Genomic DNA, 53878 nt, shown 5'->3' with positions numbered 1-53878 from the left:
ATGGTTAGGGCGTAGATGATCGCGGCCTCCAGCGGTTTGCCCTTTTCATATAGAAGACCGCGCGGCATAACGGCACCAGAAATCGCCTCGGCGACCTGTTCCTTTTTTCTTTGCGCTGCCTCGACTTGGCGCTCTGCTTCAAGGAGTTGAACGCGTAGCGCTGTCTCCGGTGCGAGCGTGTACTGTGAGGTAGCGGCCCACGGCGGCTCCGGTGTTACCTCCGAAGAGGATCGGAGGGCTTTGTCGAGGGCAACCACGGCAGAAAGGAATGCGCCTGCAAACTGAGTAGCGGCAGACGTCCAGACCTCACTGTTGCCTTTTTTTTTCGTGAAGTTCGGCGGACTGAAATCCATGTCGGGGAGCAACAATAGCGTCCCGGCGGAAGACTTGCTCCGATAGAGTACGCCCACGGTTTTGTCTCCTGCACGAGTCTGAACGCATGCTGGAACATCGGATGCGTTCAGGACAACCCTGTAGCCAGATCTTTCGCCGAACTCGGTCCAGTATGGGGCCAATAATTCAGCCCCCTTCGACGTGAGCTTCATCGAACTCCCAGTTGCTGCTAACGGCTCCAAGCCCATCGGGAGCGTGTCGTAGTTAGTGAGGAGTTCAACGTGACGGGTTGTCTTCTGATTTCGACCGGTACCTGAGTAGGAGCGCCTACCCGTATCTACGTAGGCTTCGTACAAAGAAGGCAGAAAGACAATTACGGTCTTTCCCGTCTCCATAGCCTGTTTAATTTCGCGACGCCAGTGTTCACAACACTCTTTCGCCTCGAACGACGAGCTGTCATTGAAGCACGGCTTGCCTTGGTACGTTTCGTGGTAGTTGTGAAGAAACTCCGAGATTTCTGGTCTGAAGAGAAATATGTCCCAGTCCAGTAGCGATGCCTTTGACCGAAACGTAGCATAGGTTGGCTCGGATGACGCGAGCTCCAGACCGACAGTGAGGATTTTTCTTGCAGCCATATGACACCGTTAACATATGCAGATAACGATATTTTGGCATGCCCGCCGAGCGTCCGCTTATGGCCGAGGCTGTGTGAAAACTCGTGATGGACTTGTTTTCGAGGGTGTTCAAACCCTTCCCTCAACTCCGATCGTCGATCCTGAGTTGATCTGAGAGGCCAACTTCCGACATGACCCTCAGCACGGTGAGTTTTCACACAACCTCGGCCGAAAGCAGACAGGTGCACCGCGCGCAGTCCAGCCAGTCAGTGGAAGCCCTGGGGCAGACCGCCCCGACGGAGACAATCAAGAGTCAAATTGGTAAGCGCGGGGAACACACTTGGACCGTTGTGCCACGTGTTTAGCCGCTAAACCATCAAGACCAAAGACATTCATCGAACCCGTGGATATGTGGATGATCGCTGCGCGACCACTCGGCTCGCTGCGCTCGGCCCATGGACAACCGCTGATGGACAAACGGTGGACAGGCTCCGCCTGACCACGCGCTTGACCACAGGGTGTGCCCACCGGCTTCCCGAGTTTCACCCACATACCCACCGGCCCCCATCTGCCAATCATTAGATGCAGAGCCTCAAAACAGCAGTGCTGATGCTGCAGCATGGGCGTTCTGAAGGCGGGCTAACTCTTCGTCCGCTCCGGGCTGTAGCCGATCGCGTTCATGGCCTAGCTGATCGTTTGCGGCGTGTAGTCGTCCCACGGTGAGTTGGCCACGTCAAGCCGACCCTGGACGTTCGAAATCGTCCATTGCGCGCCACCAGTGACGTCGCCCAGCTCATCCCAAGACAATGGCACTGATACGCCCAACCATCAAACTTGACCTCGTAAAGCCAATCATCTCCGTGCCTGGGAACGCCGTCGACCAAGGTAGCCAACTGAGGCTTTAGGGAAGGCGGCAGATCTGCCTCGAGGCCTGGAAGTTTTGATGCAGCGGACGCCGCTCCGGAGCGGCCGGTCGCATGGGCATTGCCCTTTCGAGGTCGGGTTGCCATGGTTCAGTTCCGCCGGTCACGAACCGATGTGAAGATGAGTAGCCAAGGAGGCCGTTCCACGGCGCCGCTGCCAGACATACGCACGAGGGCCCAGCGGCCCTGCAGGAGCGCGCCATGGAGGCGGAATCTCAGATGGCCGGCCTCGTATCCGCCTGCATCGCCCGCCAAGTTCCACTCTCCGGCGTCCCACACAGATACCGGCTCCCCGCTGAGCGGGGATACCGCAGTACGTCCTCTACGCTTCCGTCCGACCGAGGGAACTGCCGGCTGCTCCATCGCGATGCGTCTCGCCTTCGGGTCATCCGGCATCCCGTTGATTACCGTCCAGCGCCTCATCGCATCAGGAGATCGAACCGTTCCTGTTGGTTCAGGGACCGATAGACGATGAATTTTCGGCCGTTGTCCACGGTCCTGCCCCACCACGATAGCTAGGAGCGCTTGGCGCCGGTCTGGCCCTTCAGATGCTCTCGCACCGCTGTTGCTGAGACGCCGACGGCCTGCACAGCCTTTCGCAACTGTTCGTCACTCACGTCCAACTCGTTGGTCCAGTAATGAAGCTCGTGGGCCTCGTTCACGTTGATACGCGACCGGTCTTGCGCACCGCGATTTTTCAGATCGTCCGACATGAAATCCTCCTTCTCGTGTTGGACCCATGCTCGCAGCAACCAGCGTGCCTACGGTGCGGCACGTCGGCATCGTTTAGCTGCTAAACACCCTGGGGATGATCTGCGCGACCGCGTGGCTGGTGTTTAGCCGCTAAACGCGCCGCGGATCTCTGCCAAAACGAAAGCGCCCCATTCGGGGCGCTGGTTTGTGGGCCGGTTAAGCGGCCGGTAGGCGGAAGCCCGGTCGCCTCTCGGCGACGGAGACTGCAAACGGACTGGTGGATCGTTTGGCACCTCGCTGTGCCACCTCTCTCTTCCAGCCTTCCTCCCAGGCATTCACTCGCTCGATCCATTCGCGGGGAGATTCCCCGGTGTGACCTGGCATAGCGTCCGCCTTCAGATACGGGCAACTTAAGAGACTCAGACCCTTGCGGGCCGCCTCCGCGCCTTCCTTCTGGATCTCGATGAGCATGGCCTCGCTCTCCAAAAGTGGTGGGGGTCCAGTATGCCAATGAAACGGCGTTCGAATCAATGGTGCCGCTGTACGGGGCGGGATAGTCTTAGCGCGGCCCCATACCCTTGCGAAGCTTCTTCGGGTCTTCCAGGAGCTCGCGGACCATCTGTTCTTGCTCCGCCACACAGGGCTCGGCGGAGAGGATCTCAAACCACTCATCGTACACCGGCCCCAGCACCCCGGACGGCCGTTTGAATCCACCGGACAATTGCTTGGTGCGCAATATGAACGAGCGGTACCGCTTGACCTCCTGCAGGAGGGCCAGAAGATCGGCATCACTGATCTTTCCGTCCGGACCGCGATGGCGATCTTGGATGGCGCGCAGCTGGGCGATGCGAAGCGGAGGCTTGAACGGCATGATGCTGAACCACTGTATGGACATACAGTATAAACAAGCCTAGAATCCGCGCCATAGCGCCCTATTTCCCAGGGGCAACACTGGGCCACGGCCATGAGCGATCCCGAAGATTGGCGGCGTATGGATGACTACTACTGGGCAGGACCGCGTGGGTGGACCATTTGCCGCGTTTGGGTCGACGGCCGTTATCAGCACGAGCTATGGCACAGCCGAGGGGACTCGGGGCGGCTGGTCGGCATGCGCGCATCGTTTGAAGCCGCGCTCGCCCTGTTTGACCACCAGCCGCGGTCTTGACCATCAGATTGGTTCAATGGCGTCCGGCAGCTGATACTTCGAGTTGCCGACTTCCTGCCGAACGGGATGCCAGGTGAAGGCGTCCTCGGGTACACCTTCGTGGAGCAGATCGCGGGCTTCGGCGGCCGAGATTGCTGGATCGGCCCAGCGCTGCGCGATCGCGGGCGGCAATGCCACCGGACGCCTCGCGTGGATGTCCACCATTCCACCCTTCGTATCGTTGGTCACGATCGCAAAGCCATGAGCGGCATCGAGCGGCGCGCCGGGCGACCAGGCCGTCAACGCGGCGAAGTAGAGCGGGCCATCACCGTGAATATAGTGGGGTTGCTTCGCGCCGTCCGCGAGCATCGGCCACTCGTACCAGCCGTCTGCAGGCACCAGGATGCGGCCAGCTCCGATGAGAAAGCGCCAGGGCCATCCGTTCTTCAGAATGGTCTCCAGCTTTGCGTTACTCATGAAGTGTTTGGAGTCTGGACGCTTGTAACCCCAGGGCAGTCTGCCCATGGCCTCGGTGCCTTCAGCCAGGCGATGCAAAGTGAGCGGGCGCGTGCCCGGAGGTATGTTGAAGCGCGGCCCCGTCGGGTCCGCGAAGATCTGGCTCTGGTTGGTAAAGATCAGCTCAACGTAGTCCCGCGGACCTGATTTCTGAACAATACGACCGCACATCGACCACCTCTGTGAATGCAGATGTCTGGCCAGTATAGGCGCGCGCGGGGTGTGCGGCAGGAGGTCAACACTGGAGGAGAGAGGGCGGTCTTGCGTCTTTGGCGATTGTGACACGCTGTTCTCGCCGTCAAGTGCTGCGCAACGCCGACGGTGCCGGCGCCGCTTGCGGCCAGGGGCCGGCGGGCCACTTGACCGCTCCGCTGCAGCGTATCCCAGGATCGCCGGGCAATCCCGCCCGGCACTGGAGATCCAGCAATGCAGTATTCCATCGCGTTCAACACCATCGATCACGCCGCCGGCGCGCTCTTCGTGCAGGATTCCGCTGGCGAGGTGCGCCTTGCGGCGCCAAAGGAGATCCTCGCCGCGGCACGCGAGGTCGTCCTGCAGGAGATCCAGCGCGGCCAGCTCATGGATTCGCCCAAGCTCGTGCGCGAGTTCCTGCAGCTGCGGTTGAACCCGAGTCTTGAGCACGAAGTGTTCGGCATCCTGTACCTGAACCCGCGCGCGGAACTGATCGCATATGAAGAACCGTTCCGGGGGACGTTGAGCACCACTCCTGTATATCCGCGCGAGATCGTCAAAGCTGCGCTGGCGCATAACGCGGCGAGCGTGATCTTGGCGCACAACCATCCGAGCGGTCACGCAGAGCCGAGCGCGGCCGACATCAGCATGACGCGTCAGCTCAAGGATGCACTCGCATTGGTCGGCACCACCGTACTCGATCACTTGGTTGTGGCCGGCAGCAGGATCGTCTCGTTCGCAGAGAAGGGCATCATGCCCTGACCTGCGGCGCCGGGCCTGGCGCTGGTGTCAGGCCTTGGGCGCATCTTTGCCCTGCGCGCACCGGGCGCAAGGGGCTTTCGCGGCATATAGCCGCTCGCTGCGCTCGCTTTATATTCCACGTCCCCTTGCCCCCGGCGCTTGTTCCGCAGGGCGCCAGTGCTCCCGTCCCGCCACCCGGCCGGGCCCTACTTCTGAGGAGCACGAAATGACCCAAGCCACTCTTTCCGTCGCACGCCTGGTTCCCGATGGCGAACGCATGAACTTTCTTCCCAAGGCGTTCGGAAGTCGCCTGATGCTGCGCGGAGAGATCAGCGTCTACAACTGGTTGGATCGCCTGTCGCAGGAATACAGCGGCGGCTTCTGGCACTACTACGAGATCCCGAACGGCTTCTACATGGCCCCCGCCGACTACGAGACGCTTCACATCGTCTGGCCGATGAACTGGTGCGACCGGACGATGTCGGCAGACGCCGCCGGCATCGTGGCCACGCTGTACGCCCTCTGCGAACTGTGCAGCCAATACCGTAGCGATGACCTGGCAGAGAAGTACCACGCCCTGCGCGACTTCGCCGGCGAACAGGCCGAGGCGAACGCCATCTTCGCGGCGATCGATTAACGCCATCCCGGCCCGCTTCGGCGGGCCTTTCTTCTTCTGGCCGCCATCAGGCCATCGTGGCTCAGTCCCTGCTAAGTGACGCTGCAGAGGAACGGCTGCGCTTTGAAGGTGGACCGTGGAAAGCCATACGGGGTGGCGGGTCTGCTTTCCCGGTCAGGGTGCCACGTCGTTCTCGCGTTCAAGTGCGGCGCGGCCCGGGCTACGCCCGAGCCGCTGGCGGCCGCTGGCCGTCTTCGACACTTGAGCGCTGCGCTGCGCCGTGCCTCTCAAGTTCCGGGCATTCCCGCCCTGGCAACCGGAGAGAGTACATGGCCAAAACCTCAAATGCACAACAACGCCGTTTCCTGAACAACGCGGACGCCCACCAGAAGGAAATCGTCAGCCTCATTCGGCAGGTCGCGCACACGCGTGGGATCGACCGCGTGTGGAGCGACTGGGTGGAGATCTGCGCGATCGCATTGGCCCGTGCCGATCTCGCGCAGCGCGAGGCGCGCGAGCAGCGCTACCAGCAGGTAATCGCTCAGTACGAGCGGGCCGAGCTGGACTTGCTGGTGCAAGCGTTCTCGCACCTGGTCATGGCCTACGAGGTCCGGGTTCAAGCAGCAGACTTTGGCGACGTGCTGGGCAGCACGTTCATGATGCTGGACATGGGCAACGCCGGCACCGGCCAGTTCTTCACGCCGTACGAGGTGTCGCGCCTGATGGGCAACATGATTATGGGCAACGGCCAGGATCTCATCGACAAGACGGGGGCACAGGGGTTCGTGCGCGTACTGGAACCAGCCTGCGGCGCTGGCGGCATGTTGATCGCGGCTGCGCACGCAATGCATGATGCGCAGCTGAACTATCAGCAGTGCATGCACGCCACTGCAATCGACATCGATCAGCGCTGCGTGCATATGACGTTCATCCAGCTGGCGCTCTTGCACGTGCCGGCCGTGGTGATTCATGGCAACGGCCTTACGGGTGAGTGCCGAGAGCAATGGTTTACGCCCGCACACATCCTGGGCGGCTGGGGCGCGCGTCTTCGCCGTCGCGAAGCGGGGGAGGGCGCTCGAGCGCTCCTGCAGGCGCCGGCGGCCGTGCCAGATCACCATGTCGACCAGGTTGCGGCCGACAGTTCATCGGCCGAGATCGATGCGCCGCTGCAGGCCATTCCGAAGGCCATCCGCCAAGCCGCTGCCGCTGGCCAGATGTCGCTCTTCTAGCGAGGTTGCAATGGCCCCTCACGGGGCTTGGCGCGCCGGCGACGCGCCATCTTCGGCATATGGAGAACCGCAAGCACTGCACGGAGCATACAGTCGCATCCCACTCACACACGGACGCTAGGGCCGCTGCGCGCGGCTTTGTAGCCGCGGCCCCATCTTCAAGGGCTTTCGCGGCATAAACCGCTCACTGCGTTCGCTATTTATTCCACGTCCCTTGACCGCGCTTTCGTGGGCTGCGCCCGCCTGCCCCGTGCAGTGCAATGCAGATCGGCTGACATTGCTGCACGCAAGGAGCCAACCATGAGTCGTGTTGTCCTGGGCGATTGCCTGTCCGTTCTCCCCACCTTGCCTGATCGCTGCGTCGATCTGGTCCTGACCGATCCGCCATACCTCGTCAACTACGTGGACCGCTCAGGCCGGAGCATCGCCAACGATCGTACCGACGAATGGCTGGCGCCGGCGTTCGCACAGATGTTCCGCGTCCTTCGCGATGACGCCTTCTGCATTTCGTTCTACGGCTGGAACCGCGTGGACCGATTCTTTGCCGCCTGGCGCGCCGCCGGCTTTCGCGTCGTCGGCCACCTGGTCTTTGCGAAGCAATATCAATCCAAAGCGCGATTTCTCGCGTATCAGCACGAGTCGGCCTACTTGCTGGCCAAGGGGCAGCCGGCGCTCCCGGCCGAGCCCTTGCCAGACGTCATGCGTTGGAAGTACAGCGGCAACCGCCACCATCCGACGCAAAAGCCCGTCGAATGCCTGGCGCCGCTGATCGAATCTTTCAGCCGCCCGCGGGACATTGTGCTGGATCCGTTCGCCGGCTCGGGTTCGACGTGCGTGGCCGCCCGCCAGGTCGGCCGGCGCTTCTACGGCATCGAAATGGATCCGAAGTACCACGCAGCCGCAACGCAGCGCTTGCAGCTCGCCCGCCAAGAGAGGATCGCAGCATGAGCCGGGACGACGCAATTACGGGTGGCCTGGTCGCATTCTTGCAGGGCTACGGAAAACACGACTTGGACGGCCTGGCGGCGATCGCCAGATACAGCGCCTGGCCGGCGCTGGCCGCCCGCGAGAACGAGCGGCGCATGGCGCGAATTATCGAATCACTGCCGCTCGATGAAGTGCAAGCGATTGCCCGGTCGGAAATCGACCTCAATGAATTGGCCCGCCGAGTGCTGGCCGCGCTGGACCCGGAGTGAGCCCAGGGGCCATGGTAGAACTTTCCATGGCGGCTCGCGCCGCCATTGCGGACATCGCGCGCCGCGTTTTGAACCTGGAGACGCTGGATTGCCGAGGACGCGCCCAGCTCGTCTATCACGAACTGTTCGTAGGCCAGTTGCGCGAGGCGCTGGAGGCCGCGTACTTGGCCGGCATGGTGGACCACTATCGCCGAAAATGAGAAAAGCGGCGCCGGCCTGCCGGCCGGCGCTGCACTTCACATTAGTCCGAGCACACGCGTCATATTGGCGGCAATCTGGCTGCGAATGGCAGCGCGCGCTTCGGCGGCGGTGGCGAAAAAAGTGCCGGGCGGGCCTACACCTTCCCACGGCCCCCGCTGCCCGTATCGGATGCTGGCCACAATCCCGGCGCCGTCGTCGGTCGGCGTCATCGAGTACGCAGCCCTGACCCCATTTACCACCATGGTGCCCTCCATTGTTCCTCCTGTTGTCAGCCTATTCGCGGTTTTTTTTCACGAGTTAAGAATGCCACTGCGCTAGTGTTGCGCTACTAGGAAAAACACGCATCCGCCGTGTCACAGCTCGTGCTAGATTGCGGGCCTTCGTGACCCACGCACCGTTCCGACATGGATGAGCCAAAAAAGAGACGCCGTACCAAAAAGCAGGCGCCAGAGTTGCATTGCTCGTTCTGCGATAAGTCCCAATATGAGGTGCGAAAGCTCGTTGCCCGAGGTGACAACGATCAGGTCACGATCTGCGACGAGTGCATTGAAATGTGCATTGGGATCATCAACGATGAGTCGTTGGTAGAGCTCAAAGATCGTCCGAAAGCGCTGTTCGACTACATCGTTCGACAGCATGAAGTCATCGGCCAGGCGACGGATCGGGCAAATAAGGCCATGGATCTGCTGAACATCTCGCCTTCGACAGATTCGCAGCGCTGAAACGCACAAGGCCAGACCGGTCAGGACGTCGGCGCGGGCCGTTTTCGGACGGAGTGTTCACCCCTGGGCGTGCCCCTACGCCTTCGGCTGCGGGTCGGGCTCTCGCGCTTCGCGTTGAGCCTGGCCAACCCCGCCAGTCTCACCCCCGGTGGGGCTTCCAGCCGTCCCTCCCTTCGGTCGGCTCACGCCTTCGCGCCTGCCGGCGCTGCGCGCTATCGCTTGCGGGCCGCCTTGCGGCCAGCTTGACCCGCGCTGCGCGCGGGTAGGGGCGCTCGGCGCGCGCCTGGCTTTGGTGTCGCCGCCCTGTCTCTCGCAATGCATCCATTCCCGCGAGCCCCGTCCTAAAACGCCGACCGTACCACTGCGCTCCTCCCTCCAAGGGTCCGGTGCTCACCCGTTCGGTGCTCGCCTTTGGCTGCGCTCCGCGTGCGGCCTCTGCTCCGGCCCTTTCCAGTCGTCACTACGTGGCCACGGACGGCACGGACAGGCCTCACAGGAACGGATGCGAATAACGCGGAGGGAAAGACCATGAACAACCAAATCCAACAAACCTACGCTCGGACGACTTCTTCAGGATCGGCTGGCGAACAGGACACGACTGATATGCCTATCGTGATTTACACGGTGCTGGGTGGCGCTGAATGCGCCTTGACTAAAGCGGCCCTGGCGCAGCGCGGCCTTCAGTACGCCGAGCGCAGCGCGATGGACTATGCGCCCGCCCTGGCTCGTAAAGGCTTTGATTTCGCGCCCGTCGTGACCGCCGCGATTGAAAACGAGTTGCTCGCCTGGACCGGCCATCGCCCCGACCTCATCGAACTGTTGGCCGACCTGATGGATACCGGCGTGGTCGACGCGGACGGTTTGCGCGACAGGGAAACGGCCGACGAAGCCGTGTTGACCCGGTTTCAAGTGGTGCTGGAACTGCGCGACCACCAAGCGAACGCCCAAGAATTCTTTGCCGAACATGGCGACCAGCCGCTGTATCGCGGGCGCGACCTGCTGAACTGGCTTGGCTACTAAGTAAAAGGCCCCTGTCGGCGGCAACCGACAAGGGCCATCACCCGCAACCTCGGACTAGGAGATTCGTGATGAACCACGACTTTATCAGATTGGCGAACGACATGCGCCGCGCCCACTTGCTGGGCCTGGGCTTTCGCATTCCCGCGATGACCATGCGCCAGCTTACCGCCCTCATCGCCGCGCTCGACGCGCCCGAATTCCCCGCGCAACTGCACTGATTTGATATCGACCCGGAGCATTTTGATGAAACTCGATTCCAACGAACTCGCCGCCGTCCACGCCGCCGCAACGCGCACAGAAATCCCGCATTCGCAACTGCGCCTGAGTGAGGCGTATCAGGCCCGTGGCCTGGAAGACCGGAAGCAGGACGCCGAGATTCTGGAACTGAAAGCCACCATCCTGGCGATGGGCGGATTGCTGCAAAACCTCGTTGTGGTCGCAGCGCCGGACGGTTCCTATGAAGTGTGCGCGGGCGGACGGCGCTGGACGGCCCTGGGCCTGCTGATCGCGGACGGCGTTTTTCCCGCCGACTGCCCGGTCCCTTGCCTTGTCATTCCGGCCGCTCACGCGCACCACGCCAGCCTGATCGAAAACATCGGGCGCAAGGCGATGCACCCGGCAGATGTGTACGCGGGATATGCGCGCTTGCGTGCCGAAAACTGGACGGTTGCGGCCATCGCCGCCGCGCATGGCGCGTCCGAATCGGCGGTCAAGAAGCTGCTGGCGCTGGGCAGCGTGTCGCCCACGCTCATGCAGTTGTTCCGCGACGGCAAAATCAAGATGGACGAAATGCAGGCGCTGGCATCCGTCTCTGACCATGCTCGCCAGGAGGCGGCATGGAAGGCATCGGCGGGCCAATACTGGAACCGCGATGACCACATTCGCCAGTTGCTGGCCGAAACCGAAATGCGCGGCGATTCGCCCGTGGCGCGGTACGTGACCGTCGCCGCATACGAGAAGGCGGGCGGCGAGGTTCGCCGCGACCTTTTCGAAAACGACGCCTATCTGACCGACCCGGAGAAGGTGCGCAGCATGGCCGATGCCAAGATGCAGCGATCCAAGCTGTTCAAGGCGGTGCAGGCAGAAGGCTGGTTGTGGGTGGAATGCCGCGTGTCTTTCGAGTACGCCGACAAAAAGTCTTTCGGCGAGATTCAGCGCGTCCTTCAGGAGCCCAGCAAGGCCCAGGCCAAGCAGATCGACGGACTGCAAAAGAAGACGGAAGCGGCGCGGACAAAGCTGGCTGAATTGCAAGAGGCCGAAGGCCAGGACGCGGCCGACCTGGACAAGGTTCGCGGCCTGATTCGCGGCTATGAAGGGCAGCTTCGTGAAATCCGGGCCGAGCTTTACGACTACCCGGCCGACCTGAAAGCCCTGTGCGGAGCGATTGTGCACCTGGACTACCATGGCGACTTGACCGTCACGCGCGGTTTGATTCGCCAGGACGAGCGCGACGCCGTGGCGCAGGCCACGCGCAGCAACGACGCAGAGGGCCAGACGGTGACGGGCGTGGACTTGCCCCCGGTAAAGACGCGCCCGGTGCATTCCGAAGCCCTGACAAATCGTCTGCAAGCCCAAAGAGTGATTGCCTTGCAATACGAAGTCATGATGCGCCCGCAATTGGCTCTGTGCCTGCTGGTGGAGCAGATGCTGGGCGATATGGACTGGAACCGGCGCAGCGCCAGCGGCGATACGTTCGATTTCTCGGCACGGTCGGCCCAACATGAATTGGCGAACACGGACCCCGATATCAAGGACTGCGCGGCCTGGACCGCCGTGCAGGAAATGATTGGGTCGGTCACGAAGGACGTGCCGGAAGATGAAAGCGCCGTCCTGCCCTGGCTCCTGAACCAGTCCCAGGCCGATGTTCTCGACATGCTGGCCGTGCTGACGAGTCTGACGATCTACCGCCGCCGCAGCAATGCGCACGGCGCGGAAACCAAGCACCTAGACCGTTTATCGGGCCTTGTTGATCTCGACATGAGCAAGTGGTGGAAGCCGACCGCGCAGTCCTACCTTGCCCATGTGTCCAAGGACCGAATCGCGGCAGTGGTCACAGATGCAGTCGATGCCGAGCAGGCGAAGCCGCTGCTTGCGATGAAGAAGGCGCAGGCCGCCGCAGCAGCGGAGCAATTGCTGGAAGGGAAGGGCTGGGTGCCTGAACTGATGCGCGTCCAACCCCTTCAGGCCGCAATGGCCGTGGAACACCCGATGGGAGAAATGGAGGACTAAAGAGCATGTGCGCCGGGGTCGCTGCGCGGTCCCTGGCTGAGGAGGCGAGCCGACGGACATTGCGGTCCCTCGGTCGCCCGCACCGGGAAACCTTCGGAATATTCCCTTGATGGAATATTCCGTGCAGGCTATAATCTTTAAAACAGCTTAGGCGGGGAATCGATGGTTTGGGAAGTTGAGTTCACGGATGAGTTCGAAGACTGGTGGAACAGCTTGTCGGTCAGCGAACAGGAATCGGTGGCCGCCACGGTCGGCCTGCTGGAGGAACGGGGCACGTCGTTGGGCTTTCCACATTCGAGTGGAATTAACGGCTCCAGGCACGAACACATGCGCGAGCTTAGAACTCAGGCGGGTGGGCATCCCTTGCGTACCCTGTACGCCTTTGACCCCAGGAGGACCGCCATTTTGCTGATCGGCGGCGACAAAACGGGGAATGACCGCTGGTATGAAGAGTTCGTGCCGCGAGCGGACAAGCTTTACGACGATCATTTGGAACAATTGCGAAAGGAAGGGCAGATCAATGGCTAAGAAATTTGCAGCACTCCGGGCGGCCATGTCGCCGGAATCTCAGCTTCGCGCCAAAGCCGCTACGGAAGAGATGCTTCGGGACATGCCGCTACAGGAATTGCGTCAGGCCCGTGGTCTGTCGCAAAAGGTCCTGGCCGAGATCTTGCACGTGCAACAGCCGTCCATCGCCAAGATGGAAAAGCGGACGGACATGTACATTTCGACGCTGCGCAGCCACATCGAGGCCATGGGTGGCCAACTGGATGTGGTTGCCCGGTTCCCGGACGGTGCAGTGCGGATCAGCAACTTTTCCGACCTGTCGGGCAAGGTGGCGGGAGCAGACCTAGGGGAAGCTAGGTCGTGACAATGCACTGCCCGCCGCATCCCGGCGAGATTCTCCGGGAGGATGTCATTGCCCCCCTGGGGCTGTCCGTCACCGAAGCGGCTGACCGGCTGGCCATGTCCAGGGTCGCGCTGTCTCGGGTGCTCAACTGCAAGGCTGGGATCAGTCCCGACCTCGCGGTCCGGCTGGAACGGGCCGGGGCAAGTACTGCCCAGGCGTGGATTGCGATGCAGGCCAACTATGACCTTTGGCAAGCACTTCAGCATGAGCAGCCGCCAGTCCGGCCTTTGGCCTCCGTGGCTGACGTTCACTAACCACCGCGACACCCGCCAAAGCAAGAGGGCCGCCCTAGGGGCGGCCCTTTTGCTTTGGATGAACGGCGTCTTGGATTGGGGCGTCCAGTCCCACCGGCTGCGCCGGCGGGGCCGTCCTTCGGACTTCGTGAGCGTCCCCCGGACGCCCACAGGTGCCCTTAAGGCCCCCGCCGCCAGGGCGGCGGCGGGTCCCTTAAAGCCACCACACACTACGCACCCTCCGGGTGCGGTTATCTCTTTGATTTTTTGGGGCTTTCCTCGCGCAGAATTGTTTTCTTTTGTCCTACAACAAACCGCGCTAAAGCGCCAGAGGCCACGCGGGCAGCGGGTTTGCCCGGAATGCAGCCGTATACATTCCGCCGATTCTTGACATTCTCGTCGTCGGGCGCTGGGTGATGAGACAACTATGAGACAGGTGTCAGACACGTGTGAGACAACTATGGGACATGTGTGAGACATCTATGAGACACACATGAGACCACAGTGGGACAACAGTGAGACAAAGTACGCCCCAGGCGACAATCGCAACATGAAATCGACTTGTGCTGTGTCATTTCTTGCGCTTGACCGTGGTTCAGGGCCGCTGCCAGTCGGCCGATTGTCCGAACCTAGTCGCGCGAGGAAACGTGACATTTCGGGCAGGCGGTCATGCCTGTGGTGTCGGATCTGTCCTAAGGGCAGTTTCCGACCGGGAACCGCGAGCGGCCCTTGTCGACTGGCCGATGACGACCCGTTGCAGCCCTTTGGGTCGGCGCCGTCTAACGGCAGCTTTCAAGGGGTTAGTGGTCAGTCCCAGCGGAGTGGCTGCTTGGACATGTCATTGCGCATCCCCTCGAAAGGTGAATGATCTTGGAGAACAAGTGCAGACTGAAAACGAGGCGAAGCGGCACCGCGACGGTCGGAAGGCGACGTCCGGCTCGCTTCCTCAGGCCGCGTCAGGGTGAGGACGGTGCGACACTGAGCAGGTGCGCCCTCATGTCGGAGGAGGTGCTCGGCGGGGAACCGAGGCGCACGGTCAAACGGGGTAACGTTCGCATTGTGTCTCCGATGTTCGGGTATGTGGTCCCTGTGGGACCAGGCTCCACCCAAAAAGCGGACGGCGCTCCTGGGTATTGACCTGCGGAAAGGCCGGCCTCTGCAGCGCTGAAGCGGCGGCTCGCTCGGGGCCGGCCGCCGCGGTCGGGGCTGCAGTCAGCTCTGCTCCCCGTCGCGCATCTCGTGCAGCCTGTAGCGCATTTCGCAGTCGAGATAGTCTTCGGTGTGGATCAGCACTTGATCGGACGCCAGAAGCACCACGCCGTATTGCGGCTGCTCATGTACACCGATGATCTGGCTCTCGTCGCCGTGCAGATCGAGCGCGACCTGATGGTTAGTGCCACGCAGCGTCGAGTAGCCGATGCCTCGAAAGACACCGCAGATCGGGCGGTGGATGTGGCCGAAAAACACCTGCTGGATACGTGCTTCGAAGCCGGCGATGGCGGCCATGAACGGCCCGGTGTCACGCAGCGAGAGGAAGTCCATGCTGCGGATGCCGATCGGGAAGAATGGATGGTGCATGAACAGCAGCACCGGCTTGGCCGTCCCCTCCAGTTGCTCGCGCAACCAGGCTGCGCGACGCTCGCAGAAAACGCCCCAGTGCACGCCCGGCTCGTTGGTGTCGAGGAACACCGCCAGGTGATCGCCGAAGTCCACCGCATACTGCACAAAACCCTCGGGGTCGCGCCCGACGTGCGGGAAGTACTTCTGGAAGATTTGGCGATGATCATGGTTGCCCAGGATCGGGAACACCGGCATGGTGAGCGGCGCCAGGCATTCGCGCAAGTGTTCATACGCGCCGGTGTGGCCGTAATGGGTCAGGTCGCCGGTGATGGTCACGGCCTGGGCGTCGGGCTGGTGAGCCAGAATGTGAGCTACCGCCTGCTGCAGCCGCTGCTTGGGATTGGTGCCATACAGATCGCCAGCGTCGGCGATCAGGTGGGTGTCGGTGAGATGGATGAATTTCATCGCGGCGCTCAGTTCAGCAGCTTCTGCACATCGCGCGTCATGGCGTCCAGCGCGGCGTCGGGCTTGGTGGACTTGTCGAACACGGTCTGCAGATGATCATTGATCACGTCAGTGATCTTCAGGCCGTTTTCGCCCGGGAACGCATACCAGCCGGTCAGCCACGGCAGCTGGCGAACGGCAGTGTATTGGTTCGGATTGGCGTCGTAATAGCCCTTGAGCTTGGCGGGGTCGTCAATCGGCAGGGTGTTGGCGGGGAAATAGCCGGTGCCCTTGGTCATGATGGTGGCCCCTTCGGGGCCGGTGGCGAACTTGATGTATTCCCAGGCAGCCTTCTGGTGCGCCGGGTCTTTAGCAAACATCATGGCCACGTTGCCACCGGCCGGCACGCGAGCGTTATCCCCATAGGTCGGGAAGAACCCCGTCACCATCTTGAACTTGCCGCCGATCTGCTTCTCGATGGTCGACAAGCGTGACGTGGACGATGACAGCACAGCGAGCTTGCCGGTCACAAACAGCTGGGCGGCGTCCTTGTATTTTAAGTTCTGCATGGTGCCGTGCTCGACCATGCGGCCCATCTGCTCGATCGACTCGCGGCCGGTCTGGTCATCGAAGGCCACCTTGGCTTCGCTCGCGTCGAGCATGCTGCCGCCCTTCGAGAACACCATGGCCTGCCAGAGCCAGTTGCCGGTGATTTCCCAGTCGTAGTGCAGGCCATTGGTGCCGGCGTTGGCGGCGCGCGACTTGTCGGCGGCGGCGAGGATGTCGTCCCAGGTTTTGGGCAGCGCGTCGGCCTTCACGCCGGCGCGCTCCAGCAGGTCCATGTTGTAGTAGACGATCGGGGTCGAGAGCGAGAAGCCGATACCCACCTGCTTGCCATTGACTTGGCCGAGCGACATCAGCGCAGGGCTATACCCGCTCTTATCCCAATCCTTCTCGGCCTGGATGAAGGGCGTGAGATCGACCGCGATGTTGCGGTCGACGAACACGCGTTGGCGGTTCAGGCCCTGGTACGACACGTCGGCCAGTTGGCGCGTGACGGCATGCCGCAGCGCCTGTTGCGCGGCGGCCTCGTATTCGGGCGTGGGCGCGCGGAACTTCACGGTGTAGTCGGGAAACTTCTCCGTGAAGCGCTTGGCGATTTCCTCGTGCACCGTGTTGAACATGTCGGGATAGGGGTAGTCGACGATCAGTTCTATCTTGGCGGCCTGGGCGGCATTGCCGATCAGGGCGACGCCGGCCAGCAGGCCGAACAGCAGTTTGAATTGCATGGAGGTTCCTTTAACCTTTGACACCGGTGAGGGTAACGCCCTCGATGAAGCGCTTCTGCGCCGACAGAAAGAACAAGAGCAAGGGCAGGGTGATGATCACCGTGCCTGCCATTAGGGGGCCGAAATCCGTGCCGGCTTCCTCGTTCTTGAAGAACATGGTGCCCAGCGGCGGGGTGGCCAGATCGGTGGTGTTGATTACCAGCAGCGGCCAGAAGTAGTCGTTCCAATGCCACACCACGGAGAAAATCGAGAAGGCGATGAGCGCGGGCATAGCCGCAGGCATCATCACGCGCCACACCAATTCGAACTCGCCCATGCCGTCCAGCCGCGCAGCATGGATCAGGTCGTCGGGTACGCCTATAAAGAACTGGCGCATCAGGAAGATGCCGAAGGCTGAGGCGATGAACGGCAGAATTAACGCTGCGGTGGTGTCGAGCAGGCCGGCGTGATAAAGCAGGATGTAGAGCGGGATCGCGGTGGCCTGGAATGGAATCATCAGCGATAGCAGCACCAGACCCCAGGCCAGGCGCTTTCCACGGAATTTGAGCTTGGCAAAGCAATAGGCGGCCGGCAGCGACACGATGATCTGCAGGATCAGGATCCCGCCGCACACCACGATGCCGTTCCACAGATAGCGCAGCAGTGGCACCTGGGTCAGCGCGCGGGTGTAGTTGTCGACCGCGGCCCACTGCCGCGGCAACAGGTGGAAGCCGTCGCGGAAGATCTCGTCGGCCGGTTTCAGCGATGTCGACAGCATCCAGACGAAGGGCAGCAGATAGACCGCGGCGCCGGCCAGTAGCAGTGTGTGACGCAGCACGCGCCAGGGCAGCCCGGGTTGCATGGGATTTTTCATCAGTGGAGTGTCCGTTTTTCCATGCTGGCCTGCTGCACCAGCGTGAGCACGAAGATGCAGCCGACGAACACCACCACCATGGCCGCCGCATAGCCCATGCGGAAGAAACCGAAGCCCTCGGCGTAGATGGTGTGCAGCAGCACCTCCGTGGATTTGTTGGGGCCGCCCTGGGTCAGCGCGTGTACCGTATCGAACACCTGCAGCGAACGGATACCGCACACCGTGACAACGAACAGCATGGTTGGGCCGAGCATCGGCAGAGTGAGCCGCAGCAGGCGGTCGAGCGGATGGCGCATGCCGTCGAGCAGGCTGGCGTGGCGCAGTTCGGCCGGGATGCTTTTCAGACCGGCCAGGAACATCACCAGCGCCAGGCCCGACATCTGCCAGATGCCGATGGCCGCCAGCGCCGGCAGGGCCAGGTCGTAGTCTTTGAGCCAGTTGCGCGGCTCGGCGCCGAACCAGCCCAGCACGTGGTTGAGAAAGCCCACCGAGGGGTGCATCAGGAACTGCCACACCACCGCCATCGCGATCAGTGTCGAGGCCACCGGCATGAAGAACGCGGTGCGGTAGAAGCCGCGCCAGGAATCATGCGACTCGATTAGGAGCGCCACGGCCAGGCCGATTGCGATCGAGCCAAGCGACACCACCATGAGGTAGTACACGGTGTTGGCGAAGCTCTTGCGGAACGTGGTGTCGTTCCACAGATCGGCGTAATTGCCCAGGCCGATCCAGTTCCAGCTGGCCGCGCCGAACTGCCAGTCGGTGAGCGACATGAGCGCTACCACCACCAGCGGCAGCACCAGCAGCAGCAGGGTCAACACCAGGCTTGGCCCGAGTAGCAGCGTTAGTTGCAAAGGCTTGATGCGCATCCCGGCTCCTAGGCGGCCAGCGACAGCGCGCGCTGGCCGTCAGCGAGACTGTGGCCGTCGGCATCGAACGCATGCCAGGCCGTCAGTGGCACGTACACGCGCAGCACCTCGCCGGTGTGGATGCGGTTGCTGGCGGGCAGCACCACGACGACCTTCTCCGCCCCTGCAGTCTGCAGCGTAACCATGCAGTCGGCCCCGGTGAATTCCACCAACTGCACCGTGCCGCTTACCACCAGGGCATCGCGCATGGGCGCGAGCGTGGCGGCGTGTGGACGGAATGCCATTCGGGTGCTGCGCGTGGGGAAGTGTGGCTCGATGGCCTGTTCCTGCAGCGCAGCGCGGCCGGCGCCGTCGTGGCCCACGGTCAGGAAGTTGATGCGCGGCGCGCCCACGAATGCGGCGACGTCTGCGTGTTGAGGCGCGTGGTAGATCTCCTGCGGCGTGCCCAACTGCAGAATGTGGCCACCCTTCATCACCGCCACGCGATCCGACATGGACATGGCCTCGTGCTGATCGTGCGTGACATAGACGAAGGTCACGCCGAGCTGGTCGTGCAACTGGCGGATTTCGCTGCGTAGCGACTGGCGCAGGTTCGCATCGAGATTGGAGAGTGGTTCGTCGAACAGGAATAGCGAGGGTCGGCGCACCATCGCGCGTGCCAACGCCACGCGCTGGCGCTGGCCGCCAGAGAGCTGGGCTGGCTTACGTGTCCATAGATGGTCGATGCCCAGGATACCGGCCACCTGGCGGCCCTGGTCCTGCGCGTCGCGCACACGGCGGCGCGTACCGGGGATGAGCCAGCGCGCACCGGGCAGGCGCTGGGCGAAGTTGAGTGAGCGCATATAGAGCGGGGTGCAGATGTTGTCGCCCACGCTCATGTGTGGATAGAGCGCGTACGACTGGAACACCATGGCGCAGTCGCGTTCGCTGGGCGACTGCGCCAGGATGTCGGTGTCGCCCTTGCGCAGGGTGCCGCTGTCGGGCATCTCCAGTCCGGCCAGCAGCTTGAGCAGCGTGGACTTGCCACAGCCCGAGGCGCCCAGCAGGGTCAGGAACTCGCCATCGTGGATGGTGAGCGAGAGACGGTCGAGCACTGTCGTGCTGCCATAGGACTTGCTGATCTGGTCAAGGACGAGGTCAGTCATCTTCTGTCTCCAGGACGCGGGTGGGGTGCGACGCGATCCAGTGCTTCAGGTCGCCGGCATGGTCATAGGTGAATACGGCGGGGGCAAGGTCACCGGGCCGGGCATGGTAGCCACCGCGATGGGCGGCGAAATCCACGCGGGCGGCCTGTGCGCAGCGCGCGTCGACCTGCGAGTCCCCCACGAACAGGGCCCGTCCGGAGGGATGGCCGACACGTTCGAGTGTGGCCAGCAGCGGCGCGCCATCGGGCTTGGGCGGCAGACCGTCGTCGAGACAATGGACGTGGCTGAAGTGCGCGCGCCATTCGTGGTGCGCCAGCAGGGTCAGGGTGGAGGCGCGGTCGCGGTTGGTGCACACGGCCAGCGTATGGCCGGCCGCCCGCAGGCCGGCCAGCAGTGCGCCGGTGCCGGCGTAGGGCGTGGCCGTCACCAGCGTGTGATCGAGATAGTGGCGCGACATTGCCGCGAACAGCGCGGGACGCGCCCCGTCTTCAGGGCCGGCCAGTTGCGCGGCGGCGCGTTTGAACATTGGGCCGACGCCCTGGCTCAACGCCAGACGCAGCGCGGTCGGATCGAGACTGGGGGCCGAGGCCGGGGCCACGGCGCGCACGGCCGCCAGCAGGCTGGGCCAAGTATCGAGCAGCGTGCCGTCGAGATCAAAAACGATCGCTGGATAGGGGGTGAAAGTTGTCATGTCCGCTACTTTATTGATCGAATGTGACGCAGATATGAACAAATTCGTTTATAAAAGATCAATATCGATCATTTCATTTTTTAAGGCTCCAGAAATCTCTGTGTGATAGGGTGGCGGCCCCGGCCCGATAACGATCAAATATGCTCAAAGCCGAACGTCAGCAGCGCATCCTCGCGCGTATGCAAGAAACCAACGCCGTGACCGTGCGCGATCTGGCGCAGGCCTTTTCGACCTCGCCCATCACCATCCGGCGCGATCTGCTCGAACTGGGCGACAAAGGCATGCTGGCACGGACCCATGGCGGCGCGGTGGCCTTGCACGAGGTGCTGGCCGAGGGCAATGCGCGCTATGAGATGTACAGCTATGCCGAGCGGCACAATCAGCAGTCGGCCGAGAAGGCCGCGATCGCGGAGTGCGCGGCGCAGTACATCTCCGATGGCGACAGCATCCTGATCAACGCCGGCACCACTGCGCACGCGCTGGCTCAGGCTCTGCGCGGCCACCAGGATCTACACGTCATCACCAACGGGCTTTCCGTGGCCGCGGCGGCCGGGCAGAGCCGAATGGCGTATGTGTATGTGCTGGCTGGCCGGCTCGACACTCGCAAACAGGCCACTATCGAGCGCGCCGACAACGACACGCTGTCGGGCATCCAGATCCGGGAGGCGTTTCTCGGGGTGCACGCGGTGTCCGCCGCCGGCATATTCATGCGCGACAGCGAGGACGGCGCCATGAACCGCGCCTTCATCGCGGCGGCGAGCCGTACCACCGTGATGGCCGACCACACCAAGCTCAACGCGCATGCCAGTTTCCGCGTGGCCGCCTGGCAGCAGGGGCAGCGCCTGATTACCGATCCGGCGGCCGACCTGGAGGTCGTGGCCGCGATCCGCGCCCAGGGCGTGGAAGTGGTGATCAGCGCCTAGGCGGGTAGGGGCGCGGACCCGGTCGAGCTCTCAATGGCGAGTTAAAGCGGACATTCAAAAGGGCAAGTTATACGACCGCTTCTGGCCGGTCGCCGCCCTCCGACGTGCGGCGGGCGACTTCCGAGCCAAAGCAATCATTGCGCTTAGATGCCCAGCTCTAACCCTAGCCGCGGATACCAAGCCATCCGTTCATCCCCACGTAAATGCCTACGGCGATGATCAGTAGGCTGGAGAGATAAGGTGCCCGCTGGGCCACCGCGCTGAACCATGGCGCGCGCTTATTGACCTGACGCACGCTGAGTGCCGCGACGGCTCCAACCGTCACCAGAGTGATGGCCAGCCCGATCGAGAAGCACAGCACCAGCACGGCGCCTAGCGTGAACTCCTTCAACTGAAGACACAACAAGAGAACGGTAATCGCCGCCGGGCACGGAATCAGCCCGCCGGTCAGGCCGAACAAGGCGATCTGCCAGTTGGTCACGTTCCGGTTCGTGAACCGCCGGCGGATGTCGTTGGCATGCGCCAACTGGTGCGCATCCTGGTATCCCTCGCCAGCCACATCCAGCCCTCGCAGTTCTTCATGTAGGTGGTCATGCTGGCGCTCATCCGGTTCCATGAAAGCGACGTCATAGCTGTGAACGTGCCGGCCGTGGCTCAGGGCCAGGCGCGCCATGAACTCGTGTGGTTCGGGAATTTCCTCGAGGGACTCCAGGTAGCCGTCCTTTTGAGCGAAATGGAATTCATGGCGCGTCCCGTCGACCCTTTCGGTCGTCACAGAAAAGTCCTGCGCCCGCCAGTTCCCGCCCCGCACGCTGCTCAGCCTCCAGCGTGGCGGAATGCCGTCCTCGAAGATCTCCAGCGCGACCAGGCCGTGCCCGGTATCGATTTCGTGCCGCTCCGCGCCATGGAAATGGCCCTCATGCCCATGGCCGTGGTCGTGGTGATGATGCCCATGTCCCGCGCCATGCTGCTCGCGCCAGGTGCGCCAGAACATCCATGCCGCGATCAGCACGATGATGACCCCAGACGCCAGCTGGAAATATGGCTCCAGTTCCTCCGCCGCGACCCCGCGCCACAGATACATGCCGCCCAGGCCGATCCCCCACACGATCAGGGTGTGCGAAATGGTCGCGGTGATGCCCAGCAGCACCGCTTGCCACACCGATCCTCGGATCGCGACGATGAACGCCGCCATCATCGTCTTGGAATGGCCGGGCTCTAGCCCGTGCAGCGCGCCCAGCAGAATGGCGCTTGGAATAAACAGCCAGGCGTGCGACGCACCCTGGGCGATCAGATCGGAAAACGACAACATGGATAGTGTTCTTAGAGGTACTTGGTGATTTCTTTGAACTCGTCGATGGCGCGTTGCCTGTCCTCGTCCAGTTCGCCTACCGCATCCTGCAGGCAGTGATCGATATGGTCTTGAATGAGGATCTTCTTGGCCTGGGAGATGGCACGCTCGACGGCATGCAACTGCTGGGCCAGCTCAAGGCAGGGACGGTGTTCTTCCATCATCGATAGAATGCTGCGCAAATGCCCTTCCGCCCGCTTGAGACGTTTGGCCACGGCGTCGTGATGATGGTGAGGGTCGGGTTGGTTCATGTGACGATCATATCCCCCCCGGGGGGATACGAGGCAAGAAGCCACGCTGTCATTCGGGGCAACCAAAAATTCTGTTGTAGCGATCTCTACATGATTGCAGAGATCGCAACGTCTTCTTATTCTGCTCCTCATGGACACCCCGCACGCATCCTCCTGGCTTCTGCTGATCGTCAGCCTGCCCACCGGCGGCGCCACGACGCGCATGCGCATCTGGCGCAGGCTCAAGGCCCTAGGCTGCGCCGCCTTGCGCGACGGCGCCTATCTGCTGCCTGCGCACGCCGAGCAGGCATCCCAGCTGGCCGATCTGGCCGCCGAAACAAACGAGGAAGGCGGCCAGGCCTGGCTGCTGCGGGTCCGGCCCCAGGACAACGAGGAGTCCGCCTCGTTCCAGGCCCTGTTCGACCGCTCGGCCGAGTACGACGCCTGGTTGGCGGAACTGGCCCAGGCGCGCCAGACGCTGGCCGCTTTGAACGCGGCGGAACTCAACCGCCTGTTGCGCCGATACGAACGGAGCTACCAGGCGCTGCGCCGGACCGACTTCTTCCCGGCTGAAACCTCGCTGCGCGCACAGGCGCAGCAGCGCGATTTCGCCAATGCCATCGAATCCCTCCTGTCGCCCGGCGAACCCCATGCGGCCCAGGGAGGCATCGCGCGCCGAGATCCCATGCATTACCGGGGACGCCTCTGGGCGACCCGGCGCCATATCTGGGTAGACCGGGTCGCCTGCGCATGGCTGATCCAGCGCTTCATTGACCCGTCCGCGCGCTTTCTATGGCTGGAGACCCCGGCGGAGTGCCCCGCCGATGCTCTGGGCTTCGATTTCGACGGCGCCACCTTCACGCACGTGGCCGACAGGGTGTCGTTCGAGGTCCTGCTCGCCAGCTTCGGCCTGGACGAAAACCGTGGCCTCGTGCGCCTCGGCGCAATGGTGCATGTGCTGGACGTAGGCGGCGCCGCGGCGCCGGAGGCTGCCGGGTTCGAGGCCATGCTGGCCGGCGCGCGCAAACGCCTGCCCGATGACGACGCATTGCTGGCCGAAGTCGGCGCTGTGCTGGACTCCCTGTACGCCCACTTCTCCAGTGGGCGTAAGGCCTAATCTCTTTTCCGTTCAAGTGAGCAACCATGAGCTCCACTCAAGAATCCGCCAGCGATAGCGCGGAGCCACTCGTCTCGCGACCCGCCTATACCCTTTGGCAACTCGTCTGGTATTTCACCCGGCTGGGGATGCTGGGCTTCGGTGGCCCGGTTGCCCTGGCCGGCTATATGCATCGCGATCTGGTGGACAGGCGAAGCTGGATTACCGACGGCGACTATAAGGAAGGCTTGGCGCTCGCCCAACTCGCGCCTGGCCCTCTGGCCGCGCAGCTCGCGATCTACCTCGGTTACGTGCATTACCGTATCCTCGGCGCCACGCTCGTGGGAATCGCTTTCGTGCTGCCGTCGTTCTTCATGGTCGTGGCTCTGGGATGGGCATACGTGCGTTTCGGCGGCCTGACCTGGATGCAAGCGGTGTTCTACGGCGTGAGTGCCGCCGTGATCGGCATCATTGCTATCAGCGGCTACAAGCTCACTACCAAGAGCGTGGGCAAGGACAAACTGTTGTGGGCCATCTATCTGGCGCTGGCCATCGTCACTGTCATCACCGAATCTGAAATCGCCTGGCTGTTTCTCGCGGCCGGCTTGCTTGTCTGGTTTTGGCGCGCGCCACCCAAGTGGCTAAAGTCCGGACATCTGTCGGTCGCCGCAGCGGTTTCGGTGCCAGCCGGGGCTACGCTGAGCACGCTGGACTGGCCACTGCTCTGGCAGATCGGCGTGTTCTTCGCCAAGGCAGGGGCTTTCGTCTTCGGCTCAGGGCTGGCCATCGTGCCATTCTTATATGGCGGCGTGGTCACCGACTTCCAGTGGCTCAGCGACAAGCAGTTCGTCGATGCTGTAGCGGTAGCCATGATCACGCCCGGCCCCGTGGTCATCACCGTGGGCTTCATCGGATATTTGGTCGCCGGGTTCCCTGGGGCCTGTGTGGCGGCCTTGGCCACTTTTTTGCCTTGTTATCTGTTCACCATCATTCCAGCGCCGTACTTCAAGAAGTACGGAAAGCTGCCCGGTATTCTCGCGTTCGTTGATGGCGTGACGGCCGCGGCGATCGGCGCCATCGCGGGCGCGGTCATCGTTATCGCCCGACGCACGCTCGTCGATGTGCCGACATTGATGTTGGCAATAGCGGCAGTGCTGTTGCTGTTGCGATTCAAGAAACTGTCCGAGCCGATGATCGTTGCTGGCGCGGCGTTGATTGGCTTGGCGGTTTATCCACTGGTGCACTAAGTCCTTTTTTCAGGAGCCCATCATGCAATGGATCACTCGTGAACGGCCTAAGATCGACCGCATCGCCTGCCCGTGGCTAATCGCCCGTTTTATCGACGAAACGCCAGAATTTCTCTACGTGCCGGCAGGCGACGTTCTACGCATTGCCAGGGAAGCCGCCGCGATTCCCTACGACATCCCAGGCGTGGAACTATCGCATGTCGGAGAACGATGCAGCTTCGACGCTTTTCTCGATAAGTACCAGTTGGCAGATAACCCGGCGTTGCAGCAACTGGCCGGAATTGTGCGCGGCGCCGACACTTCGCGCCTAGACCTGACCCCCCAGTCAGGCGGACTGTACGCGCTGTCGCTGGGCTTGTCGCACCTTTACACCGACGACCACGTCATGCTCGGCCATGGCATGGTCATGTACGACGCCCTGTACGCATGGTGTCAGTGGTGCCAAGGAGAAACGCATCAATGGCCGCCGGCGATGCCGACGGCATAAGGCGCGATCCCAGGCTGAGCATCAACACCTTTGGGAGGCGCTCATGCAAAGCATATCTGTTCCCGAACTTGCGCTCTGGCGCAATGCCGAATTTCCCCATACGTTGATAGATGTGCGTCGCAAGCTCAGGCGCAAGGAGGATGGCGTGGCGATTGCCAATGGACAATGGCTCGATCCCGCTTTGTGGCTGGAATGGAAAGACTCCGTATCAGCCACGCAGCCCGTCATCATCTATTGCGCCCACGGTCATGAGCTAAGCCAGGGGCTGGCTGCCACCCTCCGTGCAATGGGCATCGACGCTAGGTACTTGCTCGGAGGCATAGAGGCCTGGCGTTCTGCTGGTCAGAGTGTGGAATTAGTTAAATCTCACGAGCAACCCGCTAGCAAAACATGATCATCTTCTCACTCGGCATTGTCTAGGAGACTCCGGGGAACGTAATGACAGCTATTGGCCGCCATCGGCCGGTCGACAAGGACGGCTAGCCGCCAGAAGCGGTCGCCTACCTGATATATATTCGAGACTTCTAACCAAGTTTGCAAGGTAAGACGTGGAAATCGATATTACCTCTGTTGACGTCCGGCTATTTACACCCGACGACGATATTTCGACTCTCACTTCGTTACTGCACCGAGCATATGCCCAACTCGGTGAAATGGGATGGCAGTTCAAAGCTGTAGATCAGTCCGACGATGTCACGCGGCAGCGCTTGGATGCTGGGGAGTGTTATGTGGCGGTTGCGGGCGGCAACTTGGTGGGGACCGTACTCTACGTTCCTCCGCCACGGACCAGAGGGACACCATGGCTCGATCGGCCCGATGTCGCTAGTCTTCATCAGCTGGGGGTGGACCCCGCTCTACAAGGGTCGGGGCTCGGGACCAGACTGATGAAATACGCCGAAGCTCGGGCGGCAAACTGTGGTGCCAGTGAAATCGCTTTAGATACCGCCGAACCCGCAACGCATTTGCAAGATTGGTACATCTCACGCGGCTACCGGCCGATTGAATTTGCGCAATGGGCACACACTAATTATCGCAGCATCATTATGAGCAAGCCATTGGGCGAATCCGCCTAGACTTTTAGTGCGCGCAATGGACGCGCTGAACGCACGCCGGATGGGGAGAGAACCTTCCCCACTTGGCGACGGTGGGGCGGGAGTGATCGTGCGCCTTTTGCGGCTTCAGGTCGAAAATTGCCTGTCTTCGACGACCACTCCGGGCCAAGAGTGGCCGGCTGCGGGTTTACGCAATAACACTTTTGAGTGTTTATCGCACTTCGTGAGCGGTCGTTCGGGCGATCAGACGGCGAGAAACCTGCGGCCGATTATATTTCTCGCTTTCACTACGCAACGTGATCGCTTGTCCGCAAGAATATAGGCGGCGCTCTTAGCTGGATGCTAGTCGCACCAGGAAACGTGACACTTCGGGCAGCCGGTCATGCCGGTGGCGTCTGTAATTTCCAGAGTGACGTCCTCCTCGCAGCGATAGCAATAGCCTTCCGGCGGTAAAAAGGTGAGGCCTTTGGCTTGTGCACGCCCGCGCTGCTTCGTCCGGTCGGGTTATCTCGAACAAGTGCATGACCTGGTGCCGCAATTGCAGAAGTGCTTGCAACTGGATCTGCTCCTGCTCAGGTTCACCCAGAGCCAACGATCCGCTGCTCGGATGCCGTTCTAGCTCGACCTGCAAGCGGCCGTACTCTGCATGAGTAATGTCATCGACGCGCAGCAGCACCGCGCCGCATTCCACTGGGTACGGATCCTCGGCCCAGTTCGTGTAGGAGGACTCGCGGACGTGCAGCAGCTGGTCGAAGGTTTCTAAGGCGTCCCTCTCGACTAAATGGATCACGCCCTGGGCCCCCGCCAGCCCGGTACTTTTAATGTGGACAAAGCTTCCCTTGACGGTTAGCGTGAAGAACGGTGTTTGAATAGATTGCATTGTTAATCCTATTTGGTGTGGTGTTCCATCGTGGCAGGCGCTTTGTATGGACGCCAAGGGCGGGTAGCTTCCAATCCGATGTCCAAGGCCGCAGTCTTTTCCTCGAGCCGATCTACGACGCCGGCCAACTCGCTGGCGTCGTTCGTGTAGATCTCCGTATGGTGACGTGCGCGTGAAATAGCCACGTAATAGACGTCACGCTGCGTGGTCCGGCTAAAGCTCTCCGCGTTGATGAGTGCGCGGTCGCATGTGAGGCCCTGGGCGCTATGGCTGGTCGTGGCATATGCGCGATCCAGGTGTAGGGGGCCGGTGGCAGCATCCAGCGTGAGCCTCCGGCCGTTGCCGCCAATGGTGACGGTGGTGGGGGTTACCGCCAGCACCTCGAATCGGCCACCGTTGACAAGGTCAAGCTTGGCGTTGTTCCGTGTCACTCGCACCCAGTCGCCTGCAGACAATTCCGCCTGGACTGGCTCGTATACGGAAAGCTTGGCGGCGCGTGCAGGATTGAACTGCGTGCGCTCTCCTGTGATGACATGTTCGACAACCAGATCATTTGGCTTTCCTGGCGCTACGCCGATGACGCGGTACATCTCGGTCTGGCGTAGGTTGCCCGTCTTGTAGTCGCGTTCCGGTTGGAGGATGTCGCCGGCGACGTAGTACTTCGCCACCCGTCGCTCCGCCTGGGTCGTGTCGCGACGGGTGAGCAGATTGAAGTCGAATCCACGGCCAGACAGGCCCAGCGCCTGGTGCGTTGCCTCGTTCAGTGCATTGCGCGAATCGTTCGTGCCTGTGACGATCAGCGTTTCACGCCTTTCATCCCCGTCGAGCGTGGCGTACTTGGAGGCGATGGCGTCATAGCGGGTGCCGTCGTCATCGATGGAATGGACCGCTTTGAGCTTTCCGTCCAACACGGCGAGGGATGCGGACGCCTTGCCAGCCGCGGCGAGTTCCACCGCCGCCTTCAGTTCTGGCGATTTCTGGCGGATGATGTCCCCCATGAGCGAAGTCTCCATGCCGGCCGCCTGCAGCTGGTGAAACGGTCGGCCCGCTTCAATCGCTTTGGTCTGGCCGGTGTCGCCGAGCATGACCACACGAGCACCGTCGGCCTCGGCCATCTTCATGAGGCGCTCCATGATTCGGGCGGGAACCACGCCGGCTTCGTCGATGACGAGGACCGTCTTCGCGTCCAACTTGAAGCGGTCCTTCTGGCGCGCTTCAAGCACGGAGGCCACTGTACGTGCCTCCATGTTCAGCTCTCGCAGCGCCTCGATCTGCTTGCCGTAAGACGCCACCGCCTGGACGCGATAGCCGGCCGCTTCTGCCGCCTCCTTGACCTGCGCCAGCATGTGCGACTTGCCGGTGCCGGCCAATCCCTGCACGCCGACAAAGCGATGCGGCGTGCTTAGTATCAGGCCGGCCGCCGCGAGCTGCCCAGGCTTGAGCTTTTTGTCAGCCAACGCAGCCTGCGCCGCGTCCACCTGCAGGATCGGGGCGACGGCGTCACGGCCTTCGCGCTCAATCTGCAAAATGCGCTTTTCACGCTCACGCGCGGATTGCGTGGTGTAGCGGGCGCCCGTGGGGACATATTCGCCTCGGGCAATAGACTTGCGGACCTGTTCTTCCGCCTGCCTCTTGGTAGTGCCGCCTTGAACCAACGCGTCAACCATCTCGGAACGATACATTGCGGGCGCATCACGGTCCTTGGCGTGGCGATACTGCAGCGTGCCAAGGATTAGGTGACCCCTATCTAACGATCGTTTGACGGCACCTTTGAGGTCTGCCAGGTTGACGCCCGTGCCGTGGGATCGGCGCAGCGCTGTCTTCAGCAATGCCTTGCCATCCATGACTGACTCGCGCTCCGTGTGGTGTTTGATTGCCCACTTCAAGCATTCGTCGGCCGTCAAGGATTGAGCCTGCGGCGTGCGCTCGGCCGCCTTGCCGGTCGGTGTGTTCGACGGCTCGAATGACACGCCGAGATCCCTGGCCTGCCGCTCCCAGTCGCGCTGCAACTCCTCGCGAGTGAGCTCCGGCGCTTTGTTGTTGCGCGTCTTGAGCGCGATCGTCTGTTTGAGTTTGGGACTTGCGGTAAGACGAGTTGCACCCACCGAAGCCAGTTCGGCATTGATGTCTTGAGAACGCTTCGAATAGGCTTCGATCTGTTCTCGAGAGACGTGCGCAAGTTCAAAGCTCTTGCCCTCATATCGAATGGCGTGCCCGGCGCGTTCCAGCTCGGCGACGAGCTCTGCCGAATAGACTGACTGCACCAGCGAAACGAGCCGGTAGATCTCATCGTTCGAGATCGCGGTCCAGGACCCGTCCGCGCGCTGGGTAATATTCAGAACTAGCGCGTGAGTGTGAAGTTGGGGGTCCGAGTACGCACCGTCCGTCGGGCGGGCAGTCTCGTGGCGAAACTTGGCGATCGCGGCGTTCCCACTGCGCTCCATGGTGGTGACGCCCTTTTCCGTTTGGCGTGCCCGCACCAGCTCCTGCTCAATGAATGCCAGCGCCTTGGTGACCGCCGCGTCATGTGCGGCTACAACAGAAGGGTCCTTGCCGACCAGCGCTTGGATACTGACGCTCTTTGGAGGGGAGAACGTCATGTCAAGCGCGGCCCTGGCTTTGGCATCAAGCCGAACCGATTGAGACAGTGCAACTTCAGATCCGAAGTCACCGCGGAGCGCCCGCAGGAACTCGTCCTGTTGGATGCTGCCAGTGAGGCCAAGGGCCTCTGCAGCTTTTCCCTGCCACTGCGCCGCAGTACCGTCGCGGCTGTAGTAGTCATCCTTCTGGTCTGCGTAGTAGTGCGACGCCTTGTTGGCGGCGCTCCGGTGGATGGTCTTGAGCGAAATCATCGGATGTTCCATGCGAGCGGCCGCCGGCGCTGCCGGCGACCTGGTGTGATGCGCTTACGCCGCGAGAGTCGGATCCTCGGGTAGGTCGACTTGCGACCAGGGTTGAGGGCCGCTGGCAGACGAATTGGTCATACTTTGAGCGCCGCTGCGCCTCGCTTCGACAAAGGGCGCATTGCGAATAGCGAAGGTTGCCGGCTGGAGCTCGAACTTCGAGATCGGCCGGTTGCCCGCGAAGGCAACCCAGCCGGTGAGTTCAGGCAGCGTTTGTACCTGCGCGGCGGTAACGACGCGTTCTGTCGAGCGGACCATGCGTTCGCTCGTGTTCGGCGTCTTTCCAGGGTTTCGGCTATCGGTGTATTCCGGCCGCGCGACCTCATGCTCACCGAGCGACTTGGACATGACTTCTGCTGTTTCAAAGTCCGTCTTGGAGCCGCCGAGCACGACCAGCGAGCGGAAACTTGCGCGTAGCGTCTGGGACATCTTCTCTCCGAAAATGTCGTCCATTTGGGATACCGATTGAAGGCCAGCAAGCGCGCGGCCACCGTTCTTGCGCCCCTTCGTCAAGAAGTCCTCCAAGCTGGCCATCTTCTCCATCGACCCCAGTTCATCGATGACCAGCCACCACCGGCGCGCCTGATCTTCTGGCAGCGAAAGCAGTGCCGAGCAGAAAACGTCAACGAATGCGGAGATGAGAGGCTTCATCGCCTCCTTCATGTCCTCGCGCCACGTGATGTAGAGACTGCCGGTGCCGTGCTCCATCCAGTCACGAATGCTGAACTGTCCAGCAGGCATCGTGACGTGTTCTGCCAGATACTTGGAAAGCACGAAGCGTGCGCTCGTCAGGGCTTTGTTGGCCTCAGATGAGCCGGCAAACAGGGACTCGGCAAGCGTGCCGGAAAGGAAGGCCCGAAGGTCTTTGTCGGAGGCGATCGTGGTCCAACGAAAGAGCTCTTCGATGGACGGGTTTCCTAGTTCGTTCAGCTTGCGGGCAGCCTCACGAAGCAGGAGTCGAGCATAGCCGTTCCACTCTTCCGCGTTAGCGTCTTTGCCCAGCGGAACAATAGACAGCGCTAATCGCTTCCAGTCGTACTCCGCACGCACCTCATTGAAGAATGACCAACCCTCGGTCCGCTGATCATAGGGATTGAGCAGGACGTCGCTCTCCCGCCCGAATTTGCTGTAGAGATCGCCGTTCGGATCGACCACGACAATTCGGTCGCCACGCCGCAGGGCGGAATAGACCAGGTTGCGCAATAGCACCGACTTGCCGCTGCCCGTTGCTCCGTTCAGCAGGATGTGAAGATTCTCGATGCCCGTGGGCATCGGGACGCCGGCCACATCGATCTGCTGGCGGCCGTTTTCGGCGCAAAGCTTCTTCAGCTTCTTGACAGGGACCGCCTCGGTACCGCGAATGTGCTTCTTGTACCCGGCGCCGTCGAAGCCGTCTTTGGTTGAGTACTTCTTGAGCGTGAGCGAAAGTGCGAGTGCCAGGATGAGGGCGATGATGGGCGCGGCGATTAGGGAGGGGTAGTCTGGCGTGGAGACTACCCAGTGTGATAGCACCGTCCAGGTGATGTGGGAGAAGGGGAGGCCGGATAGCACCTTGGCTGTAAAAAGCCAAGCGCAAAGAGGAAGAACTAGAAGGGCGAACTTGATAATTCGCCGGCGTATGTCGGGTGCCATGAAAGTCCTTTCGGAATAGGAATAAGGCGCCTAGGGCGCCATTGAAATAGCGCCCGCAGGGGCTACCGATAAAGCGCGAGCGCCACAAGGGCGCCGCCGATGCCGCTGCCGATGAGCGCGCAGACCGCGCACAGGAGACCAGCTCGCCACGCGGCCGTCGGCAGAGCCCGGGTTGCGACGCGAGTCGCGATTCGGGCTTCGGACGTCGACTTAGCGAGGGTGCGGCTTGCCTCAAGAAGCGAGCGGGCGGCCTGGCCGCCCGCATTGACCGCAGCCTCCATGCCTGCTTGGCGCACAGTGGAGGGCAGCGCTTGCATTGCCTGGGCGATCCCCTCCTGCCGTGCTGTCAGCTGCTCCATCTGCCCTACCAGTTGAGCGCTTTCCTGCAGCATGTCGCGATACAGAAGCTCCATCCTGCTTCGGGGGATGGGGGACGAGGCGGCTGCGCTTTCGGGCTGAATGGCGGTCACAGAGTCCCCTACAGGAAGAGTGCGCCAAACGCCTTGTCCAGCTGCCGATCGACCGGACGCGCAAGCGACTGCAGGGCATGCATGTCGCTGAGGTGACTGACGAGCTTCGCATCGTCACGATCAGCCTGACGCAGCTCCTGGCGGTAGTCGCGCGGGTCGGCGAGAATTTCCTTGATCGTGGTGCGCTTGTTGGCCAGCAGATCGAACACCTCGTTTTCAAAAATCGCCGCTTCCGGATTGGCCTGGAAGTCGCCGGACTTGCGGGCGTAGCCGAAGATAGCTGCGAACTCCTCACGGACATCGGAATCGACCCGATTGAAGAGCACTCGCACGCGGTCGGCCGGCACGCCCATCTCCGAGAGGGCCTGGATCGTTTTGATCGTCTCGCGTTGCGCTTTACCCGAACTGACCACGGGCAGGACGTAGTAATCGATCTCGAGATGCGCCTGGTCGTACTTCACCAGCTCGGCCAGAAAGTCCTCGATGTTGGAGGCGCCGACGTCGACGATGGCGGCTTCTGCCATCAGCAACTTGCGAAAGAGGCGGCCAAATTGCCCGCCGCGCATCTGTTCGACATCCAGCCCAAGATCGGCTGCGCTTTCGTTCGTCGACTCAACGGCGATGATTTCGGCGTCCGGGATGCGGGGCGCCAGCAGGTGGCTCGTCGTGACGGTTTTGCCGACCGAGCCGGAATAATTGACGGTTGCGATTTTCATGGGTGATGCCTATTTTCTTCGGCCGATTTCGGCCAGTTCGTTGAGGTCAATGTGATCTGAGGCTAGGCGAAGCCGAACCAAGTCGGCCTTGCTTTGAATGCCGCCAGGAGCGGGGGTATCGGGGATGCGCGATGGACAAGGCAGACTTGCCTCGGAGCTGGGCGCGGAATGGCGGTCGGGCACGTTGTCGTCGATCTCCAAAGCGACGGACCGCTTGCGCCATCGGTAGAGCGCCTTTCGAAGCGACAGAAGTGTCACGGGCAAATCAGCGTTGATCAGGGATTCAACGATCTTGGCGTGGGGGACTCCCTGTCTGACGAGTCGGTCTATCAACGGAAGTAGCGCGCGAAACCGCGCGCGCTGGTCGGTGGCATTCAACGCGTTTAGCTGCTGAACGATCTCGCCTTTGTTGGCCGCCGGGGCGTGATTCTGTTGCATGGAGAGGCGTTTCCCAGGTTCGGTGAGTTGCGCGGACGCCGGGTTACCGCTCGAGGGCGGCCGAAATTTTCTCCGCACCTGCCTTCTGCCACGCGGTGGCTTCGAGCGCGAGGGATTCCACCTCGCGCACCAGGCCAACTTTGCCGCACGGGTAGCTGATGTCCACCTCTCTGCCTACGAATCGAAGCGGATCGGGTACGCTCATCCTGCCTGCGTCGTGCGAGATGGCAGTGCCGTTCGACACGAGCTGATAAACCTTGCTGCCCTGCACATCAAGAATGGCACCCCGATACGTCGCGCCGACTTCAGCCGGTTTCACTTCGGCCGGTGTCGAACCACGCCACAGAGTTTCGCCAATCACGAGCGTCAAATCCTCGCTGGCGCCGTGTCGCTGCAGCTCATCAATGGCCTCCGCTATAGGCATGATGTCGTAGGTGGTTTGTTCGAAGTCGCTCACGTGGTGCCATAGTTGTGTCTTGAGAAGCGCTTGGCCTTGCGTGTCGACCGCCAGTAAGGTGACCTTCTCGACCGCGTTCTCGTCTAGCGGCGACGGGTTTAAGAAGTCTTTCCGAACCACCGGCGTGGGCACGGTTTCTCGCATGACCGGGTGGTCTTCGAGATTTCGGAAGTCATCGAAAACGCCTGCGTCGATATCGCTTACCGACTTTCCGTCCCATAGCCGTAGCTTCGCTTCGGCTTCGCGCTCGAGCGCAGAGAGATGTTGCTCATAGGAATCGGCGGGGTCTACGTCCATCTGATCGGCTGCGTGGCTGACTTCGCCAGGTTGAGGCGTTGAGGGCACGTGAACGAATCGCTCGCCGGTGCTGACGATGGAGATGTCGACCGGCTTGCGTTCGCCGTCGGCGGAAAGAGCTCGCGGGCCGTTCGAAACGGGCGCGCGATCGGGTTGGGCGGAGCGAAACAACGCTTGGAATTTGGCTTTCAGGTCGGAGATTTTCATGAGATTTCCTCGTGAGGTGAAGGTGCGTAGCGCTCCAGGCTGAGCACCGGCGTGCGGTTGAGTTGACGTGAGCGGTGGCGCCCCTCGTGCTGCAGAACCGGGGTTGAAGGAGGGGGAGCCGCGCCCGTGGGCGGGCGCGGGGGAACCGTTGCGGTTCCCCGGGGGGTCGGAAGCGCGGACGCCGCTAGGCGGCCGGCCAGGGGGGCAGCAGCCCCCGCGCTTTTGGGGCCTTCCGATCCCCACCCGGCGGGATGCCCGCCGGGAAGGGGACGGACCTTTTTCTGGGGTATGCAGGCAGCGCAGCCATGGAGGTCAGCAGCGGTGGCGCGGCATTGGAGGCGTTCGGCAGACAGGTCGTGGCGCTAAGGGCGGGGCGAGGCCAGCGGCCCGCAACGCCCTGGGGGGCTGCCTTTCCCCCGCCTGGCGGCGCATCGCGCCGGCGGAGAGGGGGACTGAAGCTATGGGTTCAGGCCGGCGCCGCAGGCGTCGGGGCGGAGGGAGCGCAGCGATCGGAGGGTAGGCGGATCGGCGTTCGCGATGAGCCAGCGCCTCGCGCGCGACTCTCTCTAAAACCTATAAAACCTATATATACCTATTGGGTACCGTTTTCGGTACTGGCAAAAAGCCGTTTTCGGTACTGGCGAAAGCAGAAACTGGGACGGGCAAAAAGTACTTTTCGGGCTAGGCCCAAAATTGGGACTGGTCCCGATACTGGGCCAGGCTGTGGACAATTTCTAATGGGACGGCACGAGCCCAGCGGCCTGGAACACGCGCGCCTTGAAATGGGGAGGTGGCTCGTTCGGGGCCTGTTCCACGCCCAGCTTCTTGCCCGTGGCCACGATGCCGGTCCAACTGTTCTGCCACGCCGCGCCGGCGGCTTCGCCGGGCTCGCGCTCTCGGAAAACCCAAAGCCGCCACGACTCGAACCAATCGGGCGACGTGCCCAGCTCGCCGGGCCTGGATCTCATGTAGGCGCTGAATGTGGCGGCCATGGCGTCGATCTTCTCGTGCGTCCAGAGCGGCCGCTGTTCCTGCGTCCAGCTTCGCCATCGCTCCGGCAGTGTCCAGGTCACCGGGAGCCTGGTGGCACCGGCGCCGGCACCGCGCGCTTCGGGCTGGCGCCTTCGGCCTTTTTTCCGGGAGGCCTTCGCCGCCTTGCCGGTGGCTGCATACGTCGCGGGAGCGGAATTCCGAGAACTGTCGTGGGTGGGGCTGGAGTCGCCTGCTGAGGTCATGACGCCCTCTCTGGGCAACCCCTCGGACATGCCGTCAATACCGGCTCCATCCCGATCGCCCGGCTGCCGTTGGTCCAACGGTGGCGGGTTGTCGACTGGCGGCGCGGCCGCGGGGGCATCGTCTCCCTCGTCCTGCAGGCCCAAGTCTTGCTGCGCCGCCTGAGCCTCGCCGCCGGCGACAGCACCGGTGGCCGCTAGATCGATCAGCGGGACCGCATTCGGGCACAAGCGATAGATGATGCTGCTGCGATTGTCGCCCGCACGCCGCCCGGTGTCCTGTATCGCGCCCAGTTCGCGAAGCCGACCAAGCGCCTCGATGACCGTCTTGCGATTCAGATGCGTGACCTTGGCCAGGTAGTCGATTGATGCGAAAACGGTCCAATGCTCGGCATCGTACCGGACGAGCTGCGCCAAGTTGAGCAACACGAGCTTGGATGAGGATTTCTGGACGTCGGCCATTCTGGCCCATTTGGATGCTTCGACGCTCATGTTCGTCCCTTGCGTTGCTTCGAGGTTTTGCCGGGTAATGGATGGTGCGGGTACAGCTTGCCGATCACGAGTCAGCCTCCAGAGATTCAGCAATGGAACGACGTGCACGCAGGGGCAGGCCGTGTGCTTCGTAGAACTCGCGGCGGGCCATCAGCCACGCTTTGTAGGGCCAGGCACGGCGCTCGCCCCAGGGGTACGCGTCCTTGATGGCCTGGTGGGTTTGTTCGGCGCTGAGGCCTTCGGCGCGGCAGCGGTCGAAGACGCTTTGCATGATCTTGTAGGCCATGCGGGTGCGTGCTTCCTGCGCGCCGCGTTTGCGGTTCGCTCGGGTCATGGAAGTCTCCGGGTGAAATTGGCGTCGGGGCGGTGTGAATGGTCCGCCGACGGCAGCGCAAGCCCGGACTTGGCCGGGCGCGCTGGGATTACGAAACAGAGAGGACAGAGTGCGCGCTGGCCGCCTTCGCTGGCGCGCTCGCTCGGATGGCGCCTCGAGCTCGGCCGGGACTTCAGGCTTGCTGGGCGGGGTGGCCTTGAAAGACGTCTCGAGCCCAATGCGCGAGGAGCATAAAGTCGGCGTCCACCTTTTGGCGTTGGAATCGGGAGTCCGGGCAGTGAAGATGGAAGACGAGCTCGCCGTTGGCATCGAACATTGCGTCGATGGCCCAATAGTGCTGCAGCTCGCACGCCTGCCCATAATCAAGCAGGATCCTACCCGCGAGGCGCGCGGACCGAGCGACATCCGTACGGAACATAACGAAGGGCGTCCGACGCGTCGGCAGGCGCCACAGCCGATGTCCTTCGCAGCTGCTTACTGATGAGACGACGCCGTCGACGTTGAACGCCGCAACCAGTGCACGGACGCGCGGATCGATGACATCGAGCGCTAGCGCTTCGGTGTGTGGCCGCAACGATCCTTTGAAGAGGCGTGCTTGCATCCTCCGGCGAAAGGCGCTGCGCATATGCTCAAGTACGGCTTGCATGGTTTGTATAGGCCGGAAGCCGATGAACTTGCACGTCACCGTCGGCGGCCGTGTTGAAGTGCAGGCGTAGCAAGGCGTCGGTGGCCTGCTTGTAGCGAGAGCGCACACGCGGCGGCATGGAAAGGTATGCCAAGAAAATGGAAATCGCGCCGGTGATGCCGACAATATTCGTCAGCGTTGCGCTGCCCCATGCGCGTGCGTGCCACTCCGCCGATAGCTCCTGCAGCATAGGTACCGCTTCATTGGGAAAGGCCATTGCAAGAAGTGCCAGTAGCCAGAAGAGAACTAGGGCCAGATGAGCAACATCTTCGCAGCGAGGGCGGCCGACCACTTCGAAGAGGACATAAGTTGCTCGACGGCGACACCGCTATTACGGAGAACGCTGCGCTGAATAGCGGCGTAATGCCTGTCGGCCATTGTCCCGACCGATATCCCGTTCACAGTGACCTTCCAGACGATGGGCCGCGGCTGGGTGACGCGTGCCTTCAGACGGCGGTCGTAACTCACCGCCGTGACGTACATCATGGCGGCGACTACCCCGGCAGATATCCCGAAAACAGGCATCTGCATGCCGCTCGCCATACCAATGACGAAAACAAGCAGCAGACAAAACGCAATAACGGTGAACCGGAACGGAAGTGAAAGATCGAGTTCTTTAATCATGGATTTTACTCGGCTGCGAGCGAAGCGCTCGCCAGGTGAAGAAGAGGGTTGAACCAGGAAGCGACGGTGCAAAGCACCTGTGGCTGCGTCCAGGGCGCCACGTGACCTGCAAACGGGCTACTCGCGCCAGCGAGAGCTACTTACACGCATGAGCCGAACGCAAGTTTTAAACTCACAGCCGCTCTTGCCGCTCGATTGCGTAGATCGCGTCCATCAAGCCATCCACAAGCTGGTGCATGTCGGCAGTGGTAAGTGAGGCGGACGCAGTCGGCGCGCCAGGCATGCCACAGCCATCCATGGCTAGAAGTGCGGTTTGGCCTTTGCCGCACTCGTGCTGGAGCCGTAGAACACCCGGCTGCCCCACCGGCGCTCTGAACGGGATTTCGACGTCTATGCGTTTGTTCATAGCACCCGCCCAGGGTTGAAATACACCTGCGTCAGCTTGTAGTCGGCGAAGTACAGCGAGATATCCAGCGTGGAAAACAGGTAGCGCCGAATGGTGTCGAGATCCATCTGATTGCCGGCCGTGGACTGCTTGACGAGGAGCGCGACGCGTTCAAACGAATCGGGCGCACTGTTGGCGTGCGTGGTCGTGACAGATCCAGGGTGGCCAGTATTCAGAGCGTTCAGGTAGTCCCACGCTTCCGGGCCGCGCAGCTCGGACAGGAATATCCGATCGGGCGAGCTGCGCATGGCGGCCTCGATGCACTCTGTCGCCGACATTCGGCCCGCACCTTTGCCGTAGATCATGTGCACGCGATTGGGATGGTTAGGCAGGAAGAGCTCGTGCACGTCTTCGATGGTCAAGAGGCGTTCGAGGGAGGGCACGCAGTCGATGAGGCTGCGCGCGAACGTCGTCTTTCCTGAGCCGGTCTTGCCCGCGACAATGATGTTGCGGCATTGAAGGACTGCGCGTCGCAGAAACTGCAACATATCCCTCGCTGTCAGAAGGTCGAGCAATTCCTTGTCGTTGTCGGTCAGGTTGTCGAGGTGTCCCGTCAGACCACTCACATTGACCCAGTTGGCGAAGGCCCCTTCTGCGGCCAGCTCGTCCAGCGTCTTCACGACACTGCTGTGCTTGCGAATGTTGATCGAGAGTGCGCCGTCGATCACCGCAGGCGGCTGGGCAACCTGAGCGCGCTCCCCGTCCGGCAGCAGCAGCGACATGATTGGCGTGAAGTTGACGTTGTTGTAGCTGGCCATGGCGCTCACCAACGCTTCCAGAAAGCTGAAGGTCAGCTTCGGATCGTGGCGCTCATGCCATCGCCCTTGAGAGCGCGTAAAGATAACGCCAGGCCGGGTGATGGTGATCTCGCGGACAGCGTCGTCGGCCATGTAGCCAGAGATGGGACGCATCATCTGGCGCAACGCTGTGTCGCGCCCGCCCGAGTCGACGGGCGGTGCACCGGAGGAGTCTTTCATAGGGAATCCAATTAATGCGTCTGGCCCGCCGAGACCCGAAGGTCAGGCAGGCCTAACGGAGGATGCGTTGGAAGCTTCGGTCAGCTTCGCAGCATTGGCAGTGCCGGCGACTGCGCTGCTACCGCGGGACGGACCGGAGCGTGTAAACAGAACTGAAGTCCAGGTCGCGAGCGACATAGATCCCCAACCGGCCTCCCTGGTTGCGGTATAGCGTCGGCGGAATGTTGATGGTGTTATCCAGCACCGTGGTAACCGCGTTGGTAGCCGCGTCGCCCGTCGTGTTGAATTGCACTTGCCCGTTGTCGCTGCTGCCACGTGAGGTAGCCCACGTGCCCAGATCGCTGATCAAGCTGACCAGGATGGCACCGCCGAACCGCTCAGCGAAGTGCGTGTCGATGAAGCCGTCCAGGCCTGCCTCACCCAAGGGGCCGGTGCCAGGCGAATCCAGGTGGATGACAACACCCTTGGGCGTTTCCAGCCGCGACCATACGACGCCCACGCGCGGCTGGCCCTGGGCCAGCACGCCTTGCTGATAGCCGATGAACCGGGATCCTTTGTCGATCAGGACCACGCGACCGCTGGTCGAGCGGATATCGTGAGGCGCGTAGCAGCTCAGCATGCCTGCCTGCGCAGTGACGAGCTTGGTTTCCTGGACGCAGTCGATCATCGAGCCCTGCGTGATCAACATGTCTCGGTTGCCGATCAAACCTGCTCGCGATGCCGAGAGCTTCATAGGGGTGAGTTTGCTGGCCATCGGCCCGCTGTCGACTTCGCGTGCTGGCGGAGGGGAAGAGCTGGACTGCCCGGAAGACTGGCCTTCTTGTCCCTTGGTGCCACGAAGGCCGCTGGCCAAGCGCCGCTGGGTGACTGCGTCTACCGTCACGGCCTGTGCAAGGTCAGGCACTGCGCCCTTCTGCTCCGCCTGCATTGGAGCAGGCACTATAGGCGTAGCCAGAGGCGAATCAGGCATCGGAGGTGGCGGCGGAGGAGGTTCGGGTCTGAGCTTCAGGCCGGGAAGCACGTTCTCGATTCTCGCCTGCACGGCGGGCGCGGCCTCCTCTGCAGCGGGCGAGTTAAATGCGCGCCATCCCGTTACGCCGATAGCCATCAGAGCAATCAGGATCATCAGAAACATGAACGCTTTTGCGCCCTGTTGCATCGGCTTGGCCGTGCCGGACAAATCGGGCCGGCCGCGGCCCTGTATCTGTGCCTGGTGCTCCTCGATCTCCGCCACGGCGTCAATGGTTTGACCGGGTCTTTTTCGCCTTTTGAAGAACTTCATGGCGCTGGCTCCTCACGAAGGACGCGTTCGACTTGCGGGGACACAGTCCCGGTGGCCAAGCTGCGTGCGACAGGCGGGCCATCGTTGTGAACGGCCAGAACCTGGTTGCCAATTCGCAAGTGCCACCGTTTGGCGACGCGATGGAGTACCACGGTTTGTTCGTCTTCCATATGGCGGTTCACAATGACCTCCTGGCCGTCGGCGTCGACGAAGTAAATGGCTGGCAGATCCTGGCCAGGCGCGAAACGAAGCCAGGTCTGCGCACCGTCATCCCAGGCGGCACTGGGTGCCAAGCTGATGTCGCCGCTCATCGAGTAAGCCTGCCAGTTGATGGCGACGTCCGCCGTGGCCAGGTCGCGCTGAACGCGCTCACGCTCTTCCTGGGCGGCCGACTTTGCCTGCTCAAGCTCGGGGTAGCGCAGCACCACGCGAAAGACACCACCGCTCTTTCGGGCCTTTTCATACTTCAGGAGGAACGAGTAGTTGCGCTTGGTCGTGATGTAAAGGAGGTTCGTGTCGGCCTGCTCGACGATAGGTTTGAGCAGGAGGTGCTTGCCGATCTGCTGAAAGTCATACGCGGCCGAATCACCGAAAGCATGAGTCACATAGTCCTCATCGTCGTTCAGCTGGATCTGCGTTGCGACACCCAGCGTCGTGTCGACCTGAATGACGTCTGCGGCGTCATAGTCCGTCCAGCGGATGCGTTGATCCTTGGGCGAAGCTGCAGGGCGGTCAAGCGACCAGGCCGGCGCTGCGACCGCGCATAGCGCGGCCGTCAGCACCGCCAAGGCCAAAGGCCTGAAGCGGATGTTCATCGGGCGTGCCCCATCTCGAGGTTGCTCTCGCGTTGGCGGACCTGGTGGTGCGAGTGCTGATGCTCGACGCCCAGCTCGGCCTGCTTACCATGGTCAGCGTCGCGCACCAGGCCGACGCCTCCGACGGCCTTGAACGGATAGCTGATCGCGAGGGCTTCTTCGTTGCCGGTCATCTCGAAGGAACGATTCAGCGTGTTGCGTGCGTGGACGATGAGGTCGCCTGTCTCGTTGTCACGCTGAATCAGGCAGTTGGGAGTCGTCCCAACGATCGGACCTTTGTACTCGCGACCGTCTTCCGGTTGGCGGATTTGTCGGTCCTGTTCCCCGTACAGTTCCACCGGACGGCGCGTTTCGCGGATCCGCTCTTCGAAGTGCTTGCCGATGCGGTCAGCGGCCATCACAGCGGTAGGCAGGCGCAGGTTCGCATCCTTTTGGAGATGGTCCTTGCACAAGCGGGCGGCGCCGTAAAGGTCGCTCTTTGCATAGCGCTCAATGTCGCGCAGCAGGGCAGTGCGCTGTGCGTTGTCCATGCGGCCCACATCTTCGAGGCGGCGGGCGAGTTCGTTGATTTGTGCTTTTTGCATGACGATTACCTCAGCGTTTCGACAGCGGTCGAGTAGGAAATGACTTGAAAGCCCAACGGGTTGTCACGGATCACGCTTTCCGACATGGGCGTATTGACGAACCGATAAGCGAGGGTGGCGATGAACTGCTCAGAATTCGGCGCCCGATTGGGGCCGATCTCGCTTCGGGTAAAGCGAACCGTGGCGGTCTGGTTGGGGCCGGGGGTGATCGAGCGGACGCTGATCGCCAGGCGCGTGTGCTCGCCATACTTTTTGTCCAGGGCTTCCCGGCCCGTTCTCGAGTCATCCTCGAACTTCGAGTGGTACTGCTTCTGCACGTCAGGGGAGCTGAACAACCCGCAGCGGTCGTACATGTTCTGCAGGGTTCGCCAGTCGTAGCCTTCGCAGGAAAGCACGTACTGAGTGACGAAGTAACGGGCGAGCCGGGGGCCGTAGTCTTCCCGTGCATCACCAACCTGAGATACGTTCTCGACCTCGCCGGTCGCGTCATTGACACGCACAACGTAGGGCGGTTGGGGCGTGTAGCTCAGCAGGAGGGCGGTCAGCGCACCGACAGCGAGTGCCGCCAGCACAAAGAAGGCTGTTGCCACTCGCCAAGCTTTGGCCCTGGACACGCTGAATTCCGTAAGAAGGTCTCGGTCCAGGCCACGGTTGCGATCCAGTTCTTGCTGCAGTGAGAGCTTGGGATCTTCAGAGGACATGACCTTCCTCCCTTTGCCCGACGAGGTGGAAGGGCCGCACGTTTCGTACGGACGTGAAAGGGCGAGCCGCGGCGAGCGCGGCCAATATGGCGTGCTTCATCGATTCTCCGAGGAGATGAGGGGATTTAAATCAGAGGAGGCTGGCTAATGCGCAGCTCAAAGAGAAGGGCACAGCGATTGCTGTGCCCTGTGAGAAACCGGCAGTGGCGCCGTTGATATTGCTTTGACCGCGCTAGCGATCCTGACTCATGTTCCGAACCATCGAACGGGTCATTTCATTATGTTGCTGTTGGGAGTGCCTTTTCTGCCAAGGCGCGCGTCCAACATCGCTCGAGCGTTGGGTAGTCGCTGTGCCCGCTATAAATAGCTGCGTCGGCCATTTGAAGCAGAGATACCAAATCGGCCGCAGAATCCACGTCCAGCTCGCGCGTGCCAAGCTCACCCACTGGAAGGCCGAGATCGGTTGTTCGGCTCCCGTCTGAAGGGACGGAGATAGGGGCACATCCTGGCTCACAAGCGGAGCCCTCGAAAGAGGTTTGCCCAGGGGCGTAATCGGGGCCATCAGTTCTCCCACAAATTGTCTTGAAATCGAGATGATGACTTGCAGTAGGTTTGGATCAATGTTAGCCGATCCTACCCAGGAAAGGAACCGAAATACCCCCCCCTTCTCCGCCCGTAATCTTTGCCGCCACGGTGGAGACCTGTTCAAGCATGTATTTGGAACACATCATGAAAAAGACGATGGCTGTGAGCATGGAAAAGATGTTTATCTGATCCGCTGCTGTGAGGTCTAACAGCCCTTGCTGCAGCATGCCGAACATGCCCATGATGAACATGAATACGACCATAAATAGGCCAGCATAGATTGCATAGAACAAGGCTTGACGCAGCCAGGTAGTAAAGAAATCCCGGGTCACATCGAACAGCAGAGCCAGTATGCAGAGTGGCCCCAACACGACGACTAAGCCCATCCCGACTTTTACGGTGATAAGTACTAGCATGCCGATCGCGCTCATTACGGCAGACATGATCGTAATGATGACCGACACGACGACAAATACGAACGCTTGTGCGATCTTTCTGATGCCGCTGGGTGCGCGCTCCTGCAGCCTCGTGCCGATCTCCGCGCCATTGTTTGCGGCATCGTCCATCATCTCTGAAGGAGTCTTGACGGTGCCGGTAAAGAGCTGTGCGACCGACGTGGGTAAGTCCAGCATCACGGTGACGATCCTTTGCTGATAAAAGCCATTGGCACCGGCTATGCCCACAATGAGCACAATGTTGACGACACGTCGCAAAGCGTGGAGTACCGGGGTTTGAATTGCCCCGGAGCAGATTAGCCACCCGTACCAGATCAGTGAGATCGAAAGGCCGACCGAGACAAACGGCAAGATTTTCGCCGTGACGGATGCGACCATTGGCGTGACGACATTTGTCAGCATCGTGGTTACTGACTGATCGATCCAGTTCGCGATGCCACCGAGACTGACAAGGCTAACCCCGGTGGTGGCCATTACCGCGCTCCCGGAAGCGGCGCCCGAATTGCGCTGAGGCTAAAGGAACTATCGGCGAGCTTCTCGGCCTGCTGTTCCATCAGTGCCTGCTCCGCCTCGATCTGTCGGGTCAGCATATCCGCCCGAGTTTGGTCGGCCTGGATGTTGGCCTGCTCAACCAACAGACGAGCCTGAAGGTCGGCAATAGCCTTCGGATCCTGGGTTTGGTTGATCTGCGCCTGGAGCTGGTCCACCTGTTTGACGCGAGCGGTCATGGCTTTCTGGGTCTGCTCCATCATCGCCTGACTGCGGATAGCGAGTTTATCGGCGCGCGCATCGAGGTTCTTCTTGTCTTGCTCGTAGTTCCCGGTCAGACGTTCCTCGCGCTCAATGCGCTCCACGACGTCTGAGATACCGCCCAGCCCGCCGCTGGACGCCCGCAGGATCTCTCGTGCGTCCGCCGGCAGGGCATTGCGGATCGCCGGGTTGTTCAGGATGTCGCCGAGGTTGCGCGTGCCCGTGAGCGATTCGAGTTGGCGTTTCTGACTTTCGAGCTGACTCTTGAGAACCTGGATCTGCTCGGCGTACTTGGCCAACGTCTCCACATGCTTGATTGCGCGGTCGGCGAGGCTGGCGCCGTCAATCACGGGGATTCCGCTCGCGTGGACAGGGGCCAGCGCGTTGCAGAAAAGGACGGCGGCCAGGCATGCGGTGACCCGTGCGCGCCAGGGGCTGCGCAGGCGGGTATTGCCGTTGTGCTTCTGGGTCATTTTTAGCTCCTTGTCGCCTCTTGGGCGCGTTTGAGGTAGTGGGGCAGCCAGATCGCGGGATCGTCGCCATGGGTGGCGACGGCCGCTTCGGCGATTTCGGCCAGGTCTTCAGAACCGGAGAACACCAGCAGTGCTTCAGGGCAAGAAGAAAGGTCCAGCTCGGCGGTGACGGCAGACTCGTTTTGCTTGACGACGAACTGCCGGCTGAATGGCGGCAGTTCCTTGACCATCTTGAAGACGGCCGGGGACAACTTGAAACCCTCGACATATTCCTCGGCGGTTGCTTTGGGGTTCTCGAGGAACATGGCAGTTGCCGACTGCTGAATGAGCGAGCGCCCCACCGGGTTCTCCAAGATCGCCGCCGGTTCCTGGGTTGCGAACACCAGGACGCCGTTCTTCTTGCGAACGGTGCGGCTGGCGTCCTGCATCGATGCTTGGAAGTACGGCACTTTCAGCGGGTGCTGCACCTCGTCAAAGAACAGGGCGATACGTCGGCCGTCCATCATCTGGTCAGTCCGATAAAGCAAATATGTGATCGCCGCGTCCCGGATCGGCCCTTGTTCGAGAAACTCCGTCAGGTCAAAGCCAAAGAGATCTGTGACTGCGAGGTCAAGCTCGTCCTTCGGGTTGTCGAACAGCCAGCCGTTCTCGCTTCCGGCACACCAGCGCTTGAGGCGGTCCTTCAAGCTGAGCTGGCCATCTGGCGCCGGCGCCGAAGGCAAGAACTGCAGCAGGGTAGAAAGGCACCGGTCCCCCAAGTCGATATGGCTCACCAGGTGGTCGATTGCCTCGGCGATCTGCTTTTGCTCGGAACTGCTGGGCGGCTCGTCGCCCCTGGCGCCCAGTTGCCGCGTCATGCTCGCCATGAATGCGACGTTGGAGGCGGTGGGCGGCAGCTGCAGGTAGTTCCAACCGGTTCTGACGCCCAGGCGCAGCGGGAAATACTTACCGCCCATCGCCATGACCGTGACTTGCATGCCGCGATCCTTGTCGAAGACGACGCCCGTGTAATTGAACTTGCGTGCCTGGGTGATCAGATGCCCTAACAGAACGGTCTTGCCAGCGCCTGACTGCCCGATGATGGACGTGTTGCCAAGGCGACGCTTGCCTGTATCGTCCACGTCCTCCAGCGAGGCGTGAAAGTTCAGGTAATAGGGCGTTCCCCCAGTCGTCTTGAGCATCGTGACGGCCGGACCCCAAGGATTGCCCGCGGGCTTTCCGAAGAGGTAGTTGTGCATGGACGCGAAGCTCAGGAAGTTGAGCGAGGTGATGGGCGCCGGGCGAGGGCGCCACTTCCAGTTGCCTGGGAGCTGCGCGGCCCATGCCGCCAGGGAAGCGCGATCACACAGCTTTCCAATGATCTCCTCATCGGCCAGCGCGCCGCTGATGTTTGCAGCCGCGCGAAGGGCGCTTTCGTTGTCCTCTCCGAACACTTGGATCGTTGCGTGATGATCCCCCATGACGAAGCGGCCGGCGGCCAACTCGTCACGCGCCTTGTGCAGATCCGCGATCTGTGACGACGAGTAGTCGCCCGAGTCTTGCAGCCATTTGATCTGGCGCGATAGGGCTTTCAGACCGTCTGCCTTGGACATTGCCCCGAATGACTGCGACAGGACGAACTCATGAGGCTGATTGAGCAGGCAGTTCAGATGGCCAGCTCTGGTGTTGTTGGGGTATTCACGCAATTCCAACATCACATAGCGGCGTGTCCAGTCGGGCCCGCGCATCTCGCCCAGCTCACCGTGCGTGGAGAAGAACTGCCGGCTGGTCGGCAGGTAGTTGTAGAGCCGGGCATTGACCAGCGGCACGGGCTGCATCTTGCCGTTGAGCAAATAGCCCAGGAACTCCGCGGGCTCCGAGAACCGCGACATCCTGCGCGGAGCCTCCTCATCGCCTATGTCTTGCGGCGACTCGCGTTCGACGATGGACAAGAGATCCGGCGAATAGCGCTTGAGCGAGCCGCGAAGCTTGCGGTTGACGTCATCGAGCTGCTCGATGGCCTGGTTCTGCCAGGCGAGCGCCGCGCGCGCGGTGCGCTTCTCAAAGTTCGAGAGCAATCGCAGCGCGGGATCAATCTGCGCCCGCATCAGCACGGTCAAGTACATCTCGTTGATCATCGGCGGCTTGCCTGCAAAGACCTTGCGGTACGCGGCGTCATGATCTCGCGAGAACTGGTCCGGATAGTCACTCTCGGGGTACTCGAAGACCTTGCGCCGGACCAGGTGCGACCAGATCCCGAATCCAGTCGGAAAGCCACGGAAGACGTTGTTCAGCTCCTCGACCCAGCGATAGTGTTCCTCTTCGCTGTAGCCCTGGAATGTACGGCCGTCGATACGCCACACTGAAAGGTACTCCCAGTCGCGGGTTGCGACGATGGTCGGGGTGACGTGGTGGGAATAGGGAACGTATTCGCTAACCGGTGGCTCATGCGCCGGCAGCGTCACGGTGGATTGTTGTTTCATCGGTCGTGAACTCCGCGCCCGCGTGCCCATGGGCGCCGCGGACTGTAGGGCGTGGGTGTGAGCGAAACTGCTCCCCAAAAGCCCTTGTTTTTGGCGAAGATCTTGGTCTTCAACCAAAGCTCCCAGATCCAGAAGGCCCGGTCATCGTTGCGGCTGACAATGGCCATGATCGGATAGAGCGCAGGGAAGAGCAGCCAGCCCCACAGGGTGAAGGACGCCGCCGTGACGGTCAGGAAGACCAGGGCCGCAAACGCCCGCGTCGGAACTCCACCCGGGACGGTGGCGACGCGGGTGGCTCCCTTGAAAAGAGGGAAGCGGTTGGGCGGCACTTCGGACCCCACCGCAACTGGGGCGGCTGCGGCGGGGGCTTTTGCCTTCTGCTTAGGCGAGGTGGCCATGTTTAGAAGAGCAGCTTGATGATGCCGCCAGCGATCGCGCCGGCAAATACCATACCCACCGCCCACTGATAGGCGGTCTCCTTGCGAATCACGTCGAAGGAGTAAAGGATGCCGATGATGCCCGCAGAGATGAGGCCGATGACCGGGATGATCAGCCAAAGCCAGTCTTTCAGAGCTTGCGTGGCACTGGTGGCCTTCTCGAGCTGAGCCATGGCCAGCTCAGGTTGCAGCATGAGGAGCGCTGCCAGGGTGGCATATGCCAGTGCGGTGAGCATGCGCCAGCTCTTGGACGGCGTTTTGATGTGGGAGGAAGAGGAAGCGACAAACATGTGAAACTCCAATGGGTGTGGCCTTCCGGCCGGTCGGCGGGGAGGCGTTTGTTGAGGCTGATGGGAAAATTCCGGTGTTTAGCGGCTAAACACGTTGAGGGGTACGTGGCTACTGCGTAGGCGGACGTGTGGGCAAGGTCGGTACTGGACGCCCGAATACCGCGTCGGTCTGCGGCGTGAAGGCATCGTTGCGCCGGGTGCCGAACGCATCTCTGCGGGGCGCTTGGAATGCGTCTGGCTTGGATGGCTTGGGTGGCGGTGAACTACCTGCCTTGCGTTCGGCGTGGGCGATGGCGCCGGCGTCCTTCACGATTGCCGGTACGGCCAGGCCCGCGCCTGCGATAACCTTGCCGACATAGCCATTGGTGAAACCTGATGTGAGGTTGCCAGTGTTGTAGCAACTGAATGCCGCATACAGCGCATTCTGTCCAGGCCCATGCAGCTTGGCTGCGCGCTGGTAGCAATTCACGAGTACGCGCTGCGCAGAAGCCAGGTTCACGCAAGGGTCAAAGATGGACTCCGGCGTGACACCCAGCCACTTCCAGTTGCGCACGTTGATCTGGCCGTAGCCGACATCGAAGTCGACCCCCTTGGCCATTAGCTCACGCACCGCTTCTACAGCTTCCTCCTTGGACTTGGGGCGGATGCTTCGATGCGGCTTGGCGTTGACGCCAATGGCAAGCGGATTGAACGCAGACTCGTGCCGCACTACCGCGCTCAGCGTACTGATATGCACGTCAGGCGCGCACTGCCGGGCGAGCGTGGGAAAGTCCATCGTCTAATTCCCCCCGCTTCCAGAGCCGTGTAACCACTCCTCGTGCTGCTTGCGCTCGGCGAGTTCCTTTTCGTACTTGGCGAGTTCGCGGTCATAGTCCTTCGCCTCAACCCAGTAGCCGCGCTCTTCGGGCGTTCCAACGTAGCGAGGCAGATCGTCATCAAATGACGTGTACTCGTGCGAGACATAGGCGTTGCAGTAGCCCGGTCGTTTGTTGCTGATGATGGGGTATCCGTCGTCGCTGGTCCCTCGCCAGGCGCCGAGGCCCGCGTTTAGGGAGCCTGCGTCGCATCGCCCTGCGCCATGGGCGAGCGCATCTGCGAGTGATGCCATTTCCTTGGTTTGGTTGGAGGACGGGCACAGCTTCAAAAAGTCATGGCGAGCATCCAGCGTGTCGGACAGCTTTTTCTTCTTGATGCCGTAGAAGTGCGAGAGGGCCGGGTCGCACTGCCCCGGCCGTACTCCGCTGGAAAGGCAAATGAGCGCTTCGCAGGCCAATTTCTTGTCGCCGGTCAGATAATCGAATTGACCGGGGCTTTGCGCCCACGCCGGAGATGACAGTGCCGGGAGAATCGAAGCAATGATAAGCGCCATCAGGCGCCGCAGGATCTGCATGGTTGGGGTCCTCAGATTAGTGGCAGATGTCGTAGCTACCGACGTCGACGATGTTGCGGCCTTCACGCGTCTCGGTAGTCACGATGCAACCGCTCACGGACGTGATGTTGACTACACGAGTGGCTGGAATGCAGTGGCTTCCATCGCCGCCCGTGTAGCCGTCGCAGCTTCCGTACAGCTCGGCGGTACGATTGCTGTTGGACAGTTTGCAGTATCCGAAAAAGCCGCTTTCACCCCTAACTTCGACCGACTCGCCGGGTTCCGCCAGCTTGCCGTACCAGATGGGATCGTTAGAGTTGCCGCTACCGGCGGTGGTGCCCGACGCGAACAAGCAGTTCAAAGTGGCCGAGGGTCGATGAATCGTGACCCCGTAGCGGGTGCCGTAGTACACCAACATGGCGCGCTGAAGGTTCGGCGTAACGATGGTTGAGTGATTGTCCGACCATCCACTTTGGCCGCCGTTGACCCCCGCTATTAGGGCGTCGACTACCCCAGGAAGGCGCGCCGCCACACATGCGTCTTGCCAGGGCCCCCAGCCCTCGTAGGCGACGTCGGCGTGATTGGCCTGCAAGATGTAAGCCGTTCGGTACCGAGTTCGGCTGCCGGTATAGCCCGCGGGGCAAGTGGCAGATTCGGACTGGGACTGAGCCAGGCGGCAACCACCGTAAGTTGTGTGCCAGGCATAGCCTGAGAAGCAGCCGCCAGGAGGAAGCGGCGCGCCTTGGGTGACCTGGACGTTCATGAGCGTAAGGTCCGTCTTGAGCTGGACGTCGGCCTGCTTGCCATTCGGGTCCGCCGCAGCCGCGGCGTGGGTGGACACCAGCAACGCAGTCAGGGCGAGCGCACGCCGGCCCCAGCACTTGAGAGTGTGGAAATTCATGCTTGCCTCAAAGGTGATGAGTGCGTCCATAGTGGACGCACGTGGGGGACTGCCTAGTTCCTGCAGCCCTGGATGACGGCGGCGCGTGCGTTTGCGCCTGCCGGAGAGATAACTACGCGGTCGCCACTCATTGCCACGGTCTGGCCCACCCGAACATAGCTGGAGCCAGAGTTTTGGAAGCTTCCCGCGAACGTCCCGTTCACGGTTACGGAGCCTGCGGCATTGACCGAACCTGATCCTTGAATGGTCCCTCCGACCGAACCGCCAACGTTAACGTCAGTCCCCGTGACAGTGACGTCTAGGGATTGGATCGACGCATACCTCCACGGCGTCTGACCTGCTGGGCAGGTGAGCGCCGGAACTGCTGCATCGGTCGGCAGGTTGCTGTACACCCCAGTAACCACGTGACCGAAGGGCGTAAACCACACCCCGCCCGTGCAAACCGCGAGCATCTTATTGGCCGTTGAAGCGTAAAGACCTTCGATCGTGCATGCGGCGCCTGGGGCGACCGACGTTTTGAGCAGCAAGCCTTTGTTGCTCTGGATCGTCTCTCCCACTGTCAAGGTGTTATGCAGAGTGACGGGGCGGGTTTCACCATGCCGCACGAACTGGCCGAAGGGTGTGGCGTCCAGGCTTGCAGCGATGACTGCATGCCCTGGCTCTGTGCCGAAGTCAAACCAGGCACGCGGAATGTCCATCAGCGGCCCCCGTACATTTGCGGACCCGCGCGCGTCGTGGCCACCGTAGCCGTCAGCGGCCAGAACCACCTTGCTCAGGAGGGCTTGGTCGAAAACGCTACGGTTGGCGGCAGGCGGTGTGCATCCGGCATTCTGTCGGAGGCTGCGCGCTGCGTTGATGGGATGGCAGGCGTAGACGAAGGCGCTGGTACGGCAATCAGCGCCTGGGCAGGCACCCTGTCGGACCAGAATGAACCGCGCTACGTCTCCCAAGCTCGGGTATCGCGGGATGGTCGCCGGCAGCAGCCCTAGCGCCGTGAGATCGGAGAGCCCGCCCCGCGCCACTTGCGCACCTCCCACGCTGGCCCAGGCTAGAGCTGGAGGCGTGGGATACGAGCCTGCGGGCAGTCCGGTGAGGTCTTCGCCGCGCAGCCAGGCCTCGTGCTTTAACTGCAGATCGACCACCGCGCCCCGGATTTGCATCAGGTAACGGCCGGTCGCTTCAGCGGCGCCTTCGTCTGCTTTGCGTCTGACTTCCTTCGCCGCGAATACAGCCAGCAACATGACGAGCAGTAGGGCGACCGTGACCTCGACGAGAGTAAAGCCTGCCTGTGTGCGCGCGCGGGAGGGCAGCGGTGATTGAAATAATTGCATTGGTTCGCCTCCGTTGAGAGCCCGTCGGGGCGTGCCGGTGGCACGTCCCACACGCAGTCCCAGGGAATCAGCGCGTGGCGAAGACGAAGGTGTTGTTGTCGCCATTGACGCAGAGGTTTTGGGCGGTGACGGCGTTGAACGTCCCCGACTCGCTGTTGGCACCCAAGGTTTTTGCGACCGTGCCGTTCACGCTGATCATCTCGGAAATGCCGTTCAAGGTGGAGGCGAGGACAGGGCAGGCGCGATGGTTGACGTTCGTCAGCGTCAGGGAGAACGCGCTTCCTACCGCGCCGCCACCCAGCGCGGCCGGGGCGATAGTGATCGTCCCGTTCGAGCCCACGCCGGTACCGCCGAGGCGGTGTGCAACCGTGTTCCCGGTCACCTTGAAAACGGTTGAGTCCCTCAGCGACGGCGCCAGGTTCTGCGCGTTGTCGATCGCCGAGTAAGGCGTGGCCGAGTCACCTTCGCTCATGATTCGTGCAGTGGACATGAACCGCTGCAGTTCACCAGCCGCCGCAGGGACACGACCTTGAACAAAGAAGCCCTTTACCGAGGGGAATCCCACGATAGCGAGGATGATGACGATAGTGATGACCACGCCCACCTCGGCCAGCGTCCAACCGCCCTGATGGCGAAGGTCCGCAGATTTGGCGCGTTGGATTGCACGCTGGGTTGCGATGTTGTGCTGTTGCATCTGAATTCCGATTGTTCGAATGAGTTTTCACCACGAGCTTTCGTGGCGGCGAGTTGCTACATTGCGTCGATCATCAAGGCGTTGCGCATGTCCATGATCACGCTTTGATGCCAAAAGAAGAGGCCTGCCATGAAGAGGACGGCGCAAATGAGCGCCGCCCATCGCAGCACCTTTGCGCGGTCTTCAACGCGCTTGAGAATGGTGGTCTCCATGCGTGCGCGGGTCATCTGCAAGCCCGCGTCCAGGCCAAGCGTGTTCGTGAGGTCTTCGAGATACCAGTAGATCTCTCGATCCAGCAGGCCAACGTCAAAAATCTCCGCGCCCTTTTTTGCGTCGTCGAGTCGGTTCTGAATGGCCTGAAGCCGACGGCTAAGCCAGCGGGATGCCCCGGGTAACTGCAGCTCTATCGCTTGACGGATCTGCATGACCTTGCCGGCGCGAGGCTTGACGGCGGTTGCCGCCGTGCTCACGACCGCAATCGCTTGAACGTCCCGGTAAAGCCGATACGGTCCCCACTTGTCGAGCCACCGGCGTAGCGCGTTGTCCATATAGGGAAACGAGAGATAGACACCAACGCCGAGGGCACTCGATACCAACCACAGCCGAATACCTTTGTCCCGAATCCACTGCGCCATGTCGAAGAACGCCTGGGTCGACGGACTAAGCAGCTCAAACCGTATGTCGGGCATGGCGTCCTGCAGCATGGGCGCGGTGAGGTAGGGGACCGCGATCATCACCATGGCCCAGACCAGCAGCAGCATTAGGGCAGCCACCGCCAACGTTCCGACGAGGATTGACCTAAGCTTGGCCGTCACGCGCACGACGGCGGCCATGTCGCGCAGCCCTCCTGCGAAGACTGCTTGCCCTTGGGTTTGCAGCGAAACGAATTCCGCTACCTCTCGCGGTGGGAGCGTCCGGTGAAGCGTCCTGCCAAGCTCGCCCGTCTCCACAATTCGGTGCGCCCAGTAAGCCGACAGGACGCCACGGGCGCTTTTGCCATAGCGCTGGGCGTCTGCCTCAAGAATGCTGAGGAACGTCCGGCGCCCCTGAGTGTCCTCCGTCATGTCCGCCAAGTATTCGTACCAGTCCGCACGGGCACGCGCGAACTTGCTGGCGGCCTGGCCCACCCGCGTGAAGTAGAAGGGAATCTTCATCCCTTTTTCCTTTGGCGCAGAAGTGTTGCGTACGCCGTGAAGTGAGGCTCAATGTCC

Annotated in this window: 64 protein-coding genes (2 of these 64 only partly in view); 19 read left to right on the top strand and 45 right to left on the bottom strand. The window is 61.8% G+C overall.

What is annotated here, in order from left to right; all coding sequences use genetic code 11:
• The 6 genes from B3098_RS10865 to B3098_RS10850 all read right to left on the bottom strand — a co-directional run.
• Positions 1-968, bottom strand: partial view of a hypothetical protein gene (locus B3098_RS10865; protein ID WP_152383410.1) — the 5' portion only. It extends 475 nt beyond the left edge of the window; the window shows 968 of its 1443 coding nt (coding positions 1-968); the start codon lies at positions 966-968; the stop codon falls past the left edge of the window.
• Between the two features lie 992 nt (positions 969-1960).
• Complete coding sequence (locus B3098_RS29135; RefSeq protein WP_373982105.1) at positions 1961-2293, bottom strand: DNA polymerase ligase N-terminal domain-containing protein; 333 nt, start codon at positions 2291-2293, stop codon at positions 1961-1963.
• A 92-nt stretch (positions 2294-2385) separates the two neighbouring features.
• Positions 2386-2583, bottom strand: a complete 198-nt coding sequence (locus B3098_RS10860) for a DUF3606 domain-containing protein (protein WP_152383412.1) — start codon at positions 2581-2583, stop codon at positions 2386-2388.
• Between the two features lie 196 nt (positions 2584-2779).
• The gene (locus B3098_RS29035; protein ID WP_175157257.1) at positions 2780-3034 is read right to left on the bottom strand and encodes a CrpP-related protein; all 255 of its coding nucleotides are present in this window, start codon (positions 3032-3034) and stop codon (positions 2780-2782) included.
• 88 nt (positions 3035-3122) lie between these two features.
• On the bottom strand, positions 3123-3434 hold the full coding sequence (locus B3098_RS10855) for a hypothetical protein (protein ID WP_152383413.1): 312 nt from the start codon (positions 3432-3434) through the stop codon (positions 3123-3125).
• A gap of 297 nt (positions 3435-3731) precedes the next feature.
• Positions 3732-4394, bottom strand: a complete 663-nt coding sequence (locus B3098_RS10850; RefSeq protein ID WP_175157256.1) for an SOS response-associated peptidase — start codon at positions 4392-4394, stop codon at positions 3732-3734.
• A 255-nt stretch (positions 4395-4649) separates the two neighbouring features.
• Here B3098_RS10850 and radC point away from each other — a divergent pair, with 255 nt between their 5' ends.
• The 6 genes from radC to B3098_RS10820 all read left to right on the top strand — a co-directional run bounded on the left by radC (position 4650) and on the right by B3098_RS10820 (position 8397).
• Positions 4650-5177: a RadC family protein gene (gene radC, locus B3098_RS10845; RefSeq protein ID WP_152383416.1), complete on the top strand. Its 528-nt coding sequence runs from the start codon at positions 4650-4652 to the stop codon at positions 5175-5177.
• Between the two features lie 205 nt (positions 5178-5382).
• Positions 5383-5793 (top strand): antirestriction protein, encoded by a 411-nt coding sequence (locus B3098_RS10840; protein ID WP_152383417.1) that lies wholly within the window; start codon positions 5383-5385, stop codon positions 5791-5793.
• A 308-nt stretch (positions 5794-6101) separates the two neighbouring features.
• On the top strand, positions 6102-7001 hold the full coding sequence (locus B3098_RS10835) for an N-6 DNA methylase (RefSeq protein WP_175157255.1): 900 nt from the start codon (positions 6102-6104) through the stop codon (positions 6999-7001).
• 300 nt (positions 7002-7301) lie between these two features.
• Complete coding sequence (locus B3098_RS10830; RefSeq protein WP_152383419.1) at positions 7302-7949, top strand: DNA methyltransferase; 648 nt, start codon at positions 7302-7304, stop codon at positions 7947-7949.
• Positions 7946-8197, top strand: coding sequence for a hypothetical protein (locus tag B3098_RS10825; RefSeq protein ID WP_152383420.1), 252 nt, complete (start codon positions 7946-7948; stop codon positions 8195-8197). Before B3098_RS10830 ends, B3098_RS10825 begins: the two co-directional genes overlap by 4 nt.
• Positions 8198-8208: 11 nt before the next feature.
• Positions 8209-8397, top strand: coding sequence for a DUF6900 domain-containing protein (locus B3098_RS10820; protein WP_152383421.1), 189 nt, complete (start codon positions 8209-8211; stop codon positions 8395-8397).
• A 36-nt stretch (positions 8398-8433) separates the two neighbouring features.
• Here the strand turns inward: B3098_RS10820 and B3098_RS10815 are convergent, their stop codons facing one another.
• A complete protein-coding gene (locus B3098_RS10815) occupies positions 8434-8652 on the bottom strand; it encodes a hypothetical protein (RefSeq protein WP_175157254.1) in 219 nt (72 codons plus the stop codon).
• 150 nt (positions 8653-8802) lie between these two features.
• Between B3098_RS10815 and B3098_RS29130 the strand changes: the two genes are divergently transcribed.
• The 7 genes from B3098_RS29130 (at position 8803) to B3098_RS10780 (ending at position 13533) form a co-directional block, all read left to right on the top strand.
• Entirely contained in the window at positions 8803-9120 is a 318-nt protein-coding gene (locus tag B3098_RS29130; protein WP_152383423.1) for a ClpX C4-type zinc finger protein, read from the top strand.
• Positions 9121-9648: 528 nt separating this feature from the next.
• On the top strand, positions 9649-10140 hold the full coding sequence (locus B3098_RS10805; RefSeq protein ID WP_152383424.1) for a hypothetical protein: 492 nt from the start codon (positions 9649-9651) through the stop codon (positions 10138-10140).
• A 68-nt stretch (positions 10141-10208) separates the two neighbouring features.
• Positions 10209-10358, top strand: a complete 150-nt coding sequence (locus tag B3098_RS10800; RefSeq protein ID WP_175157253.1) for a hypothetical protein — start codon at positions 10209-10211, stop codon at positions 10356-10358.
• Between the two features lie 25 nt (positions 10359-10383).
• A complete protein-coding gene (locus B3098_RS10795) occupies positions 10384-12369 on the top strand; it encodes a ParB/RepB/Spo0J family partition protein (protein ID WP_152383425.1) in 1986 nt (661 codons plus the stop codon).
• Positions 12370-12531: 162 nt separating this feature from the next.
• On the top strand, positions 12532-12897 hold the full coding sequence (locus B3098_RS10790) for a type II toxin-antitoxin system RelE/ParE family toxin (RefSeq protein ID WP_152383426.1): 366 nt from the start codon (positions 12532-12534) through the stop codon (positions 12895-12897).
• Positions 12890-13240: an XRE family transcriptional regulator gene (locus tag B3098_RS10785; protein ID WP_152383427.1), complete on the top strand. Its 351-nt coding sequence runs from the start codon at positions 12890-12892 to the stop codon at positions 13238-13240. Before B3098_RS10790 ends, B3098_RS10785 begins: the two co-directional genes overlap by 8 nt.
• 2 nt (positions 13241-13242) lie before the next feature.
• Entirely contained in the window at positions 13243-13533 is a 291-nt protein-coding gene (locus tag B3098_RS10780) for a HigA family addiction module antitoxin (protein ID WP_152385420.1), read from the top strand.
• 1191 nt (positions 13534-14724) lie between these two features.
• On the opposite strand, the gene B3098_RS10775 is transcribed toward B3098_RS10780, so the two are convergent.
• The 6 genes from B3098_RS10775 to B3098_RS10750 are packed head-to-tail and all read right to left on the bottom strand — an operon-like array spanning position 14725 to position 20363.
• Positions 14725-15537 (bottom strand): phosphodiesterase, encoded by an 813-nt coding sequence (locus B3098_RS10775; protein ID WP_035199189.1) that lies wholly within the window; start codon positions 15535-15537, stop codon positions 14725-14727.
• An 8-nt stretch (positions 15538-15545) separates the two neighbouring features.
• Complete coding sequence (locus B3098_RS10770; protein WP_026382205.1) at positions 15546-16805, bottom strand: ABC transporter substrate-binding protein; 1260 nt, start codon at positions 16803-16805, stop codon at positions 15546-15548.
• 10 nt (positions 16806-16815) lie between these two features.
• Positions 16816-17658 carry a carbohydrate ABC transporter permease gene (locus tag B3098_RS10765; RefSeq protein WP_026382206.1) on the bottom strand — a complete coding sequence of 281 codons (843 nt, stop codon included), beginning with the start codon at positions 17656-17658 and terminating at the stop codon, positions 16816-16818.
• Complete coding sequence (locus tag B3098_RS10760; protein WP_026382207.1) at positions 17658-18527, bottom strand: carbohydrate ABC transporter permease; 870 nt, start codon at positions 18525-18527, stop codon at positions 17658-17660. Before B3098_RS10760 ends, B3098_RS10765 begins: the two co-directional genes overlap by 1 nt.
• 8 nt (positions 18528-18535) lie before the next feature.
• Positions 18536-19672 (bottom strand): ABC transporter ATP-binding protein, encoded by a 1137-nt coding sequence (locus tag B3098_RS10755; protein ID WP_026382208.1) that lies wholly within the window; start codon positions 19670-19672, stop codon positions 18536-18538.
• The gene (locus tag B3098_RS10750) at positions 19665-20363 is read right to left on the bottom strand and encodes an HAD family hydrolase (protein WP_051428994.1); all 699 of its coding nucleotides are present in this window, start codon (positions 20361-20363) and stop codon (positions 19665-19667) included. The genes B3098_RS10755 and B3098_RS10750 overlap by 8 nt, the downstream gene beginning before the upstream one ends.
• 140 nt (positions 20364-20503) lie before the next feature.
• On the opposite strand from B3098_RS10750, the gene B3098_RS10745 reads away from it, so the two are divergent.
• Positions 20504-21286, top strand: a complete 783-nt coding sequence (locus B3098_RS10745) for a DeoR/GlpR family DNA-binding transcription regulator (protein ID WP_026382209.1) — start codon at positions 20504-20506, stop codon at positions 21284-21286.
• Positions 21287-21449: 163 nt separating this feature from the next.
• Here B3098_RS10745 and B3098_RS10740 read toward each other — a convergent pair whose 3' ends face one another.
• Positions 21450-22598 (bottom strand): nickel/cobalt efflux transporter, encoded by a 1149-nt coding sequence (locus B3098_RS10740; RefSeq protein ID WP_152383433.1) that lies wholly within the window; start codon positions 22596-22598, stop codon positions 21450-21452.
• Positions 22599-22609: 11 nt separating this feature from the next.
• Entirely contained in the window at positions 22610-22888 is a 279-nt protein-coding gene (locus B3098_RS10735; RefSeq protein ID WP_152383434.1) for a metal-sensing transcriptional repressor, read from the bottom strand.
• A gap of 130 nt (positions 22889-23018) precedes the next feature.
• On the opposite strand from B3098_RS10735, the gene B3098_RS10730 reads away from it, so the two are divergent.
• The 5 genes from B3098_RS10730 to B3098_RS10710 all read left to right on the top strand — a co-directional run bounded on the left by B3098_RS10730 (position 23019) and on the right by B3098_RS10710 (position 26770).
• A complete protein-coding gene (locus B3098_RS10730) occupies positions 23019-23984 on the top strand; it encodes a chromate resistance protein ChrB domain-containing protein (RefSeq protein WP_152383435.1) in 966 nt (321 codons plus the stop codon).
• Positions 23985-24010: 26 nt separating this feature from the next.
• The gene (locus B3098_RS10725; RefSeq protein ID WP_152383436.1) at positions 24011-25210 is read left to right on the top strand and encodes a chromate transporter; all 1200 of its coding nucleotides are present in this window, start codon (positions 24011-24013) and stop codon (positions 25208-25210) included.
• 22 nt (positions 25211-25232) lie between these two features.
• Positions 25233-25697, top strand: coding sequence for a chromate resistance protein ChrB domain-containing protein (locus tag B3098_RS10720; protein ID WP_043210744.1), 465 nt, complete (start codon positions 25233-25235; stop codon positions 25695-25697).
• Between the two features lie 43 nt (positions 25698-25740).
• On the top strand, positions 25741-26091 hold the full coding sequence (locus tag B3098_RS10715; RefSeq protein ID WP_152383437.1) for a rhodanese-like domain-containing protein: 351 nt from the start codon (positions 25741-25743) through the stop codon (positions 26089-26091).
• Between the two features lie 259 nt (positions 26092-26350).
• The gene (locus B3098_RS10710; RefSeq protein ID WP_227741372.1) at positions 26351-26770 is read left to right on the top strand and encodes a GNAT family N-acetyltransferase; all 420 of its coding nucleotides are present in this window, start codon (positions 26351-26353) and stop codon (positions 26768-26770) included.
• A gap of 310 nt (positions 26771-27080) precedes the next feature.
• Here the strand turns inward: B3098_RS10710 and B3098_RS10705 are convergent, their stop codons facing one another.
• From B3098_RS10705 to B3098_RS10560, 30 genes are all read right to left on the bottom strand, one after another.
• On the bottom strand, positions 27081-27629 hold the full coding sequence (locus B3098_RS10705) for a hypothetical protein (RefSeq protein ID WP_286895915.1): 549 nt from the start codon (positions 27627-27629) through the stop codon (positions 27081-27083).
• A gap of 8 nt (positions 27630-27637) precedes the next feature.
• Positions 27638-30481, bottom strand: coding sequence for a MobF family relaxase (gene mobF, locus B3098_RS10700; RefSeq protein WP_152383439.1), 2844 nt, complete (start codon positions 30479-30481; stop codon positions 27638-27640).
• Positions 30482-30535: 54 nt separating this feature from the next.
• Entirely contained in the window at positions 30536-32164 is a 1629-nt protein-coding gene (locus B3098_RS10695) for a type IV secretion system DNA-binding domain-containing protein (RefSeq protein ID WP_152383440.1), read from the bottom strand.
• Positions 32165-32226: 62 nt separating this feature from the next.
• The gene (locus tag B3098_RS10690) at positions 32227-32634 is read right to left on the bottom strand and encodes a hypothetical protein (RefSeq protein ID WP_175157252.1); all 408 of its coding nucleotides are present in this window, start codon (positions 32632-32634) and stop codon (positions 32227-32229) included.
• 8 nt (positions 32635-32642) lie between these two features.
• Positions 32643-33350, bottom strand: coding sequence for a StbB family protein (gene stbB / locus B3098_RS10685; RefSeq protein WP_152383442.1), 708 nt, complete (start codon positions 33348-33350; stop codon positions 32643-32645).
• A 9-nt stretch (positions 33351-33359) separates the two neighbouring features.
• A complete protein-coding gene (locus B3098_RS10680; protein ID WP_175157251.1) occupies positions 33360-33788 on the bottom strand; it encodes a hypothetical protein in 429 nt (142 codons plus the stop codon).
• A gap of 43 nt (positions 33789-33831) precedes the next feature.
• A complete protein-coding gene (locus tag B3098_RS10675) occupies positions 33832-34749 on the bottom strand; it encodes a KfrB domain-containing protein (RefSeq protein ID WP_152383444.1) in 918 nt (305 codons plus the stop codon).
• A gap of 734 nt (positions 34750-35483) precedes the next feature.
• A complete protein-coding gene (locus B3098_RS10670; protein WP_175157250.1) occupies positions 35484-36473 on the bottom strand; it encodes a helix-turn-helix domain-containing protein in 990 nt (329 codons plus the stop codon).
• Positions 36474-36537: 64 nt separating this feature from the next.
• Positions 36538-36807: a hypothetical protein gene (locus B3098_RS10665; protein ID WP_152383446.1), complete on the bottom strand. Its 270-nt coding sequence runs from the start codon at positions 36805-36807 to the stop codon at positions 36538-36540.
• Positions 36808-36979: 172 nt separating this feature from the next.
• A complete protein-coding gene (locus B3098_RS10660; RefSeq protein WP_152383447.1) occupies positions 36980-37453 on the bottom strand; it encodes a hypothetical protein in 474 nt (157 codons plus the stop codon).
• Positions 37437-37709, bottom strand: coding sequence for a hypothetical protein (locus tag B3098_RS10655; protein ID WP_175157249.1), 273 nt, complete (start codon positions 37707-37709; stop codon positions 37437-37439). The genes B3098_RS10660 and B3098_RS10655 overlap by 17 nt, the downstream gene beginning before the upstream one ends.
• A gap of 29 nt (positions 37710-37738) precedes the next feature.
• Positions 37739-38116 carry a hypothetical protein gene (locus B3098_RS10650; RefSeq protein ID WP_175157248.1) on the bottom strand — a complete coding sequence of 126 codons (378 nt, stop codon included), beginning with the start codon at positions 38114-38116 and terminating at the stop codon, positions 37739-37741.
• A gap of 172 nt (positions 38117-38288) precedes the next feature.
• The gene (locus B3098_RS10645; RefSeq protein ID WP_286895904.1) at positions 38289-38522 is read right to left on the bottom strand and encodes a hypothetical protein; all 234 of its coding nucleotides are present in this window, start codon (positions 38520-38522) and stop codon (positions 38289-38291) included.
• Positions 38519-39538 carry a P-type DNA transfer ATPase VirB11 gene (virB11, locus tag B3098_RS10640; protein WP_152383449.1) on the bottom strand — a complete coding sequence of 340 codons (1020 nt, stop codon included), beginning with the start codon at positions 39536-39538 and terminating at the stop codon, positions 38519-38521. Before virB11 ends, B3098_RS10645 begins: the two co-directional genes overlap by 4 nt.
• A gap of 118 nt (positions 39539-39656) precedes the next feature.
• A complete protein-coding gene (virB10, locus tag B3098_RS10635; RefSeq protein ID WP_152383450.1) occupies positions 39657-40820 on the bottom strand; it encodes a type IV secretion system protein VirB10 in 1164 nt (387 codons plus the stop codon).
• Positions 40817-41635 carry a TrbG/VirB9 family P-type conjugative transfer protein gene (locus B3098_RS10630; protein ID WP_152383451.1) on the bottom strand — a complete coding sequence of 273 codons (819 nt, stop codon included), beginning with the start codon at positions 41633-41635 and terminating at the stop codon, positions 40817-40819. The genes virB10 and B3098_RS10630 overlap by 4 nt, the downstream gene beginning before the upstream one ends.
• The gene (locus B3098_RS10625; RefSeq protein WP_175157494.1) at positions 41632-42219 is read right to left on the bottom strand and encodes a hypothetical protein; all 588 of its coding nucleotides are present in this window, start codon (positions 42217-42219) and stop codon (positions 41632-41634) included. The genes B3098_RS10630 and B3098_RS10625 overlap by 4 nt, the downstream gene beginning before the upstream one ends.
• A 5-nt stretch (positions 42220-42224) precedes the next feature.
• Positions 42225-42920 (bottom strand): virB8 family protein, encoded by a 696-nt coding sequence (locus B3098_RS10620; RefSeq protein WP_152383453.1) that lies wholly within the window; start codon positions 42918-42920, stop codon positions 42225-42227.
• Between the two features lie 623 nt (positions 42921-43543).
• On the bottom strand, positions 43544-44434 hold the full coding sequence (locus tag B3098_RS10615) for a type IV secretion system protein (protein ID WP_175157495.1): 891 nt from the start codon (positions 44432-44434) through the stop codon (positions 43544-43546).
• Positions 44434-45183: a P-type DNA transfer protein VirB5 gene (virB5, locus tag B3098_RS10610; RefSeq protein WP_152383455.1), complete on the bottom strand. Its 750-nt coding sequence runs from the start codon at positions 45181-45183 to the stop codon at positions 44434-44436. Before virB5 ends, B3098_RS10615 begins: the two co-directional genes overlap by 1 nt.
• A 2-nt stretch (positions 45184-45185) precedes the next feature.
• Entirely contained in the window at positions 45186-47645 is a 2460-nt protein-coding gene (locus tag B3098_RS10605; RefSeq protein ID WP_286895896.1) for a VirB4 family type IV secretion/conjugal transfer ATPase, read from the bottom strand.
• On the bottom strand, positions 47642-48043 hold the full coding sequence (locus B3098_RS10600) for a type IV secretion system protein VirB3 (protein ID WP_082900587.1): 402 nt from the start codon (positions 48041-48043) through the stop codon (positions 47642-47644). The genes B3098_RS10605 and B3098_RS10600 overlap by 4 nt, the downstream gene beginning before the upstream one ends.
• A 2-nt stretch (positions 48044-48045) precedes the next feature.
• Entirely contained in the window at positions 48046-48372 is a 327-nt protein-coding gene (locus B3098_RS10595) for a TrbC/VirB2 family protein (protein ID WP_152383457.1), read from the bottom strand.
• 109 nt (positions 48373-48481) lie between these two features.
• Positions 48482-49147: a lytic transglycosylase domain-containing protein gene (locus tag B3098_RS10590; RefSeq protein ID WP_152383458.1), complete on the bottom strand. Its 666-nt coding sequence runs from the start codon at positions 49145-49147 to the stop codon at positions 48482-48484.
• A gap of 3 nt (positions 49148-49150) precedes the next feature.
• On the bottom strand, positions 49151-49762 hold the full coding sequence (locus B3098_RS10585; RefSeq protein WP_227741356.1) for a TrbM/KikA/MpfK family conjugal transfer protein: 612 nt from the start codon (positions 49760-49762) through the stop codon (positions 49151-49153).
• Between the two features lie 16 nt (positions 49763-49778).
• The gene (locus tag B3098_RS10580; protein ID WP_286895889.1) at positions 49779-50672 is read right to left on the bottom strand and encodes a hypothetical protein; all 894 of its coding nucleotides are present in this window, start codon (positions 50670-50672) and stop codon (positions 49779-49781) included.
• A 23-nt stretch (positions 50673-50695) separates the two neighbouring features.
• Positions 50696-51973: a prepilin-type N-terminal cleavage/methylation domain-containing protein gene (locus tag B3098_RS10575; protein ID WP_175157418.1), complete on the bottom strand. Its 1278-nt coding sequence runs from the start codon at positions 51971-51973 to the stop codon at positions 50696-50698.
• A gap of 67 nt (positions 51974-52040) precedes the next feature.
• Positions 52041-52667: a type 4 pilus major pilin gene (locus B3098_RS10570; RefSeq protein WP_286895888.1), complete on the bottom strand. Its 627-nt coding sequence runs from the start codon at positions 52665-52667 to the stop codon at positions 52041-52043.
• 56 nt (positions 52668-52723) lie between these two features.
• Positions 52724-53821 (bottom strand): hypothetical protein, encoded by a 1098-nt coding sequence (locus B3098_RS10565; RefSeq protein ID WP_152383462.1) that lies wholly within the window; start codon positions 53819-53821, stop codon positions 52724-52726.
• Positions 53818-53878: the 3' portion of an ATPase, T2SS/T4P/T4SS family gene (locus B3098_RS10560; RefSeq protein WP_175157419.1), read on the bottom strand. Its footprint extends 1733 nt past the window's final position; the window shows 61 of its 1794 coding nt (coding positions 1734-1794); its start codon lies beyond the right edge, outside the window; it ends in the stop codon at positions 53818-53820. Before B3098_RS10560 ends, B3098_RS10565 begins: the two co-directional genes overlap by 4 nt.

The sequence above is a fragment of the Achromobacter sp. UBA2119 genome, assembly GCF_002331005.1.
Taxonomy (GTDB): domain Bacteria; phylum Pseudomonadota; class Gammaproteobacteria; order Burkholderiales; family Burkholderiaceae_B; genus Achromobacter; species Achromobacter animicus.
The sequence above is the reverse complement of the archived record's forward strand: the minus strand, read 5'-3'. Positions and strand labels throughout refer to the sequence as shown.

What these genes read in the sequence shown, in the direction of transcription:
- B3098_RS29135 (WP_373982105.1), bottom strand. Translation starts at nt 2,293, where the DNA reads ATGAGGCGCTGGACGGTAATCAACGGGATGCCGGATGACCCGAAGGCG.
- B3098_RS10860 (WP_152383412.1), bottom strand. Translation starts at nt 2,583, where the DNA reads ATGTCGGACGATCTGAAAAATCGCGGTGCGCAAGACCGGTCGCGTATC.
- B3098_RS29035 (WP_175157257.1), bottom strand. Translation starts at nt 3,034, where the DNA reads ATGCTCATCGAGATCCAGAAGGAAGGCGCGGAGGCGGCCCGCAAGGGT.
- B3098_RS10855 (WP_152383413.1), bottom strand. Translation starts at nt 3,434, where the DNA reads ATGCCGTTCAAGCCTCCGCTTCGCATCGCCCAGCTGCGCGCCATCCAA.
- B3098_RS10850 (WP_175157256.1), bottom strand. Translation starts at nt 4,394, where the DNA reads ATGTGCGGTCGTATTGTTCAGAAATCAGGTCCGCGGGACTACGTTGAG.
- radC (WP_152383416.1), top strand. Translation starts at nt 4,650, where the DNA reads ATGCAGTATTCCATCGCGTTCAACACCATCGATCACGCCGCCGGCGCG.
- B3098_RS10840 (WP_152383417.1), top strand. Translation starts at nt 5,383, where the DNA reads ATGACCCAAGCCACTCTTTCCGTCGCACGCCTGGTTCCCGATGGCGAA.
- B3098_RS10835 (WP_175157255.1), top strand. Translation starts at nt 6,102, where the DNA reads ATGGCCAAAACCTCAAATGCACAACAACGCCGTTTCCTGAACAACGCG.
- B3098_RS10830 (WP_152383419.1), top strand. Translation starts at nt 7,302, where the DNA reads ATGAGTCGTGTTGTCCTGGGCGATTGCCTGTCCGTTCTCCCCACCTTG.
- B3098_RS10825 (WP_152383420.1), top strand. Translation starts at nt 7,946, where the DNA reads ATGAGCCGGGACGACGCAATTACGGGTGGCCTGGTCGCATTCTTGCAG.
- B3098_RS10820 (WP_152383421.1), top strand. Translation starts at nt 8,209, where the DNA reads ATGGTAGAACTTTCCATGGCGGCTCGCGCCGCCATTGCGGACATCGCG.
- B3098_RS10815 (WP_175157254.1), bottom strand. Translation starts at nt 8,652, where the DNA reads ATGGAGGGCACCATGGTGGTAAATGGGGTCAGGGCTGCGTACTCGATG.
- B3098_RS29130 (WP_152383423.1), top strand. Translation starts at nt 8,803, where the DNA reads ATGGATGAGCCAAAAAAGAGACGCCGTACCAAAAAGCAGGCGCCAGAG.
- B3098_RS10805 (WP_152383424.1), top strand. Translation starts at nt 9,649, where the DNA reads ATGAACAACCAAATCCAACAAACCTACGCTCGGACGACTTCTTCAGGA.
- B3098_RS10800 (WP_175157253.1), top strand. Translation starts at nt 10,209, where the DNA reads ATGAACCACGACTTTATCAGATTGGCGAACGACATGCGCCGCGCCCAC.
- B3098_RS10795 (WP_152383425.1), top strand. Translation starts at nt 10,384, where the DNA reads ATGAAACTCGATTCCAACGAACTCGCCGCCGTCCACGCCGCCGCAACG.
- B3098_RS10790 (WP_152383426.1), top strand. Translation starts at nt 12,532, where the DNA reads ATGGTTTGGGAAGTTGAGTTCACGGATGAGTTCGAAGACTGGTGGAAC.
- B3098_RS10785 (WP_152383427.1), top strand. Translation starts at nt 12,890, where the DNA reads ATGGCTAAGAAATTTGCAGCACTCCGGGCGGCCATGTCGCCGGAATCT.
- B3098_RS10780 (WP_152385420.1), top strand. Translation starts at nt 13,243, where the DNA reads ATGCACTGCCCGCCGCATCCCGGCGAGATTCTCCGGGAGGATGTCATT.
- B3098_RS10775 (WP_035199189.1), bottom strand. Translation starts at nt 15,537, where the DNA reads ATGAAATTCATCCATCTCACCGACACCCACCTGATCGCCGACGCTGGC.
- B3098_RS10770 (WP_026382205.1), bottom strand. Translation starts at nt 16,805, where the DNA reads ATGCAATTCAAACTGCTGTTCGGCCTGCTGGCCGGCGTCGCCCTGATC.
- B3098_RS10765 (WP_026382206.1), bottom strand. Translation starts at nt 17,658, where the DNA reads ATGAAAAATCCCATGCAACCCGGGCTGCCCTGGCGCGTGCTGCGTCAC.
- B3098_RS10760 (WP_026382207.1), bottom strand. Translation starts at nt 18,527, where the DNA reads ATGCGCATCAAGCCTTTGCAACTAACGCTGCTACTCGGGCCAAGCCTG.
- B3098_RS10755 (WP_026382208.1), bottom strand. Translation starts at nt 19,672, where the DNA reads ATGACTGACCTCGTCCTTGACCAGATCAGCAAGTCCTATGGCAGCACG.
- B3098_RS10750 (WP_051428994.1), bottom strand. Translation starts at nt 20,363, where the DNA reads ATGACAACTTTCACCCCCTATCCAGCGATCGTTTTTGATCTCGACGGC.
- B3098_RS10745 (WP_026382209.1), top strand. Translation starts at nt 20,504, where the DNA reads ATGCTCAAAGCCGAACGTCAGCAGCGCATCCTCGCGCGTATGCAAGAA.
- B3098_RS10740 (WP_152383433.1), bottom strand. Translation starts at nt 22,598, where the DNA reads ATGTTGTCGTTTTCCGATCTGATCGCCCAGGGTGCGTCGCACGCCTGG.
- B3098_RS10735 (WP_152383434.1), bottom strand. Translation starts at nt 22,888, where the DNA reads ATGAACCAACCCGACCCTCACCATCATCACGACGCCGTGGCCAAACGT.
- B3098_RS10730 (WP_152383435.1), top strand. Translation starts at nt 23,019, where the DNA reads ATGGACACCCCGCACGCATCCTCCTGGCTTCTGCTGATCGTCAGCCTG.
- B3098_RS10725 (WP_152383436.1), top strand. Translation starts at nt 24,011, where the DNA reads ATGAGCTCCACTCAAGAATCCGCCAGCGATAGCGCGGAGCCACTCGTC.
- B3098_RS10720 (WP_043210744.1), top strand. Translation starts at nt 25,233, where the DNA reads ATGCAATGGATCACTCGTGAACGGCCTAAGATCGACCGCATCGCCTGC.
- B3098_RS10715 (WP_152383437.1), top strand. Translation starts at nt 25,741, where the DNA reads ATGCAAAGCATATCTGTTCCCGAACTTGCGCTCTGGCGCAATGCCGAA.
- B3098_RS10710 (WP_227741372.1), top strand. Translation starts at nt 26,351, where the DNA reads ATGGGATGGCAGTTCAAAGCTGTAGATCAGTCCGACGATGTCACGCGG.
- B3098_RS10705 (WP_286895915.1), bottom strand. Translation starts at nt 27,629, where the DNA reads ATGCAATCTATTCAAACACCGTTCTTCACGCTAACCGTCAAGGGAAGC.
- mobF (WP_152383439.1), bottom strand. Translation starts at nt 30,481, where the DNA reads ATGATTTCGCTCAAGACCATCCACCGGAGCGCCGCCAACAAGGCGTCG.
- B3098_RS10695 (WP_152383440.1), bottom strand. Translation starts at nt 32,164, where the DNA reads ATGGCACCCGACATACGCCGGCGAATTATCAAGTTCGCCCTTCTAGTT.
- stbB (WP_152383442.1), bottom strand. Translation starts at nt 33,350, where the DNA reads ATGAAAATCGCAACCGTCAATTATTCCGGCTCGGTCGGCAAAACCGTC.
- B3098_RS10680 (WP_175157251.1), bottom strand. Translation starts at nt 33,788, where the DNA reads ATGCAACAGAATCACGCCCCGGCGGCCAACAAAGGCGAGATCGTTCAG.
- B3098_RS10675 (WP_152383444.1), bottom strand. Translation starts at nt 34,749, where the DNA reads ATGAAAATCTCCGACCTGAAAGCCAAATTCCAAGCGTTGTTTCGCTCC.
- B3098_RS10670 (WP_175157250.1), bottom strand. Translation starts at nt 36,473, where the DNA reads ATGAGCGTCGAAGCATCCAAATGGGCCAGAATGGCCGACGTCCAGAAA.
- B3098_RS10665 (WP_152383446.1), bottom strand. Translation starts at nt 36,807, where the DNA reads ATGACCCGAGCGAACCGCAAACGCGGCGCGCAGGAAGCACGCACCCGC.
- B3098_RS10660 (WP_152383447.1), bottom strand. Translation starts at nt 37,453, where the DNA reads ATGCAAGCCGTACTTGAGCATATGCGCAGCGCCTTTCGCCGGAGGATG.
- B3098_RS10655 (WP_175157249.1), bottom strand. Translation starts at nt 37,709, where the DNA reads ATGGCCTTTCCCAATGAAGCGGTACCTATGCTGCAGGAGCTATCGGCG.
- B3098_RS10650 (WP_175157248.1), bottom strand. Translation starts at nt 38,116, where the DNA reads ATGATTAAAGAACTCGATCTTTCACTTCCGTTCCGGTTCACCGTTATT.
- B3098_RS10645 (WP_286895904.1), bottom strand. Translation starts at nt 38,522, where the DNA reads ATGAACAAACGCATAGACGTCGAAATCCCGTTCAGAGCGCCGGTGGGG.
- virB11 (WP_152383449.1), bottom strand. Translation starts at nt 39,538, where the DNA reads ATGAAAGACTCCTCCGGTGCACCGCCCGTCGACTCGGGCGGGCGCGAC.
- virB10 (WP_152383450.1), bottom strand. Translation starts at nt 40,820, where the DNA reads ATGAAGTTCTTCAAAAGGCGAAAAAGACCCGGTCAAACCATTGACGCC.
- B3098_RS10630 (WP_152383451.1), bottom strand. Translation starts at nt 41,635, where the DNA reads ATGAACATCCGCTTCAGGCCTTTGGCCTTGGCGGTGCTGACGGCCGCG.
- B3098_RS10625 (WP_175157494.1), bottom strand. Translation starts at nt 42,219, where the DNA reads ATGCAAAAAGCACAAATCAACGAACTCGCCCGCCGCCTCGAAGATGTG.
- B3098_RS10620 (WP_152383453.1), bottom strand. Translation starts at nt 42,920, where the DNA reads ATGTCCTCTGAAGATCCCAAGCTCTCACTGCAGCAAGAACTGGATCGC.
- B3098_RS10615 (WP_175157495.1), bottom strand. Translation starts at nt 44,434, where the DNA reads ATGGCCACCACCGGGGTTAGCCTTGTCAGTCTCGGTGGCATCGCGAAC.
- virB5 (WP_152383455.1), bottom strand. Translation starts at nt 45,183, where the DNA reads ATGACCCAGAAGCACAACGGCAATACCCGCCTGCGCAGCCCCTGGCGC.
- B3098_RS10605 (WP_286895896.1), bottom strand. Translation starts at nt 47,645, where the DNA reads ATGAAACAACAATCCACCGTGACGCTGCCGGCGCATGAGCCACCGGTT.
- B3098_RS10600 (WP_082900587.1), bottom strand. Translation starts at nt 48,043, where the DNA reads ATGGCCACCTCGCCTAAGCAGAAGGCAAAAGCCCCCGCCGCAGCCGCC.
- B3098_RS10595 (WP_152383457.1), bottom strand. Translation starts at nt 48,372, where the DNA reads ATGTTTGTCGCTTCCTCTTCCTCCCACATCAAAACGCCGTCCAAGAGC.
- B3098_RS10590 (WP_152383458.1), bottom strand. Translation starts at nt 49,147, where the DNA reads ATGGACTTTCCCACGCTCGCCCGGCAGTGCGCGCCTGACGTGCATATC.
- B3098_RS10585 (WP_227741356.1), bottom strand. Translation starts at nt 49,762, where the DNA reads ATGCAGATCCTGCGGCGCCTGATGGCGCTTATCATTGCTTCGATTCTC.
- B3098_RS10580 (WP_286895889.1), bottom strand. Translation starts at nt 50,672, where the DNA reads ATGGACGCACTCATCACCTTTGAGGCAAGCATGAATTTCCACACTCTC.
- B3098_RS10575 (WP_175157418.1), bottom strand. Translation starts at nt 51,973, where the DNA reads ATGCAATTATTTCAATCACCGCTGCCCTCCCGCGCGCGCACACAGGCA.
- B3098_RS10570 (WP_286895888.1), bottom strand. Translation starts at nt 52,667, where the DNA reads ATGCAACAGCACAACATCGCAACCCAGCGTGCAATCCAACGCGCCAAA.
- B3098_RS10565 (WP_152383462.1), bottom strand. Translation starts at nt 53,821, where the DNA reads ATGAAGATTCCCTTCTACTTCACGCGGGTGGGCCAGGCCGCCAGCAAG.